The organism is Peribacillus sp. CSMR9 (assembly GCF_033141925.1).
Lineage (GTDB): Bacteria > Bacillota > Bacilli > Bacillales > DSM-1321 > Peribacillus > Peribacillus simplex_A.
The window spans coordinates 173,014-230,684 of the sequence record NZ_JAOPHO010000003.1 but is presented as its reverse complement, the minus strand read 5'-3'; the positions used below and the strand labels follow the sequence as shown (position 1 = coordinate 230,684).

Below are 57,671 nucleotides of genomic sequence, written 5' to 3'. Positions count from 1 at the left end.
TGTTTAGATTGTCCATCCTGTTGAATTAATCCATGCTTGGACATTGCTTTTAATAATCGATGCATGGAACTGACAGGAAGCTCACATTCTTGAGAAAGTTCCGTAATTGATAGCCAGTTTTCCGATGAATTGGAAACTAGCACTTTTATAACGTTCATGGCACGGTCAATCGATTGCATAAACAAACCACCTATCTTTCATTACAAGTTGAATAAAACTTTGATTTATTTGAATATTTAAAACATATTGACATTATACCAAATTTAATTTTATAATAAAAGAAAAAATTCCTATTAGCGGAAACGTTTTCCGCTATGCGGAAAAAGGAGGGGGAGGCAGTGACATTTTGTTCGTCTATGTTCAAACCATTGGAACGTGTCATTGTAAAACATCCGAAAGAAGCTTTTATTAGTCAAGAGCATTTAAGCCAAGCATGGCAGAACTTCAACTTTGCGGAAGAGCCAGATTTCAACGAAGCCCTAACAGAGTATGGTGACTTTATTTCCATTTTGGAGAAATATGTTCCAAACATCGATTATTTGCCAGCATCTTCGCTAGTCGGCATTGACTCCTTATATGCCCATGATCCGGTCAAATTCACAAGCCAAGGAGCGATTATTTTAAAGTCCGGAAAAGAATTGAGGCAGCCTGAAGCTGATGTATATAAGGAATATTGTCTAGAAAAGAACATCCCGATTATTGGGTATTTAACGGGTGAAGCGGTCGCGGATGGCGGTGATATCATTTGGCTTGATGATAAGACGCTTGTTGTCGGACATGGTTATCGTACAAACGCTGAAGCCATTCGGCAATTAAAAGAAATGACCACTCATCTAGTGGATGAATTCATCGTAGTTCAGCTTCCGCATGATCAAGGTGAGGCAGAGTGTCTCCACCTTATGTCTTTCATCAGCATGATCGACCATGATTTAGCGGTAGTTCATTCTCGGCTTATGCCAGTCTTTTTCAGAAAACTGCTTATTGAACGAGGCATTCAGCTTATCGAAGTGCCGGATGATGAGTATGTGAACTTAGGCTGCAATGTGCTTGCCATTGCTCCGCGGGTTTGTGTGATTTCTTCTGGTAACGCTTACACAAAGCAAAAGCTTCTTGAAGAAGGAGCGACAGTTTATGAATATAAAGGGACAGAAATCAGTTACAAAGGGACTGGCGGTCCAACCTGTTTAACCTGCCCGGTGGTTCGTACAAATATTGAAGGGGGATTGGAATGAGTCAATTACTATGGGGTACTCCAGAAACGCTCCGTACCTTGTTATGTGAACTTGTTAGCTGGGAGAGCCGTACTCTTACATTAGGGGAGCGGATGTTCCCGTATAAGGTGCAAGATAAATTGAGGAAGCTTGATTATTTTAAAAGGAATCCGGAGCACTTATCACTTCATGAAGCTGATTTAGGGAGAAATTTTGTCACTGCCTTTTATAAACATCCTGCAGCAAAGGAGACCGTTGTATTAATTAGCCACTTTGATACGGTTCATACTGAAGAATATGGTGATCTTGAGACTCTCGCTTTTCAACCGGAGGAGCTCACGAAAAAACTTCATGACAGGAAAGATGAACTGCCGGAAGAAGCGCGCATTGATCTTGAATCGGGAAAGTACCTGTTTGGTAGAGGAACGATGGATATGAAAATGGGGCTTGCCCTTCATATGGCTATCATCGAAAAGGCAAGCAGTGAACAATGGCCGATCAATCTCCTGCTGTTAACGGTCCCTGATGAGGAAGTGAATTCTGCGGGAATGAGGGCTGCGGTTAAAGAACTTGTGACTTTACGTGATAAATATGACCTATCCTATAAAATGTTTTTTAATAGTGAACCGTCCTTTTCACAGAAACCGGGTGATAATAGACATTATATTTATTCCGGAACTTTGGGGAAAATCATGCCGGCTGCCCTTTTTTATGGGAAGGAAACTCATGTGGGTGAGCCATTAAAGGGCATGACGGCTAACTATATAGCCTCGTTCCTCACGCAGCTCATGGAGTGGAACACTCTTTTTCTGGAAAGTGATCTTGGCGAGGAAACACCTTTACCCGTATCGCTTCAGCAAAAAGATCTAAAACTGCAATATTCAACACAGACACCTTATCGGGCAGCCGCGCTTTATAATGTGTTCATTATGAAAAGAACAGCTGCAGAAATAATGGATCTATTCGAGCAAGTTGCAAACGAAGCAGCGATGAAATGCAATGAATCCTATAAAGAGCTTTGTCTGCGTGAACAAATCGAAGGTGTGGGCGAAGTGAAAGTATTGCGCTACGAAAAGTTACTTTCATATGCCAAGGGCAAATTTGGCGTGAGTTTTGTTGAGCAAATAAAGAGTGATGTTAAAGAAAACATGGATTTGGATGAGCGGGAAAAATCAGTGCGGATCGCCGAAAAATTGATGATACAATGTCAGGAGCTTTCACCCGCCATTGTATTGCTGTTCGCACCGCCATATTATCCAGCCGTAAATACGTCCGCTGATCCGCTCATTATGGAATCTGTGAAATTAATGAAGGAAACTGCCAGCATGCTTGATGAAGAAGTCAGCCAAATTCATTATTTTAATGGCCTTTGCGATTTAAGCTATGTTCAATATAGTGATGAGTCTGATGGCTGGACGGCTTTTGAAAAAAATACACCAGTCTGGGGCGATACTTACAGCATTCCTTTTGCTGATATGCAAAAACTTCAGGCACCCGTACTTAATGTGGGTCCGTTCGGCAAGGATGCACACCAGCGTACTGAGCGCCTTCACATCGATAGCGCCTTCGTCCATACGCCAGTTATGCTGGAGAGGTTAATAAAGAGTATGTTTAAGTGTTTGGTTGAAAAGTGAAAGAGGGGATTCTGCACCTCTGCAGGAAAAACCAGAAGATATCAGCTCATAAAGTATTAAACTTTAACTGGGGGCCTATTATGAATAACCAGCCTGAAGGTCCAATCACTTCCAAGCCGCTTAATCAGAATAATAAGCCACTTAACCAACTAACGGAGTTGCCGGAAAAAGGGATAAATCCTTTTGTATTAATGTTTATCGTAATTGTGATAGTGACGATTCTAACCTATATCTTACCAGCAGGCCAATATGAAAGAATTGAAAAGGATGGCCGAAGTGTAGTCGATCCCACTTCTTTTGAATTCGTAGAATCAACACCTGTGGGATTATTGGAAATGTTCAGCAGTATTCATGCAGGGATGATTGAAGGAGCGTCAATTATCTTGTTCGTCTTTTTGTTTGGCGGAGCACTCGGAATCATGCAGGCAACAGGAGCACTGGATTCTTTCATTAAGTTTGTGGCTGTACGATTCGGAACAAAAGAAAAATTGCTTATTCCGTTGATGGTATTAATCTTCGCATCATTAGGGACACTGATCGGCTCTGCTGAAGATGCATTAGTTTATATCGCCATCATTGTTCCGATGACGATCGCATTAGGCTTTGATGCACTTACAGGGTTTGCTATCGTTGTCCTTGGAACATTGGCGACTGGATTTATTTCCGGTATTACAAACCCTTTTAATGTAGGAGTTGCCCAAAGTATTGCTGAACTGCCCATGTATTCGGGAATGGGATTGCGAATCGCTCTTCTTGCAGTTTTTTATGTCGTTACAGTATTGTACATCTATTTTCATGCAATGAAGGTTAAAAGGAACCCTGAACTGGGGGAGTATGGGAAATTCAGGCGTGAAGAACATGGACAACTTGATAAAAACTTTAGGATGAGCAAAAGACATAGCGTTGCTTTAATTATTTTATTGGTGAATTTCATCCTATTAGTCTATGGAGTTATTAAATTAGGATGGTATATAAGTGAAATTGGCGGCTTGTTTTTATTAAGCGGGATCATAATGGGACTAATTGGAGGATTGACTCCGTCCAAGATGGCTAATGGTTTTATTTCAGGAGCAGGCGATATGGTTTCAGCTTGATACCATTTTATATTATGCTGCAGGTTTGGTTGAGCAGCTTCCTCCCGCCATAAATGCAATCGGAATGTTCATTGTCCAATTATTCCTTAACTTCATTGTTCCTTCAGGAAGCGGACAAGCAGCATTGACGATGCCGATCATGGCTCCATTAGCGGATTTAATGGGTGTGACAAGACAAACGGCAGTTTTAGCTTTCCAATTAGGGGATGGGATTTCGAATATGATATTTCCGACTTCTGGAGTGCTATTGGCTGGACTGGCAGTGGCGGCATATCGTTTACGAAATGGGTAAAATGGGTATTTCCCTATCTTTTGATTCAGGTTGCCGTAGCAATTATCTTTTTGATCATTGCTCAAAGCATACAGTATGGCCCTTTTTAAAGGTCTGAAAAATCTGAATATTTAAACTAAGTGATCTGGGAGGCATTTATGATGAAGACAATACAGGAGACAGTTGTGGATGAAGTGATTTCATGGAGACGTCATTTTCATGAAAATCCGGAGCTCTCGTATCAGGAACACCAGACTTCCGAATTCATTTATAGGAAATTAAAAACCTTTACAGGATTAGAAGTGACAAGACCTACCGAAACGAGTGTTTTAGCGGTTCTCAAAGGAGCAAAAAAATCACCCCGAAAATCGAATACGATCATCTTTCGTGCAGATATTGATGCACTCCCGATCGAAGAAGAAGCAGAAATTGAATATAAATCAAAAAATCCTGGGGTTATGCATGCATGCGGACATGATGCACATGCTGCGATGTTATTAGGTGCGGCAAAAGTCCTTTCTGGAAAAAAAGAAGGGATTAGTGGAGAAATCAGGTTTATTTTCCAACATGCCGAGGAGGTTCTGCCAGGGGGAGCTCAGGAATTGGTTAAAAAAGGGGTTGTGGAAGGAGTAGATTATGCATTTGCACTGCATGTTACTCCTTATGAACGAACAGGAACAATATGTATAAGGGAAGGGGTATTCTGTGCAGCAGCTGATGATTTTGAAATTAAAATCATTGGTCAGGGCGGTCATGCGTCGACTCCGGAATTAACGGTAGATCCGCTAATCATTGGTGCAGAAATTACGACGAATATTCAACATATCGTTTCCAGAAAAATTTCAGCTCTTAGGACACCAGTCATTTCAGTCACTCAGTTCCATTCTGGAAGTGCGCTCAATGTCATTCCTGAATATGCAGAAATCGGTGGTACCATTCGTTCCTTAGACTCTGAAAGCCGAGTGAAAGCAAGGGAGTATCTAGAGCAAATTGTTAAGGGGATTTCAGAAGCGCATGGGGCAAATTGTGAAATTACTTGGTATTTAGGATATCCAGCCGTAGTAAATGATAAAGCTGCTGTTGATATTTCGAGAACGGTCATGGAAGGTATATTTGAAAAAAATCATATCATCCATGTTGACGATCCTATGTTTGGGACAGAAGATTTTTCAGCTTTTTCCGAAATCGTCCCCTCTTCCATGCAATTCATAGGCGTCCATAATAACGAGTTTGGAAAAGCATATCCTTTACACCATCCTAAATTTAAAATCGATGAGAAGGCTTTAGAGTATGGAGTAAGATATTTTGTAGGGATAGCGGATAAATTATGCAGTCATCAAAATAACTGAGAAAGCATGGGCAAATAAGAGACACCCGTAATAGTTTAGAAGAGGCTTTCGGTTGTCTCTTCTCCTTCTCATACCTATATTTCTTAAGGGATACGCTTCAGGAATATTGAACAGTAAAAGGGAACAGAAATTTCATTTAAAGCAGGGGAGTTGAAACTATTAATTTCCCACATTTTAAAAAGATAAACTACCTATTTAGGAGGAATATATATGTTTAAACACGCGATTGTAAGGAAGATTGGAAAAAGCTTTGTAAATGGCTTAACAACATCGGATTTAGGAAACCCGGATTATGAAAAAGCGCTTGTACAGCACGAGGCTTATGTAGAAGCATTAAAACGCTGCGGTGTGAAAGTGACCGTTCTCGAAACGGATGAAAGATACCCTGATTCTACGTTTGTAGAAGATACTGCCGTGTTGACGCCAAAATGTGCCCTTGTAACCAATCCTGGTGCAGAAAGCCGGAATGGTGAGATTGATGAAATGAAAGAAGTTTTAAAGGACTTTTATGACACAATCGAATATATTCAATCTCCAGGTATGTTAGATGGCGGAGATGTCATGCAAGTTGAAGATCACTTCTATGTTGGCCTATCAACTAGAACAAATGAAGCAGGTGCTCTGCAATTCAAAGATATTATGGGTAAGTATGGTTATGATACGTCCATCATTCCCCTTAAGGAATTCTTTCATTTAAAAACGGGTGTCAATTACCTTGGAGACAATAATTTATTAGTGGCTGGGGAATTCATTAATCACGAGGCTTTTTCTGGCTTCAATCAAATAACCGTAAAACAGGAAGAAGGATATTCGGGTAACTGCGTCCGAATGAACGACTGCGTTATTGTCCCGAAAGGATTTGAAGGAACAAAGAAAAAAATTGAAGAGTTGGGATACACAGTGATTGAAGTGGAAATGTCAGAATTTCAAAAACAAGATGGCGGCCTTAGTTGTCTCTCATTGAGGTTCTAAGATGGTTTGGGAGAAGAACTAGGCTAATAGATAAGATAAGGACGTGATTTTATGGGGTATGGACTGGAAAATAACGATCAGCTGCAACGCTCAATGAAAAGACGCCATTTATTTATGCTCTCGCTTGGCGGCGTTATTGGTACAGGGCTTTTTTTAAATGCTGGATATACAATTAACCAAGCGGGGGCCGGAGGGGCCCTGCTTGGTTATCTTGCCGGCGGTCTTATTTTGTATATGGTGATGGTCTGTCTTGGCGAGCTAGCCGTTCATATGCCGGTAACAGGTTCATTCCAAAAATATGCTGCCGAATATATTGGGCCTTCCGCTGGTTTTTCGCTAGGATGGATGTATTTCGTCGGTTCAGCCGCAACTGCAGGAGTTGAGTTTACGGCAGCAGGAATATTGATGAAACAATGGTTCCCCCATAGTCCCACCTGGATTTGGTGTGCTGTGTTCATTGTGCTTTTATTTACATTGAATGCATTAACGACAAGAGGTTTTGCAGAGGCGGAATATTGGTTTGCCGGAATAAAAATCGTTGCAGTGATTTTGTTTATCGTGATTGGCATCGCTGGCATCTTTGGTTTTGTCTCTTTATCTGATCGTCCAACCCCATTCTTTGAGAATCTAGCTCCTTCTGGTCTTTTTCCAGCAGGGGGCATTACAATTATCTTTGTGACAATGATGAATGTAATTTTTTCTTATCAAGGCTCTGAACTGATAGGAATAGCAGCAGGGGAAAGTGAAAAACCTGAAGAGAACATACCTAAAGCCATTCGAAATGTACTTTTTAGAATCATTGTTTTTTACATTGCGTCCATTATTATCCTTTCTGCCATATTCCCTTCTTCTGAATTAGGCTTATTGGAAAGTCCCTTTGTAACTTTGATGAAGATAGCGGGGGTTCCTTATGCAGCAGGCATCATGAATTTCATTATTTTAACGGCTATTCTTTCTGTGGGGAATTCATGTCTTTATGCATCTACACGCTTGCTTTGGTCGATGGCCCATGATGGAATGGCACCTAAGATATTTGGTGTTTTGTCCAATAGGAAAGTGCCATTGAATGCCCTTCTATTTACCATATCTTTTTCACTTCTATCGTTATTAACCAGCTTCATTGCTGCTGATACTGTGTTCGTGATACTCATGTCAATCGCGGGGATATCCGTCACGATCTCATGGATGGGAATTGCTTTATCGCAATACATGTTTCGAAGGAAATTTATAAAAGCAGGTGGGAAAATGGAAGAATTACAATACAAAGTGCCTTTTTATCCATTTGTCCCATTATTTTGTCTAGGCTTTTGCTTGCTGATTCTAGTATTCCTTGCCTTTGATCCTACTCAACGAGTTGGACTGATTTATGGAATAGGATTTTTGGTAGCCTGTATATTATTCTATAAATTTAAATTGGCTAAGAAAGTAGAGTCAAACACTAACTTTGAAAATGAAAAAATATTGTAATAAAGTTCTATAAGATTGCCCGTTCGTATTAAAAGGTTAGCCAGTTTATTTTACTGGTTGACCTTTTTATCTTTTAGTTGCGGTCACTTGGATGATTATTACTGAACGGAAGGAAAATACTTACATTGTGACGAAGTAGAAGGAATATCTTAATAAAAAAGCAGAAGGAGGAATGCCAGATAACAAAGTGACTAACAACATCACAACGAGCTTAGAGGGGCGGGATCTCGTCATGGAAGGTATATTTGACGGCCGCGGGACCTTGTTTTTAAAGCGTTTTCGAATTCTGAGCGATTGGCTAGCTGGTGGGGACCGAGTTGGTGGCAAACGGAAAATCGGGAGTTTAATTTTAAGCCTGACGGCGTATGGCATTATTGCATGCGATGCACAGATGAAAAACAAGGTGAATCTTATGGCCAAGAATCTTGAGGGAAAGCTGTTTATCAAGAAATAATCGTACCGGAGAAGATTGTCTACACGGACATGTTTGCAGGTGAAGAAGGCAACTCAGCCGGTGATATGCCTGTTACACTGGTAACGATGACGTTTGTTGAAAACGGGGGAGACAAAACTTATCATGAATTCTCGATTCGCTTCAGTCGAGGGACTTCAGCAATTGATGGGATTGGGTGTAGTCCAAGGATGTGCCTCACAATTTTACCGCCTCGACGACCTTCTTGAAAAGCTTCAGCAGATAGGGTAACAAGTAAAGGTGCTATTTAACAACTTCAGTCATATAAGAAATGCGATTCTTACTTAAGCAGGATCGCTTTTTCTTAAGCTGCTAAGGGCAGTGAAGCATGTGGAAAATTAACTTTTTTTACTGCGTGACGGAAAAGAATATAATAAAATAGGGGGGAAAGAATGAAGATCAATCACATAAATTTAACAGTTAATGATGTTGCAGCATCAAGGGAGTTTTTAGAAAGGTACTTTGGATTGACATGTGCAGGAAGTCGTGGAGATGGGTTTGCCGCAATGAGAGATGATGATGGATCCATAGTGACACTAATGAAAGGAAGCGATGTACAATACCCTAAGACCTTTCATGTTGGATTCATACAAGAAAATGAAGAACAAGTTAACAGGATCAATCAGCGATTGAAAGATGATGGATTCATGGTAAAACCTCCAAAACACTTACACGGATATACTTTCTATGTAGAAGCGCCTGGAGGATTTAACGTTGAAGTACTGTGTTAACGACTTACCTGGAAAGAACAGGATTTAATATTCCCTACATAAGCGTGGTCAATATCGAAAAATCAGTTGGGTCTAGAAATTGGCTGGCGTTAATGCCATTTTAAATCCTTTATGACATTCATGTATGAAAAAGCTGACTGCAAAAGCCCGTTCAAGACGGCTCATGACATCAGCTTTTCTTTTTTTTACCCTAGTCTCCAACCGGTTTGATAATGTATGGCTGCATCCTGAAATCAAACATGTATATTAAGCTGCTTACGGAGACGTTGCATTTCCGAATTGAAATAGGCTTTACTGTAATCACATCCAACAATAGCAACGATATTGCCGCCATCATCAATAATTGGCGCAAAGCTTGTTTTCCACTCACCGTATCTGTCTTCGTATATGGGAGTAACACCCGCTTTACCATTAAAAGCCTGGTAAGCGACATTAACCATCTCCGGGGGACCAATATATTCTTCCCCCGGTTCAATGACAAAGCCTTTGTCTGCAACGAGGTGAATCAGACGTCCATCCTCCGTCATGATAAATATAAAGACCCATTCAATTACGCCTTCCTTTTCTTGAATCATGGTAAGTTTTTGTTTTAATTTCTGGGAATAGGAAGTTTGCCGGTTCATATTTTTTTGTAGACTGATAACCTCTTCAGCTGGAATGATAGCTGCGGTTACAGCGGCAACGGAACGAAGTCGTTGATTTATTTGTTCTTCTAAAATGGCCCGTTTATTCACTGGTGAAAAGCGTGCTTCTTCAATTTTATTACGTAATTTTTTATATTTCCTGCTCATTGTCGGCTGACTGACTTCCAATACCTTTGCCGCTAGTTTTAATGATTTGTATTGTTCCATTGCCATGTTGATCAATTGTTCCTCCACAAGGTCGACTGCTTCTTGCAAGGGCATCAGAAAATCGATAACAGGTATTGAAGTGGGTTTGGGCCCTTTAAAAGGAAGGACCTCTTTAACCAAAGCAACATCCACTTCCGGCATTCCGCTTGTAACCACAAGCCTCTCAACTGTATTTTCAAGTTCGCGCACGTTACCGGGCCATTGATAGATACATAGTAAGTCGATTGCATCTGGGGCGAAAGCTACCTTTCGTTTGTACAGTGTATTGTACTTTTGTAAAAAAAATTGAACTAGATGAGGTATTTCATCTACACGATTCCTAAGCGGCGGAAGGTGGATAGGTACGACATGAAGACGATAATATAAGTCTTCTCGAAATTCACCTTTTTTCACCATTTTTTCGAGCGATTTATTTGTTGCGGCAATCACTTGAATATCAACAGGGTGTGAGGTCGTACTTCCAATTGGTGTAACAACGCGTTCCTGAAGGACGCGAAGCAGTTTTACTTGTACGTTAAGAGGTAACTCGCCCACTTCATCCAAGAATAAGATACCCTTATGGGCTAGTGTGAATTTTCCTTTGGCTCCGTCTTTCCTGGCGCTGGTAAAAGCCCCCTCTACGTAGCCAAACAGTTCGCTTTCAATCAAGTTTTCCGGGATGGCCCCGCAATTGACAGGTATAAATGGAAAGTCCCTTCTGTTACCCATATTATGTATGGCCCTGGCAGCTATTTCCTTTCCTACACCGGATTCCCCCAATAAAAGTACAGTTGCGCTGACATCACAAACCATTTGCATTTTATGCAGAACATCAAGCATGGGTTTACTGCGGATCACAAATGGAAAAGAGGGCTTCTTCGATTCCAAGAAGGGTCCCGATTGAGTCCTTGATGCATCTGGATAAGAGTCTTTAATTTCTTTGTAGGCCCAGACCCATTCGCCAGATTCAATCGGGTATGCCGTCATCAGCATCTCCGGACCCAGCCATGAGGACTGCATGAAAGATCTTTTTTCATTTTTGCCCATTACCTCTTCTGCCAAGCTTGTAGAAAATAAATCTTGTTCAACATCCTTGATGGAACCGCCGACATTAGCGGATTTGACTGTATGAAATAAGGAATTCCCTGTTCCGGTTGATTTCAGTATTGTGCCATTTTTATCTGTCACAATAAGCTGATCGTAAATAGACAAGAGTGCAGAGGTGAAGTGATCCATTATGTCTACCTGCCTTTCATTTAACTTCATAGTTTTTATATTACAGAAATTTCACAATTGTTCAATAGTTTCAAGAGTGAATATTCTTCCTATTGGGAACCCCTGTTAGCAAAGTGTTTCTGGTTGGCATGGTTATTGCAATAAAGTAAAGAGAAGGGACTAATGCAAAGGAGGGAAAAGCAATTTTGAATAAAGAGAATCAGTTTCAGCAGAATATCAATTCAGAAGATCCCTTTATTAAAAGTCTATATTCAGATTTGAATGAGCGGATCAATGCGTATGAACAGGAAGATGCCGTGAAAATCGACAAAATGAAATGGAAGGATGCGACAGGTTCTATTTTTCTCATGATTTTAATCATCTCTTACTTGGTCTATACACTTTTCTAAAGTAGTTTTGTTTAGCTCACCCAAAACAAATACAGTCTAGTTTCCAAGCGATACAATCATTATTTTATAGTTGGGAGAGAAGCGAGTGAGTAAAGAGAATTCCTCCATTTCAAAGGATGTGGCCTTTGGCTTTTTACCGGCAAGTAAAAGTGACCGGATTTTTAACCTTCGGGATTTAATTTTAGTACAGGTTGTTATTGGCCTCTCATCTTTTGGGCTGTTAACTGGTGGATACACAGGTACAATGCTTGATGCGAAGCAGTCACTTGCAGCGATTTTATTCGGTAACGCCTTCCCTATGCTGTTGATTGTTCCCATTACCCTTTATTTTGCGCGGTATGGCATAGATACTTTTGTAGGGTTTCGAAGTTCACTGGGGTATCTAGGATCCAATATCTTTTTCTTTGTTTTTCTTATTCTGACTCTCGGCTACATTTCCATTGCGCTTTTCATGTCCGGCCAGGCGTTAGCAGAGGCTGCTAATTGGATGGGGATGCCCGCCATTTTCTCAAGCCAAGCAACTGGAGCGCCGTTTTTCTCGATTTTACTCTTCATCTGTGCATTCCTTGTAACGGTGAGGGGACCGATAGCGATTCAAAAATATACCGCAGTAGCCGTTCCGGTATTTATGGTTCTCATGTTTGGCCTTCTTGCAATAGTCTTGTTTGGCCAGGGTTTCACTAACGTTGCTCATATACTTCCTTCCGAGCCATTTGAATCGAATTCTCGTTCATTCGCGACAGCCCTGGAATTAAATATCGGTCTCGGCTTCTCATGGCTTCCATACCTTGGGCAATACAGCCGTTTATCTAAAACAGAAGGAGGAGCATTTAAAGCAGGATTCTACAGCTATGGAATCATCGTATGTATCGCTGCTTTAGTTGGGGCCCTTGCTGCATTAGTCGCTGGTTCACTTAATCCTTCTGACTGGATGTTTTCCATCGCAGGAAGTTGGGGCGGATTCATTGGCTTGATTTTACTTTCGGTTGGGAATGTTGGTGCAGCCATTTTCCTTATGTACTCACAAGCTGTCAGCTTTAAAACTGTATTCCCGAAAAAGTCATGGATGGTTGCGATGGGAACAACCGTACCGGCTATATTCTTACTTCTAAGCTCGACGTTCTACGATGCATTTGGTTCATTCATTGCTGTCATTTCCTTTATTATGGCTGTTCTTGGCGGCATTGTCGTTGCAGATTACTTTTTTGTAAAGCGCCAACGCATTTCAATAAGGGATTTGTATGACACACAAGGCTCTTATACTTATTGGAAAGGCATTAACCCGTCGGCCGTTCTCACGGTGGTCATTGGAACGATCGTTTACTGGGCACTCTATAATCCATTGACTTTTGAAGCAAGTGACTTTTTCCTTCATACAGCTGCCGGAATTCCAACATACTTTGTCGCTTTAGTCACCTACTATGTTTCATCTAAATACATTTTCCGTTTTGAAGTTGACATGGAGCGTCCATCCGTTGAATTAAAGGAAGCTAAATAGATAAAAACTCACTTTAAAAAAACTAGGGAACGAGAGGAGATTGTTCAATGTTTACACAAAGTTTAGATTTCAAAACAACTGATTTAGATACATTCCCATTTCCATTCACTTCAGGTAACTATCGTTATTCAAACGATTTGAAAAGACTCTCAAACATTAACTGTATTGAAGTTACACCAGAATACAGACTCCAAGTGGAAACGAAGCGTCGTCTCCTTCAAGAGCAGCCGCATATAAGGTTTCAATCTTTTTCACACACAATGGAAATGCAATGGGAATTGTTGGAAATGCTCATCGACATGGCAGCTGATCGCTATCCGGAGCATTTCGAGGTCATTAAAGATGGAGACAACTGGACTTTCAAGAACCACATTTTCGGGGAATCCGATTCATTCGTTTATGGCGATGCCACCACGCTTCCAAATGAGCCGCTGGATTATATAGGCCGCCATTTCCACAATGATTTTGTTTTAATGGTTCATCGCGATAGTAATTTCTATTTGGAAGTGGGGCAAGTTTCATACGCCGCACTCTTCTCAGCTAACTGGAATAAAGGCATGTCCTTTGATGAGATCCATGCACCCGTTCCATTTGTATCGCGGAAAGGCGATGAACTGGCAGATCGCGTTCGTAAGTTTTTATTATCCATTGAGCCTGGAAAGCCATGGACACGCATCAACTGGAACCTGATGGCGGACCGTTGGGATGTCAACTATGAAACGATGGATGTCTGGGGACCGCAACGTTCTGAGATAACACCGGAAAATGCAGGTAAACTAGTACGTTTGCGTGTTGAAGAACAAAAATTTTATAACATGCCGCGGAGCAACGCCATTCTTTTCGTATTGAATACACAGTTCCTGCCACTGGAGGATTTGACATTGCGCCAGGAGTGGTTTGATCTGACATATAGCGTACTGCAGGATATTCCGGAACCTATGGCTGAATATAAAGGAATTGCCCCTTTTCTTCCGCAATCGGTCGAATATTTGAAGCGTATTGATGAAAAACAAAAAGCGAATCTAAACAAAAAGTAGGAGGATAGGGCCTTGTATAATAGTCCAGTATTGTTTGATAAATCCATTACGATCGTAAATCAATTTACTCCTCGGAATGAACGAAGAAAGTTTGTCATCATTTCTGATCAAGCTGGATATGAAAAGGCGAAACGTTTCACTTCTGAAATCGCAGGAACAGTGCCTGTTGAATGTCTTTCCATTAATGGAATGGAAGATAAAGAGGAGATTAAGAGATTCATCTTGGCACAAAAGATGGGCACCCAATTTTATATTGCGGCTGCATGGAACAATGCCGTAATGATCTTCTCGCTCGGGGTGGAAGCTGGCCTATCTGAAGCTGAGATCCAGACTGTGATTATCGGGCCTAAACGGCGGTACGTATATTGCATGAAATGTTTTGAAGTGTCGGAAGTCGAAGAAGAAGCAGAGATTGCAGAATGTGACCATTGCAGAGCAAGTCTTGAAATAGGACCTTTTTATTCTATAGTACGGGAAGGTTATATTGGTTACCCATTCATCCCAATCGGAAAAGAAGAAGTAGGGAGCTGATCGTCATGCGGGTAGTAGGAAATATTCAAATGAAAGTAAACAAGATCATTCAAGAAACTCCATTCGTAAAACAATTCGAGTTGATACCAGTTGATGGAAAACCATTGCCTGCTTTTACAGGCGGTTCGCATTTGACCACATTCATGCCGGCCGGGGATACGATATTCGAGAGAGAATACTCCCTTATCAGCAACCCAAGGGACCGTATAAAATATGCCATTTCCATTCGGCGAGATGGGGCGTCACGTGGAGGTTCCGCTTTCTGGCATGATCATGTACAGTTAGATTCCAGGCTGGAAGTCAGTTTCCCTAAAAACAACTTCCCTCTCAGCTTTCGAGCAAAGCATCATGCCTTTTATGCAGCTGGAATCGGCATCACCCCATTTCTGGCAATGATGGAAGACATGGCTGCCGAAGGGCAAACCTTCGAACTCCATTATGCAGCACGCACACCGGAGTTATGTGCTTTTTATGATTTGTTAAAAGCCAAATATCCTGATCAATGTACCTTTTATTTTTCGCAGGCAGAAGACAAACACAGAATGATGCCTGAGACGATGATGGATCATCGCATTGGCACACATGTATACTTTTGCGGACCTCTCGAGATGGTACAAGAGTATCGAAAAGCTGCCAGTTCATATGGTTATCCGGAACATGCGATTCACTTTGAATTATTTGGGACAAAAAATGATGGGCCTAAAGATCCTTTCATTGTCGACCTTACAGATAGCGATCGGTCCATTCACGTTCATGAAGGTGAAACTCTGCTTGATGCGCTTTTAAGGGAAGGAATTGATGCACCTTATTCTTGTAAAGTAGGCGGGTGCGGAAGTTGTGAGGTAGATGTTGCAGAAGGTGACGTGGTTCACCGGGATAACTTCCTTAGCGAAGAAAACCGTCAAACACGCAAGTCAATCTTGACATGCTGCTCACGTGCGAAGGACGACAGACTTGTCTTAAAACTTTAAAGATACCGTATAGGTTAAATAAAAAAATGAAAACCGGAGGCATAAAACATGACAATTTTAGAAACGGCAGTTATAGAACTGAAAAATTACATCAACGGTAAATGGCAGTCTGCATCTTCAAATGAAGTAATCAAGGTAATTAATCCTGCAACACAGGAAGTCATTGCAAGGGCTCCGCGTGCCACAAAGGAAGATACAGAAAATGCAATCTCAGTTGCGAAAGCAGCTTTCGAAAGTGGAATCTGGTCAGGCCTAACAGCACAGGAGCGTGCTTCCTACCTATATAAAATTGCGGATAAAATTGATGAACGTGCGGAAGAGTTAACGATTCTTGAAACAATGGACAACGGGAAACTTAAAGCAGAGGCGGGTTTCGATATTGCTGATGCCGCGGCGTGTTTCCGTTACTACGCTGGCTTAATCCTTCATCCAGAAGGTGAAACTTACCAAGTTCCAGCTCCCGTGCAGGCGATGGTTGTTCGTGAGCCAGTAGGTGTAGCCGGTTTAATTGTACCTTGGAATTTCCCTCTTTTAATGAGTGTCTGGAAAATCGCACCGGCACTTGCGGCAGGTAACACCATTGTTTATAAACCGGCTGAATTGACACCTGTAACAGCAATGAAATTATTTGAAATCCTAGAGGAAGTAGGCATCCCTAAAGGTGTGGCTAATATGGTGATGGGCCGCGGGACTGTTGTCGGTCAAACAATTGCAGAAAGCAAGGACGTTGACATTGTTTCATTTACGGGAAGTACGGATGTTGGCCGCTCTATCATGAAAGCGGCAGCGGGCAACTTAAAGAAAATTTCCCTTGAGCTTGGCGGTAAATCACCTAACATCGTTTTTGCAGATGCAGATTTAGAAACAGCCGTCGATTACGGATTATTTGGCATCTTCTTCGGTGCCGGCCAAGTATGTTCTTCAGGTAGCCGCATTCTAGTTGAAGAAAGTATTTATGATGAATATGTAAAACAGTATGTGGAACGCGCAAATAAAATCAAAGTAGGACCTGGCCTTGCAGAAGACAGCAACATGGGGGCAATTGTCAGTGAAGCGCAGATGAATAGCATTTTGAACTATATTGAAATTGGCAAACAGGAAGGTGCGACACTAGCAGCAGGCGGTTACCGTCTTGTTGATGAAGGCCTTGACAAAGGGTACTTCATTCCACCGACTGTCTTCACCGATGTAACACCTGACATGCGCATCGTACAAGAGGAAATCTTCGGTCCAGTCGTTGTCATCCAAAAGTTTAAAGATGAAGAAGAAGCTATTAAACTTGCAAATGATACTGACTACGGCCTTGCAGGCGGCGTCTTCACTAACGATGGCGCAAAAGGATTGCGCGTGATCAAGAAAGTACGGGCAGGCATCACTTGGGTAAATGATTATCATCCAACATATGTCGAGGCGCCATGGGGCGGTTACAAACAGAGCGGGATCGGACGCAGTTTAGGAAAATACGGCTTGGATGAATACCAGGAAATTAAACAAATCAACATTAATCTCGATGTAAAACCGGTCGGCTGGTTCCCAAATTAATCATATATCAGAGAGGAAGCAACCTGCTTTCTTTAATTAAACAAAAAAACCTAATCCAAATACGGATTAGGTTTTTTCATACTGCCGAGAAACTTTTATAGCCATAAAAAGGAATGTAAAGATGTTGTTTCTTAAGCTAATAATTACTGAGAAAATGGATTTGAGCATATAAAACACCATTGGTATGTTGAACTACCCACCACTTATCGGCTTACTGTCTGAGTGAAGTAGGTGATGCCTAAGAACATTAGACGGGGGGCCATAGCTATCATACCGAGTTAAGTTATGTCGAATTAAATGAAAAACCCCCCTAAGACATTTCTTGAGGGGAAGGGAGGCATTTATCTAACTTATTATATACTATGTTTCCTTACCAATTCGATGTGAAGGAGGGAAGTTCATGTTGCCAAGGATGACATCGAAGTCAGCTCCGGTAGCCTTGGGAACGTTACTTGTATTACCATGGAAAGTCTCATTTGCAAGTAAAGCGAAGGCCACCGCTTCTTTCGCTTCAGAAGAGTATCCCAACTCTTCTTGAGTTAAGACTTGAATAGAATTTCCAAGCATTGATCGAATCATATTTAATAACGTTTTGTTATAGCTGCCACCGCCGCCAATAATCACTTCTTCAATATTGGTCTTTGGAAAGATGAAATTTCGATAGTTCTCCACAATGGACTTTGCTGTAAACATCGTTACAGTTGCTAAAATATCTTGACTAGGAAGTGATTCAAACATCTTTAATAGTTTTACTACATATTGCTTGCCAAACAATTCCCTGCCAGTTGATTTTGGCGGAGGGGTCATAATATAAGGATGACTGATACAATAAGATAAAAGTTCGCCATTGATTTTTCCTTGTTTAGCTATGTTACCGCCTTCGTCATAGCTTATATTGAACAATTGGCGGCATACTTCATCAATGATCATATTCCCAGGCCCTGTATCAAAAGCATACATGTCATCAAGAGATGCTTGCTTGGGTAAGACGGTTACATTTCCAATGCCCCCTATGTTTTGAAGTAATCTTCCCTTTACTTCACTTCTATAAAGAATGTATTCGGTAAAAGGAACAAGAGGAGCTCCTTGGCCACCAGCTGCCATGTCCATCGTACGAAAATTAGAGATTACAAGTGTGTTTGTATCGTAAGCAATTACTGCGGCTTCCCCAATTTGCAAAGTGGAGGGTATATAATTTTGGTCCTTTAAAGGCTGGTGGTAAATGGTTTGTCCATGGGATCCAATAAGATCCAGTTTATTAATGGGAAATCCAGCTTTAAGACAAACTTCCTTTACCGCATTGGCAAATAATTTTCCTAATTTAAAATTCAAACTGCATATTAACTGCACATTGGATGTGTCCGCAGATAAAGACTGCATAATTTCTTTTTCAATATCTTTTGGAAAAGGGCATGTCATGAACTCAATCACTTCCAGTTCAGTCTCGAGTCCACTATTATCCACCCGAACAAGTGCGGCATCAATTCCATCCAATGATGTTCCGGACATTAATCCAACTATGTACATCATCATTCCACCTACTTCGATTCTTTTATAATCCTGATTTAGCATGAACATTATATGATACTAAGATAAGACCATTTCTAACATATTGTTTAATATATCTTACGTCCATTGTTCACTGACATGCGCCACTTGAACCGTAAAGCTATTTATTGAAGATTATTTTACGTTTATATTAATCTGTTTAGTTTGTTTACTTTCATTGTGGGTTCGGTCTAAGGCAGTCACAACATATGTGTAAGTCTTTCCTTTTTCTACACTGGGGTCATTAAACAATTGACGTTTATTTTCTTTATGCACTGTGGCAAGTAAGTTCGTTGAGTCTTCTATATTTCCTTTTTTCTTCCCATCAAAACGATAAATGGCATAATAGGATGCATCTGATTGCTTGTGATCGTGAATTTCAAATTGTATTCCATCTCCAGCTTGTGTTGCCTTGCTCACCTTTGGAGCCTTTGGGGCATGATCATCAATCCAAGGCATGGCAGGAACCAATGCGGGATGCTTATAAATATCCTCGCTTAAGCGATTCTTTATCCCAAGGGGGTTTTTCCGTAAATCTTTGGCACTGAAATGCATGCTTCCATCAAATTCCTTATATGTTCGATTCAGTTTTAACTGGTTTGGCATTTTTTCAGGATTGAACCAGTTTTGGACACCATTGGACTCTGTATTAATTTTATAGTCTCCTTGTCCAATATAGAGTTGAACATTTTTACCTTCGACTTCTTTTGTCCACCAATCAAGAAGTTTGGCATAGTCAGCTACTGGCAATCCTATATTCCAATATAATTGAGGGGCAATATAATCAATGTATCCATTATTGATCCACGTTCTGGTATCCGCATATAAATCATCGTAATTCGTTTGTCCAGCGGCAGTGTCAGATCCTGTGGGATCAACTGCTTTGTTGCGCCAAACTCCAAATGGACTTATACCAAACTTCACATATGATTTTTCTGCCTTGATTTCTTCATTTATATTCTTAACAAGGTTATTTACATTATCCCTTCGCCAATCCTCCACATTTGTAAATCTATCTGCTCCATATTTTTGATAGGAAATTTCATCTGGGAAAGGTACTCCTGCAATCTTGTAAGGATAGAAATAATCGTCCATATGGACTGCATCAATATCATAATTCTTAACAACTTCCATTATTCCATCGATCACAAATCGTTGTACGCCAGGAATGCCTGGGTCAAAGTACAACTGTTGTCCATATGGTATGACCCAATCAGGGTGCTTTCTAGCAGGATGAGATTCTGGAAGATTATCAATATCCGATAATTCAGCTGTCTTACCTAAAGGCATGGTAATGCGATATGGATTAAACCAGGCATGAAATTCCATATTATGATCATGTGCTGCCTCTACCATGAATGCAAGAGGGTCATACCCAGGGTCTTTTCCTTGGACTCCTGTTAAATATTTTGACCAAAGACCGTATTCAGAAGGGTAAAAAGCATCTGCAGTTGGTTTAATTTGCATAACGACAGCATTCATCCCCATTGCTTTTTGTTCATCCAAATATTTTATGAATTCTTCTTTCTGTGCTGATATGGATAAACCTGGTTTGGACGGCCAGTCAATATTTAATACAGTTGCAATCCAAGTTGCGCGCAGTTCCTGTTTTACATAAGTAGTTTGCTGAGGGATAGTCCCCGTTTCTGCATGTGCAATCAAATCGGATGGAAGGAGAAGTGAACCTCCCACCAAAGCGGCTAGCGCCAATGATCCTAATTTTCTCTTTGTAATTCTTTCATTCATCAATAGTACAACCTCATTTCATTACTAATATTTATATTTCATTATTTGTAAGCGTTAACAAATAATGAATATATGAATTTGTCACCTATCTGAATAGAATTAATGTCTAATCAATAAAAGGATCATAGGTTTGGTTCATGAAAATAGCGGTTTACATTTTTAGTAGAAAGTTAAAATTATTTTATGTATCTTACGTTTATTCTAAAATTAATTTTTAAAAATGTATACACAATATTGAAATTAATTTTTAATAATGATATATTCTCTATAGCTAAAAAAGTTTCACCACTTTCACCACTGAAATAAAAAAGGATGATATGTATGCTAGAGCATTTAACGACAGAGCGCCGTAATGAAAAGACCATGAGTTTGGATGAAATGGGAACACTTGAATTTTTAGAGGTAATGAACGAAGAAGACATTAAAGTTGCCCATTGTGTGAAAAAAGAACTTCCGCAAATTTCTAAAGCCGTGGAGATGATCGTCGAAGCCATGAATAAAAACGGCAGATTAATTTACATGGGTGCAGGAACAAGCGGGCGCATCGGTTTATTGGATGCAGTAGAATGTCCCCCGACATTCAATACCGATCCTAGTGAAGTAGTGGGTCTTATAGCCGGTGGGGAAAAGGCTTTTATTAAGGCAGTTGAAGGTGCTGAAGACAGTTTTGAATTAGGTCCTGAAGATTTGAAGAAAATCGAATTAACAAACAGGGACGTTGTAGTGGGCATTGCAGCTAGTGGACGCACTCCATATGTTATTGCTGGATTGGAATATGCCAATCAAGTTGGTGCAGGAACTGTGTCGATAAGCTGTAACAAAGGTTCTGAGATAGGTAAGATTGCAAAAGTTGCGATTGAAGTTGTAAACGGGCCTGAAGTCCTGACGGGTTCTACACGTTTAAAAGCTGGAACATCGCAAAAGTTAGTATGCAATATGCTATCTACCGCCTCAATGGTTGGAGTCGGTAAAGTTTATGGTAATTTAATGGTAGATTTACAGTTAACTAATGAAAAGCTAGTTGAACGCGCAAAACGTATTATCATGGATGCTACTGACTGTAGCTATGAAATTGCAGATGAATTTTTAGAAAAGGCACATGCCCAGCCCAAAATTGCAATTGTCATGATTTTAACGAATGTATCGTATGAAGAAGCCTCAAATCGTTTAGTGAAGGCACAAGGATTCATAAGAAAAACGATTTAACGCTTTTAATAAAAAAATAAAAAAATTGGAGGAACAAAGAATGAAGGTTTTATTCGTATGTTCAGGTGGAATGTCTAGTGCAATCGTTGTAAGCGCTTTAAAAAAGGAGGGGGAAAAACAGGGTGTAACTATAGAAGTATTGGCAGTCGGCACTCAAGAATTTGATGCAGAAGTACGAAATGGCTGGGATGTTGCAATGGTAGCTCCGCAAGTCAAACATCGTTTCGATGGCTTTAAGGCATCGGCAGATGAAGCGGGCGTCCCATGTGAAGCCATACCAGCTCAAGCTTACAGCCCTCTTGGCGGACCTAAGCTACTAAAACTGGTAACGGAACTAGCAAAATAATAAACTAATTACTATTTCTTTTCACTAAACGTAAAAGGGGAAAACACGAATGGACAAGTTTGTAGCTTTTTTAGAAAATAATCTTTCAACACCTATGGCTAAATTGTCTGAGCAAAAACATTTACGTGCAATTCGGGATGGTGTGGTTTCTGCGTTACCATTCATCATTTTTGGCAGTTTATTCTTGATCATTGCATTTCCGCCCGTTGCAGCAGATACTGCATTAGGTGAATGGTCTGCAAAACATATAGCAGAAATTTTAATACCATATCGATTAACGATGTTTATCATGACGTTATATATTACTTTTGGTATAGGCTACAGTTTATCTCAAAGCTATAAACTTGATCCGCTATCTGGAGGTTTACTATCATTGGCAGCCTTCTTGTTCACAATTGGTGTAAAGATGATGGATGATGTGGGGTTTGTTTTGCCAATGACAAATCTCGGAGGCCATGGTCTTTTTGTAGGAATGCTTGTATCCATTTTTGCAGTCGAAATTTTACGTCTTTGTAAGACAAAAAATATCACAATTAAAATGCCGGATTCTGTTCCAACTTCAGTAGCCCGTTCATTTGAAGCATTAATACCAGTTACAATCGTATTGCTTGTTATGACTTTAATTACAGTCGTTTTTGCTGTTGATTTACATTCACTTGTCGATAAAGCGGTTGCACCACTCATCAGTGCAGGCGACACATTGCCAGGTGTATTAATTCCAGTATTTTTGATTACATTCTTCTGGTCATTTGGTATTCATGGCGTTTCAGTGGTAGGTGCCGTAGCTCGTCCGGTATGGGAAGTGTACTTGGGGAATAACTCGGCGGCAGTTGCAGCTGGAAAGGCAATTCCCCACATCGCTCCTGAAACTTTCTTCCAATGGTTTATTTGGATTGGCGGGTCTGGTGCAACATTGGGTTTAGTAATAGCCATGCTCTTAACGGCAAAGTCCACCTATAGTAAAGCAATGGGGAAAGCAACAATTGTGCCAAGCATTTTTAACATCAATGAACCTGTCATCTTTGGGATGCCAATTGTACTAAACCCGGTACTGATTATTCCATTTATCATTACACCGCTAATTGGTGCAACACTTGCATATATAGCAACGTCCATCGGACTGGTGAACCCGACATATGTAATGGTTCCCTGGACATTGCCCGCTCCAATAGGTGCCTACCTTTCAACAGGCGGTGATTGGAGAGCCATTGTTCTCGTGATGGTGAATTTAACTATTTCCGTTATTATTTATCTGCCATTCTTTAAGATGTACGATAAAAAGCTTTTAGCGCAGGAAAACATGGTGGAAACAACGGATAATAAAAATATCGCTTTATAAGGAATACCTAAAAGGGAGTTTGGGACTAAATGCTCCAAGCTCCTTTTATGAATTGAGAGGGGGGAAAGGACATGAATTCAACTTCCAGAATTCACTTTTTTAGTTACAAAAGTGCCTTTCTATTTTTTTGCTTCATTCTTGTTTTTAATTTTATCTTTAACAGATTCATGGATGCCTTTGAGATAAATAAACAATTCTCACTATACTTGGGAAATACCTTTGCCATAAGCGCAGGATTGACGATGGTTGTTTGTTTTGTTGAAGGTAAGTTTAAAAACAAGAAACAAGCATCACTATTATTCTTGTCTTTATTAGCGGTAAGCGCACTGGTTTGTTATGCAATCATCTATAAATAAATGAAAAATTCAGATTAGCTTACGATGAGGTGTAAGGGGAATGGAAATGAAAAAAGGGTTGAAGATTGCCACAATCGGCGGAGGCTCCAGTTATACGCCAGAATTAATAGAAGGATTTATAAAACGATATGATGAGCTGCCTATTAGAGAACTGTGGTTAGTGGATATTGAGGCAGGAAAAGAAAAACTGGAGATTGTTGGAAACTTGGCAAAACGGATGGTTGATAAAGCAGGACTTCCAATGGAAATACATCTAACGTTAGACCGTCGTCAGGCCTTGCAAAACGCTGATTTTGTCACAACCCAAATGAGAGTGGGTTTACTTGATGCACGAATCAAGGACGAGAGGATCCCGTTGGAATTAGGCTTAATTGGTCAGGAAACAAATGGTGCAGGAGGATTGTCCAAGGCATTACGAACTATCCCCATTCTTCTGGAAATTGCAGAAGAAATGCAGGAGCTCTGCTCTGATGCATGGTTAATTAACTTCACAAACCCAGCGGGGATGGTAACGGAAGCCCTTCTCCGCTACAGCAAGCATAAAAAAGTCATTGGAGTATGCAATGTTCCATTTAATATGCATATGTCTATTTCTAGCATGCTTGGTGTTGATATGAAAAGAGTGCACATAGATTTCGCAGGGTTAAACCATATGGTATTCGGGATGCATGTGTTCGTTGATGATCAAGAAGTAACAGATAAAGTGCTTGAAATGCTGGGCAATCCTGAAATTCAGCTGACGATGAAGAATATTGCCCCATTGGCTTGGAACAGAAGATTTTTGAAATCTTTAGGAGTGGTGCCTTGCCCGTACCATCGTTATTATTACAAAACAAAAACGATATTAGAAGACGAGTTGGAAGCATTCAAATCAGGGGAAACTCGAGCTGAAATTGTGAAAAAATTAGAAGAAGGTTTGTTTGACCTATACAAGGATGAAACCCTTGACATCAAGCCTCCGCAATTAGAGCAACGCGGTGGAGCTTACTATAGCGATGCAGCGTGTAACGTCATTTCTTCCATTTATAATGATAAAAAAGACATTCAAGTGCTAAATGTACAAAACAAAGGATCGCTTACTGATATTGATTATGATTCAGCTGTCGAAGTAAGCTGCATTGTCACCAAAAATGGACCAATTCCTTTGGCTATGGGTAAATTACCCGTACAAGTGCATGGCTTGATTCAACAAATCAAATCATTTGAAAGAATTGGTGCAGAGGCAGCCGTTACAGGTTCTTATGATAAAGCATTATTAGCTTTAACGATTAACCCGCTTATTCCAAGTGATGACCTGGCGGAAATGGTTTTACAAAAACTGTTAAAAGTTCATCGAGAATACTTACCACGATTCTTCAGTGAAAGTGCAGTATCGACATGAAGTTTCGTTGGATTACAGCAATCCAATGAAACTTCATAATCTAACATAAAATTGGAGTGTAGTGATATGTCAACTGAATTGAACAATAATGAAATGGAAATTTTTGAAATAATATCACATAGTGGAAATGCAAGAGGATTAGCATTCGAAGCACTAAAAGAAGCGGAAGAATTTAATTTTGAAAAGGCAGAGGATCTAATTAAACAGGGCCAGGAAGAATTGAACTTGGCCCATAAGACACAAACCAAGCTAATTCAAGCAGAATTGAATGGAGTTCCAAGTGAGAAAACTTTATTAATGATTCATGCACAGGATCACTTGATGACGGCAATGAGTGAACAAAAACTAATTGAACATATGATTCGCATTGTAAAAAAGCTAGCCCCACAACAAGAGGTGATTAAATAATGGGTAAACTCGGTATATCTATCTATCCAGAGCATTCAACCGTTGAAAAAGATATGGAATACATTGCACTTGCACACAAATATGGATTCAAAAAGATCTTTACTTGCCTGCTTTCTGTCGAAGGTGACAAAGAAAAGATTTTAAAAGAATTTAAAGAAACGATTCGTTTTGCCAATCAATTGAATATGGAAGTGATGGTCGATATTGCTCCCCGAGTATTCGGTTCACTAGGCATTTCTTATGATGACTTATCGTTTTTTGCAGAATTAGGTGCGTATGGAATCAGGCTGGACATGGGTTTTACAGGTAACGAAGAGTCGATTATGACACATAATCCATATGATCTAAAAATTGAAATAAACATGAGCAATGCAACAAAATATTTAGAAAATATTATCGATTACAAACCAAATAAAGAGAATTTAGTTGGATCGCATAACTTCTATCCTCATCGCTATGCAGGATTGGGCTATCCTCATTTTATAAAATGCTGTGAGTCATTCAAAAAGCATAATATCCGCACGGTAGCTTTCATAAGCTCCAATGCAGCAACGTACGGACCTTGGCCTATAATGGAAGGATTATGTACATTAGAAATGCACCGGGAATTACCCATTACAACTCAAGCGAAACACTTGTATGCGACAGGGTTGATTGATGATGTAATTATTGCGAATGCCTACGCATCTGAAGTTGAATTGAAACAGCTTAGCCAGTTAAACAGAGGTCTATTAACATTTAATGTTAACCTTCACGAAACCATAACAGCTTTAGAGAAAAAAATAGTATTGGAAGAATTCCATTTTTACCGTGGAGATGTTTCCGATTATCTTATTCGCTCGACTCAATCACGCGTGAAATATAAGAGCGATGAATTTAAACCAACATATACGCCTGATATTAGACGCGGTGATATTTTAATTGAAAATGAGCTCTATGGACAATATAAAGGGGAATTGCAGATTGCATTGAAGAAAATGAAGAATTCGGGAAAAACAAATGTAGTGGGCCGAATAGCAGAAGAGGAAATTTTTCTCCTCGATCATTTGGAACCATGGGGGAAATTCCAATTCAATATTAAATGATCAGGGAAGGAACGGTGATATTCCTTCCTTTTTTACTGAATAGGAGAATGATATGAATTATATTATCGGTGTTGACGGCGGGGGCACTAAAACTGAAGCAGCGGCTTATGATTTAGATGGTAATAAAATAAGTGAAGGCAAAGCTGGGTTTGGAAACCTGCTTATAAATGAAAAACAAGCCATCGCTAACATTATACAGGCAATTGAACAAAGCATAGCTCCTATTGATAATGGTAGCTGCCATTACATTTGCTTAGGATTAGCCGGGTATGGAGGAGTTGAAAATCCGCAGGGCATAAAAAGTGCATTAAGAAAGGCATTAAATGCCCCGTTCACGATTGTAAATGATGGAATTATCGCTCATGCTGCTTTACTAAAAGGAAATGATGGCATTTTGACCATATCCGGAACTGGATCTGTAAGTATCGGCATCCATAAAGGTATCGAGAAATCGGCTGGTGGCTGGGGACACATTCTTGGGGATGAAGGAAGTGGCTATTGGATCGCCATGCAGGCTTTTATAAAAATGACGAAAGAAGAGGATGAGGGATATGACTATAGCCTTTTAACCGGGACAATACTTAAAAAACTTGGGCTTCATAGTGTTATGGAACTTAAGAAATTCATTTATTCCGCCACGAAATCCGAGATTGCCGCGTTTGTTCCCCTAATTGTCCAACATGCGGAGGAGGGCGATGGTTCCTCGCAAAATATTCTGAATCAGGCCGGGTACCACCTTTCAAAACTAACGCTTAAGGTTATCAAGAAGTTAAAGTTAAGTGAGAATGTTACAATTGCAATAAAAGGTAGCATATTGACAAATATACCATTGGTGCAAAGCTCTTTCATCAATCATATTAAACTTGAAAACCCAAATGTGAAATTTGTTGTAGAAGACGTATCAGCTACCTTGGGTTGTTACTACATAGCAATGAAGCATTTAAAGTAAGTAAAGATCAAGGAGAGTAAATCATATGCCCGTCGAAAATATTATATTGAGAATTGAAAGTTTATTGAACCAGTTGCCCAAATCAGAAAGGAAAATTGCACAATATATCTTAGAAAATCCACAAGAAATTATAAGAATGACGATACATGAATTAGCTGACCATGCCAATGCCAGCAGTTCGGCCGTAACGAGATTTTGTCATTCTATAAAGGTTAACAGTTTTTCGGAACTGAAGGTATCCCTATCATCCCTAATTTCCCAACCGGAGAAAAAAGGTTTCCATGACATTGAGCCTAATGAAACAATAGCGTCCATTAAAAATAAAATAGTCTCCAACTCTGTACAAGCTATACAAGAAACGGCACATTATTTGGATGAGGCCGTTCTTGACAATATCATTGAAACCATGAGGAGTGCAGATGTAATTTATGTCTATGGTTTAGGAGCTTCATGGCTCGTTGCTGAAGATATTACACAGAAATGGCTACGGTTAGGAAAGATTGTAAGTGCCAATCAAGACCCGCATATTACGGCCACTGCGCTTGCTGCATCATCAAAGAACACCGTTTTTTTCTGTATATCCAATAGTGGCGAAACTGAAGAAATTCTGGAACTCGTTGATATTGCTAAAGCATATGGAATTAAAACAATTGGTTTATCGCGGTTGGGGAACAATGGACTAACTAAAAAAGTTGATATGTCCCTAAATCATGTACGTGCACCGGAGGCTAAGTTCCGAAGTGCTGCAACAAGTTCGCTTTTTGCACAATTTCTAACGGTCAGCATTATTTTCTATGCGTATGTTTCAAAATTTTATAATGAAAATAAAAATGAAATTGAACGTTCAAGGGAATCTGTATTGAAATTCACCAAAAGAAATTTGGATACTTGAAGGAAGAGGATTTAAAAATGATGGAGGAGGGCATTCGCTTGGATTGTGAATGCGCAGATATATGCGGAAGAATCAAACATAGGATGTACGCTTTTTCAAGGAGTAAAGAAACGTTCCAGGATTTGGCCTAATTAAAACAGAGAAAAAGCCCTCCAAAAAGGTTTTGAAGGGCTTTTTGGCTGGCCAAAAATTAAAAACATGTTTTTCCATTAATCGGCTTTTTTGATAACTCATGGTGTTTAGCATAAGAAGATTATTAGTAGGCGATACCTACACGTGATTTTATATAATCGCTACTTTTTATTAGACTAAATGTAAACTCTGCTGTATCCGGCACGGATATTTCTACGCCGTCCTCCGGCAAAAAATTACCTTCTACACGATATTTACCTACACTTTCCCCATCCGGCAAATACGTAGGACAGACAATAGTCCATTCGAGTGGTGACTGTTTGAGCATATCGTAAACTTTATGATGTTCTACCGCTGCACGGGTAGACTTACGCTTTGATTCACTTGACTGATAACGCAATGAATTTGGGGTGGTTCTGCTTTGCAGGATACCTGCAGTTCCTATAGTAATAATTCGTTGTATTCCTTCTTCTTCCATTGCTTCGATAATTAGTGGCATACTTTCTGATAGAGTGGTTGTCCCATCAGTATTCAGCGCACTAATAACTACATCAATCCCATGCAATGCATGTGAGATATCACCTTTATTTAAAACATTACCTTGGATAATAGTTAAATTTTCACAATTTATTTGAAGCTTCTCTGGATTTCGAACTAATACAGTAACATGGTGTCTATCATGAAGGGCATAAGTAACTATTTGACCTCCAACTCGTCCAGATGCACCTAAAATTAAAATATTCATGAGAATGAACCTCCTTTTTACAAATATTACACTACACTTTAAAAGTTATTATATCGTCTTTTTCAACTAATGAAAGCCTTAGTGCAATAAGTCATCATATGATAATCGAACTTTTTTATAAAGAAAAATTTAATATACTGCTGTTTCAAGCGATACAAAAAAGCACCCAAGAGCCATCAAAGATTCTACTTCGCCTGTTTGTCCTCCTACAGAAAAATGGGCGAAAATCCCACCGTTATGAGAAAAAGACAGTCTTTGATATATTGGGTGTTGTCTATCAGTATACCGTGTGTCACAAGAGTGCAGTATAGCGCAAAAAAATGGCCTATCGGAGGCTTATTTTGCATGTCTTTCTTTAATTGCATGAACGATTATCTTGTAGAAATAGATCTACTTTAAGTACTCATTGGCGTTAGCTTGATGGGGGGGGGACCGCCAGCATTTCGGAAAAAAAACACGTTAAGCAAATTTCAACACAAAATAGCCGACTTTAACCCCTTTAAGGCTAAATCGGATGTTTTATATTCAAAACTTAGTTGTTTGTAATATCAAAAGAAAATGTTTCTTTAAGTCCCTTTTTCCCGTCAGAAGTGATTTTTATTGCTCTTGTTTTAGGTAAACGTTGAACCCAATTTAATTCTAATAGTCTTTCTAGAAGGGCATTTCCTAATGCTCCCGCAAGGTGGTGACGTCTTTCACTCCAATCTAAACATTTGTGTGTAAATGAACGACGCTTATTCTTAACCCTTTCAAGATCAATTTGAAAAGTTGTAAAGAATGACTCTCCTTTTTCAGTAACAGTAAACCCGTCCTTTTCTTCATAAATAACACCTATTTTAATTAAATAATCTGTTAATTTTACTCCTAAATTCCCTGCAAGATGATCATAACATGTTCTTGCAAAACGCATCTCTTTTTCTTCCGAAGCCTGTTTTAATGATTTAATTTCAATTGGTGGAGCTATTGATAAAAATGACTCTATAACTTGAGCAACTTCTTGATTTCGAAGTCCATAATATCGATGTCTCCCCTGTTTTTCAACTGTAACTACATTCGCATCGACCATTTTTGTCAAATGGAAACTAGCCGTCTGTGGTTTGATTCCTGCCATATATGCTAATTCGCTTGCAGGATGGAATCTACCGTCTAATAAGACTGTTAATATTGCTGCACGAGAAGCTTCACTCACAAGAGTAGCAATCATTGCTACATTTGGATTTGCGTTCACTTTAATTCCCCCTAATTTAATCCAAATTTCGATGATAATCGAAATGTTAATATTCTACAATAAATAAGGAAGAACCTATGAATAGGAGGAGAAATAAAGATGAAAAAAATGGCTCAGGTTCCAAACACAGAAATTATTAACGATAATATAATGTTAGACTTTGGAGAAGAAGTCCCGATTGTTGGAATAGAGTTAGAAGGAGAAACTGCAAGGAAAATTTAACTGATTGCTAATAAGGTACACATTAGGAAGTTACTACTGACGGAAAGACTTATTATTCTTTTAGACTGAATGATGAAATAATAAGAAAGTCAATTCCTCATCCTAATGTTGAATCAATAGTGTTTCATTTTTCGGATACTAACTGTGAAGATTTTATAGGTATAGACCTTTTTGCTTCTAAGTCTTATTCCGAGCAGTACCTAATTGGAAAATAAATAGTTCTTCTTTTACTAACGGGTGCCTGTGCGGCCGAGCCTTGGTCGTATCATTTAGCGGGTGGATTCCCGTCGAGTAAGAACTAGCCATTCGCTCGTAGCGAGTCTTGGAGGGCTAAAGGTAACGTTAGTCTTTAAGCGTAGACAGTTAGGTGGCGGGCCGAAAGCCAAATGGTTGAAGGGATTGAGCTCCATAATGTTAGTAAATCGAGAGGGCTGATGCTTTACGCACAGCAGAAAGCTATATTTTATCCTTCGTAAAGGGCAAGATGGATAAAACCTCTCTGGGGTCAGAGACCTTGGCACGATATACACATCGATATGATACGGCAACTCGGGAGACCCTACCGATCCGTGTAGGGAGTTGGGGAGCAGCGTAGTACCAATGAAGTTGGGTAATGCCGATGGAGGAAAGGCTAGCTACCAGTTATCGCCCTTACTAGGGAAACATTTACTACACTCAGAGGCAGGGATAAATGGAAAAACGACTAAGGATAGCAGAATTAGCAAAATCTGAATCTGAGAGATTAGCTACATTTTGTGAATGGTAACGAGGAGGAGCCGTGTGCGTGAATAGCGCAAGCACGGTTCTGTGAGGTTCCCTTCTACTCGACTAGCGTCATAAGAAGACCGCCAATTGGCGGCCTTTTGAACGTGCGATTCTTTACATAATCATACGTTCACTACAATAAACAAAATTACAGTCAAAAATAATCCCTTAAAATTTTTCTTTACTACGGCTTGTGCTCGGTCGGCAGTTGCGACGAAACTTTAAAAAAATATCACTATTTTCCCATTTCCGAAATCAATGAGAGAATAGTGATTTTAAAAATCCTTCACCTGGTCATTGGCGATCTCCCGTTATTTGATTTCGATCGCCGAAGCCTTATTGTCCCAATCCGAAGCCATATTAGCAGTTTTACCATACCAATCGGAGTGTCTAAAGGAGACTCCTCTGCCATACCCTTGAGATGAAGTATGCTCCCACAGCGTCGTCGAATAGCTTGAAGAAGGTGACGCCGTACTTAAGGAGGAAATTCTGTCATTCCAGCTGGAAGACAAGTTTGTAAAACCGTCTCTCCAATAAATATAATTCCCACCTTTATTTTTATACTCATAGAAATCGGTACAACAAGAACCGCTGCCCATGGTAGTGACTTTGTTTTGAAGTCTCTGTTTATCTTTTTCGATAAATGCCAGCAAAGTTTCCCTGCTCGTAAATCCATATGCCAACCAATCGCCCTCGTTATTCTGTTTAGGAAGAACCATTGTTACTTTTATTTCTTTGTTAGATATGTTACTCACTTTGGACTGGGAATCCACATCTTTTCCATCTACATTTAAATAATGGAACGATTTAATCGTATAATCCTTTTCTGCATTCGTCTCGGCCTTCGATACTGGTGTAAATCCCATGGCAACGAAAAGACAACATATTATTACGGAAAGACAAAGTTTTATTCGCAATTTCTCCACTCCCATATTATTGAAATTTAGATACTTTGGCCGGAAAAAGTGGAAGTTGACAGCCCCTGCGTAAAATCTTGACGGAATATCCGATACCGGCTTGTACACGAATGGCTGAATTCCACTTTTATTAATATTCCCTCCTTCCGGCTTCGCTCCCCAGCCGTTTATACGAAATGTGTCAAAGGATGATTCTCCTCTAGCCTACAGTGTATATTATTTCCACACAAGGATATATTTTACTATATTGTTAATTTATCAGGAGGTAAATTCTCTTATTTTCAAAAGTGTTTTTTAAAGTATTTCACCATAACCAAGGAGCTATATACCAAAAAAACGAAAAACATACGCTAAGCAAATTTCGAAATAAAGAAAGCCGATTTTCCCTACACTAAGGAAGTATCAGCTTTTATTCGTTAAATCACTTATACAATAATGCGCTAATTTCTTTTTTCTAGTTCGAATGAAATATAATACTACACTGGGTTCCTAGTTGAGGTTTACTATCTATGTGAAGATCTCCGCCATGAGCTATAATAATTTGTCTTGCAATAGCCAGCCCTAATCCAGTTCCAGAATTATTAGAAGATACATCGATTGTCGGTTACAAAAAGTTTAACGGAGGTGAAGGGGAGGACTTTTTATTAATATCAATGGGCGGTGAAAGAATGGGAAATACCATTTATCTTATTGAACTCCATCAGTTTGATACGAATATCTCTCGAATGCTCACTTATTCGCAGGATTTCCTAACCCTTGTAATTGGATTTCCGGGTAATTGAAATGAGGTCAGATCATTTTGGCTTCATGAAGGCATAGTTAAATAAAGAAGTCAGTGCCACTCCATATTTTACCATGCAATGTACATCTCCACACCGTCCCTGGAGGCTTTCCCTCCCGTGGGTCAATTGCCCTCTCAATCCTTCGTCATGCCTATCCAAGGGGTGGAGGCCAGTTATGCTAACCTGATGGGTCACAGTGCTCTTTTGTTCAAGAAACCTTGTACTCTGTACATATTTGAAATCCTACGAATAAGAAAACATTAAAAATTAAAGTAGTAAATCTAACCAACATTTTAGAAAACAATACAAAAAGGGCCACCCAAAAGCTTCATGAGTGGCACCTTGGAAAATTGAAATGATCTGACTTCCTTTGGTAAGAAATGACTCTGTCTTTGTCTTCTAGCTTTTTCTGAATCATTTAATCGGAGGATAGTTGAAAATGGTGGATTAGTTGGCTATAAAAAGATGCCATTAGCGAGCACAATTCCTTCTCTAATATTCCTGTCCTTCTTTCGACTTTAGAAAAGAAACAACTGATTCATCTAATAATTTTTCCCGATTTGGATCTTCATTGACATCTGTATCCACTTCCATTTCTTGTTTAAGTATGCCGAAAGGATCATCTTCTGTATTTAATCGACTGTCCCGGCTTTTATGTTGGACTGGATTATGGTCATTATTTTTTTGATTTGGCATATAAACTCCTTCTTTAACATGTATTTTTTATTTAGTATGAACAATTGATCCAAAATAAAATCCAATATTTTTTATGGATTATTTTCAATTTCAATCACGAACTGGGACCTGTAATTAATAATCTTCCGCTATCTTGTTGTTCTTGATGAAAGGTTGAAACAGCATTCAAATTGTAAATCCTAAATTGCTTTAGGTATAGTTGATTGAATATTGAAAATACTGTAGTATTTATTTGTGGAAAATAAAACCGAAACATCGTTTTCTATTCAAAACAAACACCCGGAAGGAGGCTGGGACAGAATCCCCAGAGTAAAGTCAAATAATTTAAGGAGGATTTTGCTATGAAGAAAAGAATAAGGAATACCTCTATTAGATTTTTGTTGGTAGTTTCAATCATACTATCATTATCATTATTACTTCCTTCTTTTGGCCAATCTGCTGGAATGCAATCGGATTTTAAAGTAACTCTATTAGGAACAGGTTCTCCTATTTTAAGTACATCCCGGTCCGGTCCCGCTACCCTTGTGGAAGTTGGTAATGAAAAACTCCTCTTTGATGCAGGACGTGGAACTGCTTTGCAATTATATAAAGCGAATATGTTACCAGGCAGTATTGACAAGTTATTCCTTTCACACTTGCATTCGGATCATACGATTGGCATCCCAGACATATGGCTTACAGGTTCTTTGCCAACAGGTGGGAAAAGAGAGCTAGCCTTTAACATTTGGGGACCTAAGGGAACAAAGAAAATGATGTTACATATGAATAAAGCTTATAAAGCCGATTTGGATGCAAGGGAAGACTCTGGAAATGGAAACGTTGAAGGAGCAAGTATTATAGCACATGATATCAAGGAAGGCGTTGTGTATCAACAAAAGGGAATAGAGGTAATAGCTTTCAAGGTTGACCATAAATCAATTGAACCTGCTTTCGGTTATCGGGTTAATTACAAAGGACATTCAGTAGTTATCTCAGGTGACACCCGTTATAATGAAAATCTAATTCAATTTGCTAAAGATGCTGACGTAGTCATTCATGAGGTTGCAGCCGCAAGACCTGATAATGAATCAGAATCAATATCCAATATTCTTGACCTTCACACTACACCCGAGGAAGCAGGTAAAGTCTTTAGCCAAATACAACCAAAGCTTGCTGTGTATTCACATATTGTATTATTAGGTGGATTAACAGAAGAAAAAGCTAATTTGCCCGGAAGAACAAAAGAAACATATGAAGGAACAGTTGTAGTAGGTGAGGATTTGCTGCCCATTGAAATAGGCGATAAGGTACAAGTGCTGCACCCGTGAAACGATGAGCACTCAGGGAAAAAATAATAGACGAGCTTCAGCCAATGCGATAAGCGTTTGGAACTGTGCTACCGTAAACATTTTGACATATAACCCAGGCTAAGACACTTTCAATAAAAAAACCGATATCCCTAGCGCGCCGGCTCATGAATATCATGATATAAGGGCATAAAAGTCTGCATCGAGTAAAAGCTTCTAACCCCTTGACGCATAAAGAACCCTTGCCCAAAATGGACAGGGGATCTTTGTTTAAAGGCAAAGTATAATACAAGTTTAAGAGTTTCCAGCTCGAAATGTACTTTGAAAAATCATATTAGGGCAATTTTGGCCTTTATTATTCAAATGGCGCCTCGTTATTAAGCTAAACTATCTGCTAATCGGTTTTCTTTCCAAATGACTGTAATACCTAGGCCAATGACCATAATGACAGCAGCAAAAAGATAAGGATAGTGGATGTTTACGTCAAATAGTATTCCTCCCATTGCTGGTCCGAAGATATTCCCTAAGCTCGTATAGGTTGAGTTCATTCCAGCAACAAACCCTTGCTCTTTCCCGGCGGCTTTTGATAAAAATGTCGTCAATGCCGGACGAAGTAAGTCAAATGCAAGAAAGATGAAGCTAGTTACCACCAGTACTGCCAAAAAGCTAGATATCAATGTGGAAGCCACCGCGAATATTGCCCCGATGACTAAACATAATTGAATCAGCTTCTTTTCACCAAGGATATCTACCAGTTTTCCAAACATAAATACTTGGACAACAACTCCGAAGATTGAGCTAATTGTAATGATAGTTGCAATATCCTTCGGCGTGAAGCCGAATTTATGATCAGAAAATAGGCTGAAAACAGTTTCATATGCTGATAAACCAAAAGCGAGTACAAATACGATGATAAACGCAATAAAGTAAAGCGGGTTAAGTGATCTTTTTAAATCGTCTATAAAGTTTGTTTCTTTTGTATTAGCAGAAACTTCTGCAAGCTGTTCCTTTGTTAGCGGTTCTTTTAAAATAAATATTGATGCAAGGCATGCTAAAAAAGCAATGGCTGCCGCAAGAAAGAATGGCAAACGTATACCATATTCCGCAATAAAACCACCGATACCAGGTCCTATAATAAAGCCCAAGCTAATGGCGGCCGAAATATACCCCATTGCTTTTGGCCGTTCCTGAACTGATGTAATATCTGCAACATATGCAGTAACACCTGGCATAATAAAGGCGGCACTAATTCCCCCTAGGATCCTTGATATATATAACACGGATACGTTCGTGCCTATACCAAAGATAAGTTCTGAAACACCAAAAAGGAATAAGCCGATAATGATGATTTTCTTTCTGCCGTAACGGTCGACCCAACGACCTGCGAATGGTGACATAACAAGTTGTGATACTGCAAATACGGCAACAAGATAGCCCATCGTACTTCCTGATAAATGCATGATATTCATAAACGATGGCATTACGGGGATGATGAGTCCAATTCCTAGAAAGGCAATGAATATATTGCTTAGAAGAATAATTAATATCGCCTTTTGTTCATTAATTGGTTTATTCATGTATAAACACCTCTTTCTATGTGAATCATTTTTGTGAAATACCTCTCCAAAATACTTTCCAAGAGGATGCTAATTTATCGTTCAGCCGTTTCTCATCATTGCCGTATACAAGCTCCAGCATAATGGAATCCACTACTCCTAAGAAAGCAAAGGTCGGCGTAATTGCTGCTTCTTCGACGATTAATTTAGCATTGATCCAATCCTGAAATTTTCTTTCCAATATCGCCTGCACCTTTTCCTCGATATCCATGACTTCCTGTCCGATTGCTTTTTCAAGATGGGCTGGCGGAAAAAATGACATACGCAGCCAAAACTTTAAATGCTCATTTTTTTGAAAGAGATCGATGATCAATTGTAGAAATCCGTATAAATCTTTTTCTGGATTTTTTGAATCAACTTTACTGAAATATTGGAGTTTTGAAGATAGCTCCGCCTCTTTCGCATCACGTAAAACTTTCAGAAAAAGATCATCCTTGCCTTTAAAATGGGCGTAAATGGATTGCTTTTTCATGCCGACTTCTTCAGCTATTAGAGATAGGGATGCTCCTTCATAACCATGAATCGTAAAATATTTTAAAGCTGCTACCTTAATTTCATTGCTTTTCAATAATATCACCTCTAATTTAACGAACGTTCGTCAGTTATATTAGCAAATTAAATAAATATAAGCAAGCGGTTTAGTTTATAGGAGGGTATTAAGCAACACTGTGGTGTGGAAAAAACCTCCATAATCAAGCGCTTTTTTTGAATGAAAGGAGCACAAAAGTAATCAAACTGTTTTTTTATAATTGAATACTTATTTCTTATAACAGAGGGTGCTGCGGCCGCTCTCGGGTCAGTTTAGTTGTATGCTGATATTATATGAATAACAACGAAGCGTTACTGAAAAGTTAATAGCAATTGGTGATTAAATGATTTAGGATTAAACCCAACACAATTTGAGTATCTTGTTGATTGAACGAGTGCAATAGTTCTTTAAAGTGCTGTGAAGGTCACCTCTTTTTATGGAACTAAAGTGGAAGTTTAAAAAGAAGTGATAAAATAAGGGGAATTAGTTGTGAGGTATAAGAAATGAATACCATTTTAGAAGGGTTCTTGGAGTTAAAAGAAATATTAAACTCGTTCAACGGACTCGAAAAAGATTATAATTGGCTACTTACAGATTTAGATTGGTCATACCAAGAAAATTGCCTTGATTACTTTGAAGATTATCGGATTTTTGACGACCTTCATAATAACTTCTGGATTACAGGTGAAAATCTAAAGAAACTTGCTAATAATAAAGGTTTTTATTTTATTTGGGGTGTATTTTCGGCATTTGATAAAAACGAGAAAATTGATTTAGATGACATTAAAGTAGAACCATATGCAGACGGCAATCCAAACCTTTGGGGGGAAACTCCAAATATCCAACATCCTAAGGCAAAAGTTGAATTGGTTTTGTGGGACTCTTCAGCAATTCTCCTTCTTAGTAAAGATAATGATTTATCAAGAAAATTCAGAAATACTTTTGAAGGTTGGAAAAATTTAAATTACTATAATCAGTCGTAAAACCTTATCCACTATAAGAACAAATAAGCCATTTCCATTTCTGGAAAAATGGTTTTTTGTGGTAATATTAGCAGGGAAGAATAATAGGGAGGGTAACTATGGAAGGGTTGGAAATTTACGATTTTTTAAGATTAGTTTTTATTACTTTAATAATTAGTTTATTTATAATTTCCATTATTTTATTGGCTAAGAAACGAAGTAACCTTGTTAATGGATTCACTGTTAGTATCACTTCAATAATGTCAATAATTGTTTCAAGTATTAATCTTATTATTATGGGATACATAGCTGATGAATTAAATTTAGCAGGAGACGTTATTTCCTTATATATGTTTCTTATAATTTTAGGGTTAAGTATATTTAATATGTTTATTTACTTTAAAAAAACAGTATTATTAGTGCCTAATAAATAAATTTTGTTCCACTCGAACTTATGTGTATGAATATAGGATTAGTAGACTGACGGGATGGAATATTGGTACTGTAAAGTAGCTATTGTTGTTGAATTTAATTCATTTTGGGTCAATCCTACTCTTTCTCCTGACAAAAAAGTGGTTAAATGGTCGAAACGCTAACTTTTTGACAGTTATCCTATAGGTTCCATATTTTGTGCTTTTTGTTTATATAATCGCACATCTATCCCCTGCTACATATGGAAGGCATGATTATAGGCCTTCTGGCAATAGAAGAGTGATTGTTTTTCCTAATTTATATTCTAATTACCAATTTCATAGGTTTCATAAGTGAAGACAAAACAAAAAACAGTCTAATTAAAAAGTTTGTAAGTTGTAAAGGATTGCACTTAAAGTAATCGGTCGTTAGCACCCATAAGAAGGCCGCCAATTGGCGGCCTTTTGAATGTCAAGACAGAATATATGGTCGGATAAAATTATGTATATATTATAATTTTATTTGTTTGGTCGAACAATCATTTTTTCAGATTTGATTGTTTATTTTTCATTTCATTGTTACTAAATGAAATGTTTAATGATTTCAATGATCAGATTTCAATGATCATAAGAATAGTTTTCACTCTAATCATAGCAAGTTTTTGGATTGCGGGACCCTGAAATACTTCTTTTAGAAATCGCCCGATATCACCGCCCTAGATGCCATATTTAGTTCATTGAACGATAAATTATTTAACAAAGTATTTGGCGGCCTTTTGAAGTATAATTCCTGCAATAATCATGCATTCAAATTAGAGGGGAAATCAATACGGATTTGCTCAATAAGAAAAAGTGGAAGGTAACCCAATTAATAGTATTTTTGTGTTAAAGTAGTGCAGGGAATATTTATTATTGCAGAATTTTATAATTTCATTAAGAAGGAAGAAAATCTGCATGATTGTATGACTGTATTTTTAAAAGATATTTTTGGTTATAAGGAAGGGATTAAAATGGGAAAAAAATTATTAGGTAGTATGTTGCTTTTATTGCTGGGGATGGTTAGTTTTACCTTTTTACCTGGCTTAAAAGTTGAAGCGGCAGAGCAAGTGCACATTGTATCCTCTCAGGAAACGGTAGAATCGATTGCAGCGAATTATGATATATCGGCAGAGCAATTAATGAAGACGAATGGTTTACCGGATGGTACGTTATATGTGGGCCAGAAGTTAATCATTCAGACGGTTTATACTCCTTCCATCTATCAATGGACAGAGAGAGGGAAACAAATTGGGAATTATGCAAAAACTTTTATAGGATTTAAAAAAGCGGCTGAAGAAGAGACACCGATAAATGGGTTCGATTCTAGCGGATTGATTTATTGGGTACTCTCCCGACAACAGGTGCCCATCGACCGTTTGTCAGTTGAAGGCTATTATAAGCAAGGAATGGTTACAGATACTCCTAAGGCTGGAGATGTTATATTTTTTCTGGAAAAGGAAAGCTCAAAAATCGTGACGGCTGGGATCTATCTGGGGGGGGATCAGTTTGTTAATTCTGGATATGGAGCAGAGACAGTTCAGGTGAGATCTATCACAGAAAAATATTTTGCACAATTCCAAGCCGAGTTTAAAACGTTTACACCTAAGGGAGAGCATGTCGTTAAAAATAATGAAACACTTAAAAGCATTTCCGAAAATTACGGTGTATCTGTGGAAACAATCAAAAAGCGTAACGCTTTACCAACTGATAGTTTGATGCAGGGGCAGTATCTTCAAATATACAGCAGTCCCTTGTATCCATTTTATGCAAATCAAAAGGCTTCCTATGATAAAGCTCTTGATGTCATAAAGTATGCATATACTCTACGTGGATTTCCTTATGTTTTTGGTGAATATGACCCGATTATTGGAATGGATTGCAGCGGATTTATCTATTGGGTCATGAAGGAGCAGGGAATTTCCGTTAAACGAAGTTCGGCAGCGGACTACTATTCCTTGCTGCGGAAACTCAAAAATCCAAAGGCAGGGGACTTAGTATTTTTTAAAGAGTCAGATTTAAGTAAAGAGATAACCCACGTAGGTATTTATCTAGGGGATGGTCTCTTTATACATACAACAAAAAATACTGGCGTTCATATTTCTGATCTTACTTCAAGTTATTTTGAACAGAAGTTCGAAAGTTTTGGGCAAGTCCAAAACAATATGGACTAAGATAAAACGAGAGAATTAAGACTGCTTGGATTTTCTATTAATAGTTTCCCTTTAAGATACAATGGTATCTTAAGGGGATTTTTGGCTTAAAAAGGGCTAAAGGTTGAGGAATATACAAATGAAAAAAATGAGCTGTCAAGATGTATCGGTAATGAATACATTGAGGATGCAAAATGTGTCTACTGCTTTTTAGTACCGCAGGAAACAGGTTGACGGAGCAACTCCCTTATTGAAGTAGTTTTTCATTTCGTTCTTATTTGTCACAAATAATACCTGTTTTCGGATACCCCAAATCTATTATGGAAATTTGGTTTCCCTACTTCTTCAAAGTGTCTATGCCACTTAAATCAGGATTCATGGAATCCATCCTACAATTTCTAAAATCGTCAAGATAATCTCAAAGACAATTAAAATGACAATGATCCATTCAACGAATAGCCCCCTTATCGAATGGCTGATGTTAGAAAACCCATCCATAATGTTATATAAAATTTCTGTTTTACTTTTCAAGATTTTATACCGATCATTCAATTCAAAAAAATTCAGCATCCTGTCATAAAATTCGCCGGCAATGCTGCTTGTCCATGTAATATCAGGTTTATCCAGAATCATGATATACGCAAGGGTATTATACTCGTGACGTACGATTTTTGCCGTCGTCCTCGCTAGTTCCTTGTTGCCGATTCTTAGCTTGCCTTTTTCCAGTCGGTCTATCATGGTTTCGAGCTTGTCATGGATTTTTCCGAGCTGTTCCTCAGTTTTTTCGAGTGCCACCGATTTTGCGAGAACAGTGGAAATTAATTCAGGGTAGAAAAATTCATATTTAGGCACCGCTACATATTCGTCGGTCAGCTTGATGTTTTCAGTTTCTCTAATGTGAAGGCTGTAATCGTCCGTATATCGATCTACATGGACGAGATCAATATCAGGCTCGAACGATTGGATATAGGTTGAAAACTCTTTTATCTCATCAGCGTGTGAGTAATTAATGAAGACAATGCTGCCAAAGGAAAAAACCAGCACCTGTTGCGATTCATTCATCTTTTTATTAAGGATGGAATTTAGAATATCACCTTTTAGGATTAAAGGCTCTTCCCAGGTGAATTTTTTAGGAATGCCGCAATGAATGGCGATTTTATTCAAATCAATTTCATTAGTGATTGCAAATGCTTTAAAGGTAATTGGTTTCATTTATATCACTCTCTTCGGCAAATTGGTCTTCATCTGAATTTATTCCATTCCTTACAAAAACATGCTTGAAGAATTCTTGAAGGTTGTTTTTCTTACAGCTAAACCAGCTAATAGTTTTTCGATGAAAAACTTTAAAAATTTCATGCTATGCTAAATTAGTGCATGCCTTCCACTGAACTATGTTTGGAAAGTTTCGTTCTATTATTTTTTATCCAAGAATGCTTGAACCTGACTTTCACCTTTTACCAAATCCAGACCAATGACTGGATTCTTCGCTATCTCCTCCTTAAAATTCAATTAACCGGTAACCCTATTTCATCCTTATGGTTAAATGAATTTTGAAGGAATGCTGTTAGTTTGTCGAGTTACTTCTCCTGCGTCTTCTTTACTTGTTCCCTTAACGATGATGAAAACGTAATACTTTAGAAGAATTCTTATTTAACTTAATACATCATCTTGAAATTGATTGATTTACAATATGGGCCAATTACAATAAATTGCCCGTTTCCAAGTTAAGCTAAATGGAACATAATGATTTTTTTTTATTCTTTTCCGTTTCCTCAACAATGCTGAATTCGTAATCATCTATTGTAAGTGGATTTGCTTACTTTTTTTAATTAAAAAACACTTACAAAAGTTACATAAGCTATAAAGTTTTTTGAAAATCACTTAAATTAAGTATAGCAAATAATAGGAGTCAAATAACAGGAGGTTAAAAAATGAAATCAGCAAAGAAAATGAAACCGCTTCCTTATATTGAAGAAAAAGGAGATAACCAAAGCTTTTTATCCAAACTTAAAGAGGTGAAAGTAGGCGTTATTCCGCTACCTCTTTATATAGCCTTGGCGCTTATTATTTATGGTGCATCAGTATATAATCAACTCCCGCCTGATATGATTGGTGGTTTTGCCGTTATCATGGTTATGGGAATTTTACTTGGGGATATAGGGTTGAAAATTCCTATAGTGAAAGATATTGGTGGTCCGGCGATTTTAGCGCTCTTAATCCCGTCTATTATGGTATTTTATAATTTGGTTAATCCGGCTGCAATGGAAGCGGTAACAACCTTGATGAAAACATCTAACTTCCTTTACCTTTATATTTCTTGTTTAGTTGCAGGCAGTATTCTTGGTATGAACCGTCAAGTATTATTACAAGGATTTACGCGTATGTTTGTTCCACTCGTGGTAGGAACGCTTGTTTCTGTTGCAGCGGGAGTTTTAGTAGGTTCATTGTTAGGATATGATCTAAAACATACATTCTTCTTTATTGTTGTACCAATTATTGGCGGAGGAATTGGAGAAGGAATCTTACCGCTTTCCCTGGCATATTCTCAAATTTTAGGTGCATCTGCTGAAACATTTGTATCCCAAATGATTCCGGCAGCTGTCATTGGAAATATCATAGCGATTATTTGTGCCGGTTTACTGAAACGCTTAGGGGAGAAAAAACCGGAACTTACTGGTAATGGTGTATTAGTGAAAACGAAAGGTGGCGACGGGATCACCCAAGAAACAAATATTAATAAACCTGTTGATTTTTCACTAATGGGTGCCGGATTATTGATTGCCTGCGGTTTCTTCATCTTCGGAAGCCTTGCGCATAAATTTCTTGGCATTCCAGGTCCTGTACTCATGATTGTAGCTGCAACACTTGTCAAATGTTTGAAAGTGATGCCTGCAAAAATGGAACAAGGCGCCTATCATTTATACAAATTTATTTCCACAAGTTTAACATGGCCTCTAATGGTTGGGTTAGGTATGCTCTATATCCCATTAGAAGATGTAGTCAAAATTATAACTCCAGCTTATGTTTTAGTTTGTTCTGTAGTTGTTATAACGATGGTAGGGACTGGGTATGTTGTTGGGAAATTTATGAATATGTATCCAGTTGATTCAGCGATTGTAACAGGCTGTCACAGCGGTTTAGGAGGAACAGGCGATGTAGCCATTTTATCAGCTTCCAACCGTATGTCATTAATGCCGTTTGCACAAGTTTCAACAAGACTTGGCGGTGCTGCCACTGTTATATTAGCAACACTCTTAATGAAATTATTAAGTTAAAAACTATAATAAAATAGTGTGAACGGATGATAGACTAAGTTTTTTAAGTCAAATGCGCCGATACTATATTGTTAAAATAACTCATTTTTGCCATAGCCAATCCGGTTCGGGAATAATGCCTTTAGAGGCAACAAAAGCGGGAGCACTTGTAGCAGGAACCGGACACTCGGGTTTCCTAGATCAATAATGTCCGCGCATTCCCTTGCATTTTGGTGGTACCTTTGACGTTCATGGGAAAACAATCAATGAGGATATGAAGCTTGTAGTTTATGCTATTGCTGGATTGAATTTCAGGACCTTTACGAGGAATATGTGATTCCAGATCTTTTTAATCGCCGAGTAGCAGCATATGTTACAGCAGCTGTTGCAAACGTCCAATGGAAACCGGTGTTTCACAAAAACATGTCAATTTGACATTGAATGCCATTAAACAGGAGTGGACTTAGTATATCCAAGCCAAATTTGTTTAAATGGAAGTTGTTCAAAAATCGATGTAAGCGTTCCCTAATTTCTGATATAAAAAGTAAAAAGACTTAATCCAAACCCTAAAGCGGATGCCCTTCTCGTCGTCTTTTATACCTAGTCAATCATTTTAGTATATTTTTTCATATAAACCACTAGTAAGAAAGGAGAGAAGTAAATGTTCTTAAAAGAATTATCAAAAAATTGCTTAATGACCATTACCTATTATCAGAATGAATCGTTACAAATATGTAAGGGCCGTATTTGTAACCTTGATTTACATCAACAAACCCTGTCTTTAAAAGTTGAACAGCAAAAGGTTCTGACCATTCGTTTATCCGGTATTAAGGAAATTCATGAATCGCTTTAATTCTGGTTCGAATTTTAAAGCTTGGAAATGAAATTGTTTGATTCTTTTAGAATCATTAACTAAGCAACCAACTCAATAATCCCCAAATGGTAAAAAGGGGATTGAAAAAGTCGATTTAAGTAAAAGGAGGCAAATCATCTGCCGTATGTAGATGATTCGCCTCTTTTTATTTTTAGTTATAGGCTCTTTTCGTAAAGATTGTTGTTTTTAAAACGAAACTATTTAAGGTTGATTGGAGCGGAAGTGCGAGACTCCTGCGGGAGCAGCGGGACAGGTGAGACCCCACAGGCGTTTACGCCGAGGAGGCTCACCGCCCGCCCCGCGGAAAGCGAGCATCTGGAGGGGAAATCAACCACAACTCACTACCTGATAAATAGCAACAAAGTATGTGAAAACAGCCTAGTTATAAGACTTATAAATCTTTAGGTTTTACCACTTTTGTATTATTTTGCTGGTGGGTATACTAATATGATTGAAGCTATAGGCCAATTAGGGATGGCTAACAAAAAAATATTCAGGATTATGAAAATGCTGGTAAATGACAGCTTGCAAAGGGATACAGTGCCATGGGTTCTAAGAGAGTGGGGAGAGAAATTATGAAAGGAAGAAAATGGAGCCTACAAGCGACAATAACGATATTGGTTTGTAGTGTAGTAGCTCTTTCATTGCTCGTGACTGATTTATTAATCAGTAGAACAATAGCGGCGAGCATAGAAAAGGATCAGGAAGAAAAAGCAACCAATGTGGCGCGTATGGTAGCACATTCACAACTTGTAACGGAAACTTTGGGTAAGCAAGAAAAGGAAAGTTCTATTCAAGAGTTTGCAGAGGAAACCCGCCGTCTTACTAATGTACAATTTGTTGTGGTGATGGATATGAATAAAATCCGTAAGTCGCATCCCGATCCTGCCAAGATAGGAAAGCAATTCGTCGGCGGGGATGAGACGATTGCCTTACATGGAAAAGAACATATTTCTGTATCAAAGGGCACTTTAGGGACATCCCTTCGTTCCTTTACACCAATTTTCGACCGTAAGGGTAAGCAGCTAGGTGTTGTAGCGGTAGGTATTTCCTTAAATGACGTTCAAAAAGCAGTAAGTCAAGGTCGAAAAAATACCTATACGGGAACCTTATTTGGAATAGCAGCGGGTATTTTAGGTGCTATACTATTGGCAAGGTATGTCAGGAGAATTCTTTTTGGTCTGGAGCCCTTTGCTATAGCTAAGTTATTTCAAGAGCGAGATGCTATCTTGCAATCAGTAAGGGAGGGAATTATAGCCGTTGACCAGGAGTCCCGGATTACACTGGTAAACAAAACGGCTTTACGTTTATTCAATAAGGCAGGGTTAACTCAAGACCCGTTGGGAATGAAACTGGAAGAATACTTGTCGAACTCAAGACTGTGCTGGATATTGGAGACCGGGAAAACAGAGTTAGACGAAGAGATGGTTTTAAACGGTATCACTTTGGTGGTAAACCGTGTGCCGATCTTTTTAAATGACAAGATAGTGGGAGCAGTTTCGACATTCCGTGATAAAACAGAAATTCAACAACTGGCTGAACAATTGACTGGGGTACGTTCGTATGCAGAGGCGCTCCGTGCTCAATCTCATGAGTTTATGAATAAGCTGCATGTTATTTTAGGAATGTCACATATGGGTTATCATGATCAACTGTTAAATTATATAAAGGAATTGGTAAATCATCGAAACAATGAAATTGATGCTATAACCAGAAATATAAAAGATCCTGTCCTGGCAGGATTTCTGATAGGAAAATTAAGTCATGCACGTGAAGCCGATGCGGAGTTAAATATAACGAGTGAACGTCAAGTGCCTGAGCCGCTTAATTCTTATATGTCCCACGAGCTAATTACAATATTGGGGAATTTAATCGACAATGCTCTAGAATCACTAACAAGCTGTCCGCGTAAGCAAATAGAAGTACATTTTGATTACGGAGATGATATTTTAACAATCGAAGTAAAGGACACCGGAGTCGGGATGGAAAAGGGAACGCAAGATTATATGTTCGATAGAGGATTTTCTACTAAGGGAAAAGAAAGGGGATTAGGACTTTTTTTAGTCAGTCAAAGCCTGGAAAGGCTTGGTGGAGATTTAGAAATCTCCTCTAAGCCATCTCAAGGAACGAGATTTGTTGTTTATATACCATATGATTGCAAGGGTGATACAGAATGATACGTGTGCTCATCGTAGAGGACGATCCGATGGTAGCGGAGTTTAACAAACGCTATCTGGAGCAAGTAGAAGGATTTCAGCTAGTATCTGTTGTTTCTTCTGTAAATGAAGCTTTAAACCTATTGGAGAAACAGACAATCGATTTAATTTTACTAGATATTTTTATACCTGGGATGAATGGATTGGATTTGTTGTTGCTTATAAGGGAAACAGGGATGAAAGCAGATGTAATTTTTATTACAGCTGCTTCGGATATGAATAGGATTCAAACAGCACTGCGGTACGGAGCAGTTGATTACTTAATTAAGCCCTTTGAATTTGACCGATTTAATGAAGCTTTATCAGCCTATCGAGAGAAATTCATGTTTATGAAAAATCAGCATGTATTAAGTCAAAAGGAGTTAGATCGGCAAATCCTTCACAAGAATCCTAGAGTAATGGCAGAAGAACTGCCGAAAGGATTGACACAAGGTACGTTACAAATAATATGGGAAACAGCACAAAGCATGGGTGGGTCTCCGTTTTCAACTGAAGAGATCGCAGGCCGTGTCGGCATCTCAAGGGTATCGGTAAGAAAGTATTTAAAATTTTTGAGTGACATGGATGCTCTTTATGTTCAAGTTCATTATGGAACCATAGGGAGACCGATTTACCAATATAAGTATAATGAAGCAAAAGAAAATATAATTAAAAAATTCCTTTAAGCGGTCAATATTGGCCGCTTACTTTTTTTAGTTAACATTGGGATATTTTGATATAGTAGGGTACCAAATGGACTCATTTAATATACGGGAATCAGGGGTTAAGAATCGGTGGACCGTGAAAGACAGAATAACCGAATCCAAAAGGTGCTTGAAGGTGCAAATATCAAATTAGGCTCTGTCGTAGCATTGCAAGGTCAGTATCATCGAGGACAGATTAACTCACGACTTCGAGCAGATGGTTTTGAACCTGTTAATATTGACTTTATTCTTTTGTGAGATAGATGTATTCGGGGTAGCCTTGTTAAATATTAGTTTATGATATATGCGTCTATGTTCCCCTAACAGGTACGTTCGTATTATAAGATCGGCCATAACAAGCGAAGCTATGACACTACATGGAGTACTTGGGCTGCTGGTTAATTAGTAGCGGAGAAAAAATAATGAATTCAGGTAGTTGGTCTGGATGTGGATTTAGAACCTCATAAGATTAGAGGAAATCAGTTTTTAGACCTTCGGAATTTGACAAGACAACAGGAAATCGTAATAAATATGTATGTGGAAGCTAAACTTCAGTTTCATCCCACTTTAGATCAAGTGTTTCCTGAATATCGGAAAGTTTTTGCGATCTATATTCAAGGGCTTCTTTATTGATATAAAAGTACTTCTTTATCCATACTATTCCTCCTTCAAAATTGATACATACTTTATAAATAATCATGCTTATAGCAAATCAACTTTTATATTCAATACATGGAAACAACTATAGACATGGTGTCTGCTCAGTTCTAGGTGATTAAATCACATAGCTAATCCCATACTACCAATGAATATTTAGAACAGATTCACTACAAGCATGATCACTAATAAATTGTTCGGAATTCTTTATTTTTCATTCAGTGATTGACATTATGATTTCTTAAGTCTCTTTGATCATAACTTTTTGTATTTTAGCACCAGAATCTTCCTCAGAGACTTGCCCCACACGTTTTATAAAAAACGAAAGAATTAATCCAATTAGTCCAATTCCGATAATTACAACATAAGCATCATTAATGCCCTGAATGGTGGCTTCTGTTATCATATGTTTTTGACTTGCCATATTTCCGCCAGTGGACATCATTTCCTTAAAATGTGTTTCGGTGCGGTTCGTCATTACTGTTACAAGAAGGGAAGTACCAACTGCGCCTGCTACTTGCCTAATGGTATTGGATATTGCTGTACCATGAGCAGTCAAGCTTGAAGGCAATTGATTTAAACCTGCTGTTTGAATAGGCATAAGCATCAGCGCCATTCCAATTCGACGGCCCGTAGACATGAGAACTAAATAGGTATAGCTAGTTGAATCTGTCAAATCAATAAAGCCGATAGTTGTAATAATCGTAATTATTAACCCAATTATGGACAGCCATTTTGCACCATATCGATCAAACAGCCTACCTGTAATAGGCATTAAGAATCCCATCACAAGCGCACCGGGGAGAAGTAACAATCCGGATTCTAAAGCTGTGTAGCCGCGTGCACTTTGCAAGTACAGTGGAAGCAACATCATATCTGCATACATAACCATGGTAACCGCAATGTTGATAATGGTTGTAAGGGAGAACATATTGTACTTGAAGGCCCGCAGATCCAACAGGGGATTCTGAGAAGTTAACTGCCTCCGGGTAAAAAGTCCAAGTGCTGAGACTCCTACGGCAATAGATACAAGCACTTCACTGCTGGACCAGCCTTCACTGCCGGCTCGGCTGAAGCCATATAACAGAGTGCCAAACCCTATAGTAGAAAGGATTACACTTATAATGTCCATCTTGGTGATAACTTGTTCCGAGACGTTCTTCAGGTAAATAAAGCCGAAGATAATCACCAAAAGGGTAAACGGAATCATGCCGTAGAACATTAATTCCCATTCATAGTTTTCCAGGATATATCCTGCTAGAGTAGGACCGATGGCAGGCGCAAAAATGATCGCAAAGCCTACCATTCCCATGGCTGCACCTCTTTTATTGGGAGGATAGATTGTGAAAATGACATTCGTAAGTAGTGGCATAATAATGCCAGCTCCCGCTGCCTGAATCATGCGCCCAGTCAAAAGAACCGGAAAGGTTGTTGCTACAGCAGATACTATCGTACCTGCAAGAAAGATTAGCATCGAAGCTAGAAAAAGCTGGCGGGTGGTGAACCTTCGCATGAAATACGCTGTGATTGGAATTAGAATACCATTCACTAGCAAATAGCCAGTTGTCAGCCATTGTGCAGTTGCCGCCGAAATATTAAAATCAACCATTAGTTCTGGGGTTGCAACGCTCATGATTGTCTGATTTAGCGTGGCTAGAAAAGCCCCCAAAATCATAATGAACAAGATAGGTCCTTTTTTAATCGACCTACTAGTTGTATTGATACCTTTACTCAACCTACAAACTTCCTTTCTATTTCTCACTAGATTTATTTTACAATGTGTAAGATAATTAACACTGCATAAAACAGATTATAGTTAGGAATTCCCGTTCTTACAATTTACAATAAAATGCAAAATGTAAATTAGTTTACACTAAACCTAATTGTGTTGTTTATTTGGGGAATATAGTACATTACCTAAAGAAATTGTATATTTTAATACCAAGAGAAAGGAAAAGTAAAATGATGGATAATTACAAGGGTCATACAGATCCCCGAATTCTTCGTACGCGGCTTTTAATAAAAGAGGCTTTTATTGATTTGCTGCAGGAAATGGATATTGAGAGAATGTCTGTTAGCCGCATAGCGGAGCGCGCTACAATTAGCCGTGTTACGTTTTACCTCCATTATCGGGATATACCCGATATGTTAGAAAAAATGGCTGATGATATGATTGAAGATATTCAGCCCGCTGTGAACAGTCAGCCTGTGAACGAGGGTGCTGCCGACGATACGGATTTTGTAATGCTGGTGCGGATGCTTGATCATATTGCTAAACATGCTAAATTTTATAAAGTGATATTAGGTTCGAAGAGGGTACCTATCTTTACTGAACGCTTGTTAAATATGCTAACTGAAATAATAACTGCAAGGTTAGAGGTTTTGGGAAATGATTCTTACTTTTATAAAGCAGGAATTCAAAAGGATATAGCAATTTGGCACGGATCTTCAGCATTGATAGGCACTATCGTTTCTTGGCTGCGAAACGACATGCCGTATACACCGCATTTTCTCGCAAAACAGCACTTCTTGCTCTACCATTTTCAAGATAAAAATTCTTAATTCGTTATAATTAGAATTCCTGGTATTTGTGGGCGATAAGAAAAGTCGTTCTTTTTAACGAAACAAGGTATGTAAAACAAATAATTTTTGGAAGATCTTCTTTACTGAATTTTTTCCAATATCGTGAGTTGGGGTATGATTTCCTGGATGCCTTCTTATTTGGTAAGTAAAGGGTTAGACTTGTTGTCAGTAAGTGCCTTGATGTCCATTCCATATCTCGCTTCCTTTCTTATGTTTAATGTGAACGGCTGGATTTTAGATAAATATATGACGGGAAGAGAAAATACCTGGAGCAGGATCCATATCATCTGACTCGAACTGCAACAATGTGGCAGGGAATGCATTGGCTACATGTTGAACAAGAGGAATAACAAGCTCTTAAGACTTTGAGCAGGCTTCCCCCTATGGGGAGTCTGCTTCATTTTAAATATATGCTTCGCTTCTACTGAGAAACCCATGGCCTTTACTTTTTGTAAATCCTAGCAAACTGTAACATAATTGATAAAACGAATTATGTTATTCAATATGGTCTTCTTTATTAGTTAGGACGGTTGTATTAAAAGTCAGAAAAATATAAAATGTATTTAAGATTATTAGAGTATGTACCTGTTACTATCGAATCATTCCACTTTTTAGCATGAAATTACATTTAAAGAAAAGAGTGAGTTTAGTAATGAAAGACATTAAAAATATCTATTGTGTAGGTCGAAACTACGCTTTACATGCAAAAGAATTAAATAATGAAATCCCAACTTCCCCTTTTTTATTTTCAAAACCAACTCATTCACTTGCAGAAGCCAATGGCCAGTTAATTACGTTGCCAAGTAATCAGGGTTCCATTCACTATGAAACAGAACTTGTCATACATATCGCAAAGCAGTTCCAAACAGGAATGAAAGTAGATGAAATAGTTGATGCTATGGCCATTGGGTTGGATTTAACACTTAGAGATGTTCAAGCACAGTTAAAGCAAAAACAGCATCCTTGGCTTTTGGCTAAAGGATTTAAAAATTCAGCTGTTGTTAGTGATTTTATTCCATTTCAGGGTGTCGAAGCATGTGAACAATTAGATTTTTCTCTTTTAAAAAATGGAGAGCGTGTACAAGTCGGAAATATTAAAGACTTACTTTTTGATTTGCAAACGATAATCGAGTTTACAGCAGAGCATTTTGGGCTTGGAAAAGGAGATATTATTTTTACCGGAACTCCAAGTGGCGTCGGTCCTCTTTCAGATCAAGACAAGCTTTCACTAAACTGGGGAGGAAATGAAATTGGATCCTGTTCAGTCACACTATAACCATAAAGAAGAGCAGTCATTTTTGACTGTTTTTTTATTTAGTCCCCAGATGTCATTGCAACTAAAAGGCAGGAGAGAGTAGCTAATAAATTAGGTAATATCAGTACTGGGAGAATTAAATAAGGGAGCAATTGATGTAGAAAACCATTGGCTTTGTTGATAATAAGTCTAATATAGTAGTGAGGAATATAATTCACGTGATGGTATTCTAGTTCTAACGTCATTGGTCTGTTGTAATTATGTTTCCTGTATACAAAAATATCTGAAACAGTTTCTTCTGAATAGTCCATAAATCCTCTTTTTTTCATAAAGGCTCCCAGGCCTTTTATATTCCACGAACTCAATTTCCTTTGTTTGGATTGATAATAAAAACCATAATCAATGCATATCATTCTCAATGGTACTATTTTTTGTGACTATGTTATAAGAAAATGACTACTTTAAAAAAAATGTCTAACACTATAATATTAGGTAAAGTTTAATAATCTAATGAAAATTATTGAATACTTGGAGGATATTTAAAATGAAGCACCTAGTTGTTTATGCACATCCAAATCCTGAAAGCTTAAATCACTCTATTTTGGAAACAGCAGTTCATGCATTAAAGAAAAATGGTCACGAAGTTGTTGTCCGTGATTTATATGCACTTGATTTTCAACCTGTACTGAAACCAGAAGATACAGCAGCTATGAAAGCAGGAAATACTCCAAATGATATTAAAACGGAACAAGAATTTATTACGGAAGCAGATGTTATAACATTTATTTACCCTATATGGTGGACTGGTCTTCCAGCAATTCTTAAAGGGTATGTAGACCGAGTATTTGCATTTGGGTTTGCTTATTCTGCTGGAGAAGAAGGTGTAATTAAGTTATTAAAAGGTAAAAAGGGTCTTATTATCAATACACATGGAACGCCTAACGAGGTTTACGATAAGGTGGGTATGACAGCAGGCTTGAAAGTTACCTCCGACATTGGGATATTTGATTTCACTGGAATCGAACCTGTGGAACATTTACTATTCGGAAGTATTGGTTACCTTGATGAAGACTCATATAAAGGTATGTTAAAGAAAGTTGAAGATACAATTAATTCCCATTTCTCATGATCATATACAAATGTTGAAAAAAAGCCTGCTCACTACTGGGGAGTCTTGAAAGGTTTTGAATCAACCACAGGTGCTTTATTAAAAGAAATTGCAGAGGCAGCTATCTCTCTTTACAACAAAAGGGAAGCCCCCTCTTCAGAATGAGAAGAAGGGGCTTCCCTTTTGTGAAAAATTGATTCGTTAACCTTATGATCTCTTGTCTTAAGTAAAGGTTAATCTTATTTCCTTCAAATTAGGTTGGAGGAAAGCGCATAGTTCTGAATGAATAGAGCCGATGATTCTTTCGTAGGAATCATCGGCTTTTTACAATTAACCTGAAACTAATAGAAAGGAGAATTTTAAAAGAATTATCCCTCTCTCTTTCATAGACATCGCTTAGAAGCGGAGGACCTATCTTTTAGCCTCATTTAACTAATAAAGGGCCTCTTGCCTGAGTTTTTAATTCGCATACAGGCGATATTGGTCACTTAATGTATCTCCATTACCGTAAATATAGGCTTTTGAGCCTGATGTATAAGAAGAATCGTCGTACTTCCATTTGATTCTGAGACCCATGTACCCGCCTGCTCCATAGGTGTTCTCGCCATTCTTTTTAATATATTGCGAGAAACTGTCCCACGTCTTGGGGCCAACCACACCATCCACTTTCAGATGGTTTTCTTTTTGATATTTCTTTACACCCGCTTCGGTTTTCGGCCCAAAAATCCCATCAACGTCAACCACTGCTGAATCAGTATAAAAACCCATGACATTGAGGATATACTGCATATTTTTGACTTCCACCCCATGAGTGTCCTTCCGCAAAATCGAGTTTTTATCCCAGCTTTGCGGGTGGTGAAATCCTCCGGCAGATGCTGAAGCGGTGGAAAAAGATATCCCCAGGGCTATTGTTAATACTATCAAACAGGTAAGTAATTTCTTCAAAGCGCCATCTCCCTTTTTTTGTATATTCAATACACCTTACTAGTTCCCCTTAGATTTTTAATTCCCCTTCCGACAAATGTCCTGTTTATTTTGAAAATGCTAAACAATCATAGTCACCAGTAGGACCACAAAATTGGATAAGTTGTACGAACAATAGAGAAAATCCTTAAAGCTTAAAAAGAAGATGCTAGCTCTTAATCATTGTGTTCAAAGGAGAAACAGATCATCTGATACCTCTTTACGCTGTTGGAGTATTTATCCCTTTTCCCTTATCCCAAACAGGAATGATGCTTAAATGGGTTAGAGAAAAACCTAAAGGTTGGATTCCAAAACTAATTATTAATTCAATTGGCGGGTTAATTAACTTTATCATCACAATGATGTTCTTTTTTACTAAATTTCACAGGTTTTGTAGGTATTGGTATTTCTACCTATCATTATTTTAACCTTTCATCGAATTAGAAAGCACTATGAAGCTGTTGGCGATCTGTTGCGACCTACAACATGCGAGCCTTCTAACCTAAAATATATATAAAAATTTTATAAAAATGATAATTCATGTAACTTAAACAGTATTATTTGATGGTTTCTAATTACCTCTCTAAATCTTTATCCAGTATAAAAACTTCAATTCTTTCACCTGTTTTAGTGCTAATATCACTATGGGAAGAAAGAACTTTACATCCAGTATGATCTTCAACTATTTTTTCGTAATCCTTAGTGTACATTTCACGAAGAAGCGAGCGCATTTTTTTTACAAGTTTTTTGCCGGAATTGTGACTGACAAGATGCTTTTCTTCCACAGTCAGGACCCCTTTAAAACGAGTAATCAACATGTCATTAATTATATATGTTTTTGCTTCCTGTGGTCCTCTGCCTATCAGATCACGCTGGAACTTAATAAATGCTGCACTTATTTCTGCTTCAAGTTTCTTTTTTGGATTTAACATAATGCCTCCATTTTATCTCGGGAATTTATGGGATTTATCATAATGCCCAACCTTAGTTATTGTCAATGTAAGTTTACAAACCTATAAAAAAAATGTAATCACTAGAATTATTAAGTAAAGTTAGCTTTTGATGACTTATTCGGACTAAAATGACTTTATTTGATCGATTTTGAATTAATATCGTGATTTTATGAGGTTTACAAACATTTAATGATGAGCGTAGAATAATCCACATAAATAACAATTTGATATCGGCCAAATCTCAAGAAATTGAGAACGGAGGACCCACTATTTTTGGGGTTAATTCTGCATTTGCAGAAGGGATGAGATACTCTTTCGCCATCCTACCCGTCAGCTAACTTCGTCGGCTAAAGCGAAGGAGGTCATAAGACCACCTTAATTCAGGAGGCTTTTTTTGTTATGTTTGTAGCAAGATAGCAACCTGTCATTTCCGTAGGTCTTTTTATTATGCCTATAAACGAAAAGGTGTCTTGGAAGACAGATCGCACAGAGAGCTGTAAAGCTTGCTGGGTGATAAGTAGACCAATGAGTACTTTTTCTCCAATTTTATATGTTTGCTTTGCAATTAATCCAATAACCGATGCGTGAATCGTATTTATTAACGCGGGGATATGGATAGCTACTGCATGGCTGCATACATGGGGAAAGAGTAAGCATTGGTCTATTTTTTTATGTTATCAACTGGCAGGCTTCTCTTCCCCAGAAAGAATGCAGATTGAAAATTAATAAGAGAAAGTACTAATGGGGTGGATTGTATGGGAAAAGTGCTGCTTGTTGGAAAAGGAAAATTATTTATATCTGTAAAGGAAAGTATAGGGGCCACCCACACGGATACAAGTAATGTAGAAACTGTAGACTATGATGAAGAATGGTTTAAGCCTACAAGAAACCTGAAGGAATGTGATGGAAAAATGGTTCATAAATCAGAGCAGGATAACTGTGTTTATCTATTCCCTAATTCTCTGTTTGATGGAATTAATCTTGTGAGAATATTTTCAGAGTTCAAATCTTATAGGTTGTTTGTTGTCACTCATGATCATCAATATTCTAGTCTATATAAAAAATGGGAGCTGATTTTGTCATCTTCAGTAAACCAGAATGTTACAGCTATAACTGGCTGCTAACAAGTGGAACCTAGTTTCTTTAAGAAACTCAAAGGGGGTGAGTACATTTTAGTTTGAAATTTTTATAGTTTGGAAGGAGAGACGTCAATGGATCTTATATCAGTTTCACTTACAGCTTTTTCATTCTTAACATTTTTTGGATTTATCCATTTTTGTAACAAAGTTATAGAAGAAAAAGGAGAGTAGAAACGATGTTTTTATTATTTATTGTTGGAGCACTTTCGTTGTATTTAATTCATGCTTTAATTTACCCGGAAAAATATTAATAGCTACAAAACGGAGGAAATGCAAATGGATTTTTTACAAATCGGTCTGGTATTGGCACTCGTCATTATCCTGGCAATACCACTGGCGAAATATTTAGCTAATGTTTATTCCCTTGAAACAACAAAACAAGATCGGATGTTTGGATGGTTAGAAAGGGGCATTTATAAATTATCTGGTATTAATACCGGTGATATGAACTGGAAGCAATATGTAAAGGCACTACTATTGAGTAATTTAGTCATGTTTATTATTTCGTACATGATCATTCGATTTCAAGGAATTTTACCGGGTAACCCAAGTAAGATAGACAACATGGATCCATTATTGGCATTCAATACTGCTGTAAGCTTCCTTACCAATACCAATTTACAGCACTACAGCGGGGAATCGGGACTTTCTTATTTATCGCAAATGGTCGTCATCATATTTTTGATGTTCACGACACCAGCTACCGGTCTTTCGTTATGTATGGCTTTTTTCAGAGGCCTGACCGGGCAGTTCAGTATGGGGAATTTTTATGTGGATTTAATTCGTTCCATCACCCGGGTACTACTGCCGTTATCTATCTTAATCGGTCTTGTCCTAGTATCTCAAGGGGTTCCGCAAACCCTTGATCCTACGGCCATTGCAACTACATTGGAAGGTGCGAAGCAGAATATTGCACGTGGGCCAGTAGCTGCGTTAGAGTCTATTAAACATTTAGGGACAAATGGCGGTGGATTTTTTGGTGTCAACTCGGCACATCCCTTTGAGAATCCTAATGG

Annotated in this window: 55 protein-coding genes, 5 pseudogenes and 1 riboswitch (2 of these 61 only partly in view); of the genes and pseudogenes, 45 read left to right on the top strand and 15 right to left on the bottom strand. The window is 38.4% G+C overall.

Features of this window, described 5'->3' with window-relative positions:
- Positions 1-179, bottom strand: the 5' end (the start) of a protein-coding gene (locus N9I19_RS04235) for an IclR family transcriptional regulator (protein ID WP_317777063.1). The gene continues 562 nt to the left of window position 1, outside the view; the window shows 179 of its 741 coding nt (coding positions 1-179); its start codon is at positions 177-179; its stop codon lies off the left edge, out of view.
- Between the two features lie 177 nt (positions 180-356).
- Between N9I19_RS04235 and N9I19_RS04230 the strand changes: the two genes are divergently transcribed.
- From N9I19_RS04230 to N9I19_RS04195, 9 genes and pseudogenes are all read left to right on the top strand, one after another.
- Positions 357-1,232, top strand: a complete 876-nt coding sequence (locus tag N9I19_RS04230; protein WP_317777081.1) for a dimethylarginine dimethylaminohydrolase family protein — start codon at positions 357-359, stop codon at positions 1,230-1,232.
- Positions 1,229-2,845 carry a M20/M25/M40 family metallo-hydrolase gene (locus tag N9I19_RS04225; protein ID WP_317777062.1) on the top strand — a complete coding sequence of 539 codons (1,617 nt, stop codon included), beginning with the start codon at positions 1,229-1,231 and terminating at the stop codon, positions 2,843-2,845. The genes N9I19_RS04230 and N9I19_RS04225 overlap by 4 nt, the downstream gene beginning before the upstream one ends.
- An 80-nt stretch (positions 2,846-2,925) precedes the next feature.
- Positions 2,926-4,231: pseudogene (locus N9I19_RS04220) on the top strand (YfcC family protein).
- A gap of 140 nt (positions 4,232-4,371) precedes the next feature.
- Positions 4,372-5,559, top strand: coding sequence for an amidohydrolase (locus N9I19_RS04215; protein ID WP_317777061.1), 1,188 nt, complete (start codon positions 4,372-4,374; stop codon positions 5,557-5,559).
- 210 nt (positions 5,560-5,769) lie between these two features.
- Positions 5,770-6,531: a dimethylarginine dimethylaminohydrolase family protein gene (locus N9I19_RS04210; RefSeq protein ID WP_317777060.1), complete on the top strand. Its 762-nt coding sequence runs from the start codon at positions 5,770-5,772 to the stop codon at positions 6,529-6,531.
- Between the two features lie 51 nt (positions 6,532-6,582).
- On the top strand, positions 6,583-7,998 hold the full coding sequence (locus N9I19_RS04205) for an amino acid permease (protein WP_284470383.1): 1,416 nt from the start codon (positions 6,583-6,585) through the stop codon (positions 7,996-7,998).
- Between the two features lie 172 nt (positions 7,999-8,170).
- A complete protein-coding gene (locus N9I19_RS25440; protein ID WP_486352016.1) occupies positions 8,171-8,452 on the top strand; it encodes a hypothetical protein in 282 nt (93 codons plus the stop codon).
- Between the two features lie 123 nt (positions 8,453-8,575).
- Positions 8,576-8,701 carry a hypothetical protein gene (locus N9I19_RS25165; protein ID WP_411730398.1) on the top strand — a complete coding sequence of 42 codons (126 nt, stop codon included), beginning with the start codon at positions 8,576-8,578 and terminating at the stop codon, positions 8,699-8,701.
- Positions 8,702-8,862: 161 nt separating this feature from the next.
- Positions 8,863-9,201 (top strand): VOC family protein, encoded by a 339-nt coding sequence (locus N9I19_RS04195; RefSeq protein ID WP_317777059.1) that lies wholly within the window; start codon positions 8,863-8,865, stop codon positions 9,199-9,201.
- 233 nt (positions 9,202-9,434) lie between these two features.
- Here the strand turns inward: N9I19_RS04195 and N9I19_RS04190 are convergent, their stop codons facing one another.
- Complete coding sequence (locus N9I19_RS04190) at positions 9,435-11,267, bottom strand: sigma-54 interaction domain-containing protein (RefSeq protein WP_317777058.1); 1,833 nt, start codon at positions 11,265-11,267, stop codon at positions 9,435-9,437.
- Between the two features lie 185 nt (positions 11,268-11,452).
- On the opposite strand from N9I19_RS04190, the gene N9I19_RS04185 reads away from it, so the two are divergent.
- The 6 genes from N9I19_RS04185 to N9I19_RS04160 all read left to right on the top strand — a co-directional run bounded on the left by N9I19_RS04185 (position 11,453) and on the right by N9I19_RS04160 (position 17,235).
- Entirely contained in the window at positions 11,453-11,656 is a 204-nt protein-coding gene (locus tag N9I19_RS04185) for a hypothetical protein (RefSeq protein WP_284470386.1), read from the top strand.
- An 85-nt stretch (positions 11,657-11,741) separates the two neighbouring features.
- Entirely contained in the window at positions 11,742-13,154 is a 1,413-nt protein-coding gene (locus tag N9I19_RS04180) for a purine-cytosine permease family protein (RefSeq protein WP_289337402.1), read from the top strand.
- A 47-nt stretch (positions 13,155-13,201) separates the two neighbouring features.
- Positions 13,202-14,191, top strand: coding sequence for a heme-dependent oxidative N-demethylase family protein (locus N9I19_RS04175; RefSeq protein WP_317777057.1), 990 nt, complete (start codon positions 13,202-13,204; stop codon positions 14,189-14,191).
- 12 nt (positions 14,192-14,203) lie between these two features.
- On the top strand, positions 14,204-14,722 hold the full coding sequence (locus tag N9I19_RS04170) for a hypothetical protein (protein WP_317777056.1): 519 nt from the start codon (positions 14,204-14,206) through the stop codon (positions 14,720-14,722).
- A 29-nt stretch (positions 14,723-14,751) separates the two neighbouring features.
- Positions 14,752-15,693: a PDR/VanB family oxidoreductase gene (locus tag N9I19_RS04165; RefSeq protein WP_317777055.1), complete on the top strand. Its 942-nt coding sequence runs from the start codon at positions 14,752-14,754 to the stop codon at positions 15,691-15,693.
- Positions 15,694-15,741: 48 nt separating this feature from the next.
- Positions 15,742-17,235: an aldehyde dehydrogenase family protein gene (locus tag N9I19_RS04160; protein WP_284470390.1), complete on the top strand. Its 1,494-nt coding sequence runs from the start codon at positions 15,742-15,744 to the stop codon at positions 17,233-17,235.
- A gap of 360 nt (positions 17,236-17,595) precedes the next feature.
- Here N9I19_RS04160 and anmK read toward each other — a convergent pair whose 3' ends face one another.
- The gene (gene anmK, locus N9I19_RS04155; protein ID WP_317777054.1) at positions 17,596-18,762 is read right to left on the bottom strand and encodes an anhydro-N-acetylmuramic acid kinase AnmK; all 1,167 of its coding nucleotides are present in this window, start codon (positions 18,760-18,762) and stop codon (positions 17,596-17,598) included.
- Between the two features lie 156 nt (positions 18,763-18,918).
- Positions 18,919-20,529, bottom strand: a complete 1,611-nt coding sequence (locus tag N9I19_RS04150) for a glycoside hydrolase family 10-like protein (RefSeq protein ID WP_317777053.1) — start codon at positions 20,527-20,529, stop codon at positions 18,919-18,921.
- A 321-nt stretch (positions 20,530-20,850) separates the two neighbouring features.
- On the opposite strand from N9I19_RS04150, the gene murQ reads away from it, so the two are divergent.
- From murQ to N9I19_RS25435, 10 genes are all read left to right on the top strand, one after another.
- Complete coding sequence (gene murQ / locus N9I19_RS04145) at positions 20,851-21,735, top strand: N-acetylmuramic acid 6-phosphate etherase (protein ID WP_089363464.1); 885 nt, start codon at positions 20,851-20,853, stop codon at positions 21,733-21,735.
- Positions 21,736-21,775: 40 nt separating this feature from the next.
- Positions 21,776-22,081: a PTS sugar transporter subunit IIB gene (locus N9I19_RS04140; RefSeq protein ID WP_061463755.1), complete on the top strand. Its 306-nt coding sequence runs from the start codon at positions 21,776-21,778 to the stop codon at positions 22,079-22,081.
- Between the two features lie 49 nt (positions 22,082-22,130).
- Positions 22,131-23,420: a PTS sugar transporter subunit IIC gene (locus tag N9I19_RS04135; protein ID WP_063233329.1), complete on the top strand. Its 1,290-nt coding sequence runs from the start codon at positions 22,131-22,133 to the stop codon at positions 23,418-23,420.
- A gap of 71 nt (positions 23,421-23,491) precedes the next feature.
- Positions 23,492-23,776, top strand: a complete 285-nt coding sequence (locus N9I19_RS04130) for a hypothetical protein (protein ID WP_317777052.1) — start codon at positions 23,492-23,494, stop codon at positions 23,774-23,776.
- Between the two features lie 40 nt (positions 23,777-23,816).
- A complete protein-coding gene (locus tag N9I19_RS04125; protein WP_317777051.1) occupies positions 23,817-25,157 on the top strand; it encodes a 6-phospho-beta-glucosidase in 1,341 nt (446 codons plus the stop codon).
- Between the two features lie 66 nt (positions 25,158-25,223).
- Positions 25,224-25,565, top strand: coding sequence for a PTS lactose/cellobiose transporter subunit IIA (locus N9I19_RS04120; protein WP_317777050.1), 342 nt, complete (start codon positions 25,224-25,226; stop codon positions 25,563-25,565).
- Positions 25,565-26,650, top strand: a complete 1,086-nt coding sequence (locus tag N9I19_RS04115) for a DUF871 domain-containing protein (RefSeq protein ID WP_317777049.1) — start codon at positions 25,565-25,567, stop codon at positions 26,648-26,650. Before N9I19_RS04120 ends, N9I19_RS04115 begins: the two co-directional genes overlap by 1 nt.
- A gap of 52 nt (positions 26,651-26,702) precedes the next feature.
- Positions 26,703-27,599, top strand: coding sequence for an N-acetylglucosamine kinase (locus N9I19_RS04110; protein WP_317777048.1), 897 nt, complete (start codon positions 26,703-26,705; stop codon positions 27,597-27,599).
- Positions 27,600-27,624: 25 nt separating this feature from the next.
- Positions 27,625-28,491: a MurR/RpiR family transcriptional regulator gene (locus N9I19_RS04105; protein ID WP_089363458.1), complete on the top strand. Its 867-nt coding sequence runs from the start codon at positions 27,625-27,627 to the stop codon at positions 28,489-28,491.
- 17 nt (positions 28,492-28,508) lie between these two features.
- Positions 28,509-28,622 (top strand): hypothetical protein, encoded by a 114-nt coding sequence (locus N9I19_RS25435; protein ID WP_486352015.1) that lies wholly within the window; start codon positions 28,509-28,511, stop codon positions 28,620-28,622.
- A gap of 125 nt (positions 28,623-28,747) precedes the next feature.
- Here the strand turns inward: N9I19_RS25435 and N9I19_RS04100 are convergent, their stop codons facing one another.
- The gene (locus tag N9I19_RS04100; protein WP_317777047.1) at positions 28,748-29,368 is read right to left on the bottom strand and encodes an NAD(P)-dependent oxidoreductase; all 621 of its coding nucleotides are present in this window, start codon (positions 29,366-29,368) and stop codon (positions 28,748-28,750) included.
- A 134-nt stretch (positions 29,369-29,502) separates the two neighbouring features.
- Between N9I19_RS04100 and N9I19_RS04095 the strand changes: the two are divergent.
- Positions 29,503-29,679, top strand: a pseudogene (locus N9I19_RS04095) (IS4 family transposase); the annotation flags it as partial.
- Between the two features lie 221 nt (positions 29,680-29,900).
- Here N9I19_RS04095 and N9I19_RS04090 read toward each other — a convergent pair.
- On the bottom strand, positions 29,901-30,596 hold the full coding sequence (locus tag N9I19_RS04090; protein WP_317777046.1) for an ArsR/SmtB family transcription factor: 696 nt from the start codon (positions 30,594-30,596) through the stop codon (positions 29,901-29,903).
- A gap of 99 nt (positions 30,597-30,695) precedes the next feature.
- On the opposite strand from N9I19_RS04090, the gene N9I19_RS04085 reads away from it, so the two are divergent.
- Positions 30,696-30,818, top strand: coding sequence for a hypothetical protein (locus N9I19_RS04085; protein WP_317777045.1), 123 nt, complete (start codon positions 30,696-30,698; stop codon positions 30,816-30,818).
- A 1,076-nt stretch (positions 30,819-31,894) separates the two neighbouring features.
- Here N9I19_RS04085 and N9I19_RS04080 read toward each other — a convergent pair.
- From N9I19_RS04080 to N9I19_RS04070, 3 genes are all read right to left on the bottom strand, one after another.
- Positions 31,895-32,449 carry a hypothetical protein gene (locus N9I19_RS04080; RefSeq protein WP_289338317.1) on the bottom strand — a complete coding sequence of 185 codons (555 nt, stop codon included), beginning with the start codon at positions 32,447-32,449 and terminating at the stop codon, positions 31,895-31,897.
- A 505-nt stretch (positions 32,450-32,954) separates the two neighbouring features.
- Entirely contained in the window at positions 32,955-33,098 is a 144-nt protein-coding gene (locus tag N9I19_RS04075; protein WP_081109015.1) for an ATP-binding protein, read from the bottom strand.
- Positions 33,099-33,774: 676 nt separating this feature from the next.
- On the bottom strand, positions 33,775-33,978 hold the full coding sequence (locus N9I19_RS04070; RefSeq protein WP_061463734.1) for a hypothetical protein: 204 nt from the start codon (positions 33,976-33,978) through the stop codon (positions 33,775-33,777).
- 341 nt (positions 33,979-34,319) lie between these two features.
- Here N9I19_RS04070 and N9I19_RS04065 point away from each other — a divergent pair, with 341 nt between their 5' ends.
- Positions 34,320-35,285 (top strand): MBL fold metallo-hydrolase, encoded by a 966-nt coding sequence (locus N9I19_RS04065; protein ID WP_317777044.1) that lies wholly within the window; start codon positions 34,320-34,322, stop codon positions 35,283-35,285.
- 356 nt (positions 35,286-35,641) lie between these two features.
- On the opposite strand, the gene N9I19_RS04060 is transcribed toward N9I19_RS04065, so the two are convergent.
- On the bottom strand, positions 35,642-36,841 hold the full coding sequence (locus N9I19_RS04060; protein WP_089363451.1) for an MFS transporter: 1,200 nt from the start codon (positions 36,839-36,841) through the stop codon (positions 35,642-35,644).
- Positions 36,842-36,866: 25 nt separating this feature from the next.
- Positions 36,867-37,457 carry a TetR/AcrR family transcriptional regulator gene (locus N9I19_RS04055; protein ID WP_317777043.1) on the bottom strand — a complete coding sequence of 197 codons (591 nt, stop codon included), beginning with the start codon at positions 37,455-37,457 and terminating at the stop codon, positions 36,867-36,869.
- A 455-nt stretch (positions 37,458-37,912) separates the two neighbouring features.
- Between N9I19_RS04055 and N9I19_RS04050 the strand changes: the two genes are divergently transcribed.
- From N9I19_RS04050 to N9I19_RS04040, 3 genes are all read left to right on the top strand, one after another.
- Positions 37,913-38,392, top strand: a complete 480-nt coding sequence (locus N9I19_RS04050; protein WP_317777042.1) for a hypothetical protein — start codon at positions 37,913-37,915, stop codon at positions 38,390-38,392.
- Between the two features lie 98 nt (positions 38,393-38,490).
- Positions 38,491-38,805, top strand: a complete 315-nt coding sequence (locus N9I19_RS04045) for a hypothetical protein (RefSeq protein ID WP_317777041.1) — start codon at positions 38,491-38,493, stop codon at positions 38,803-38,805.
- 986 nt (positions 38,806-39,791) lie between these two features.
- Positions 39,792-40,991 carry a C40 family peptidase gene (locus tag N9I19_RS04040; RefSeq protein WP_317777040.1) on the top strand — a complete coding sequence of 400 codons (1,200 nt, stop codon included), beginning with the start codon at positions 39,792-39,794 and terminating at the stop codon, positions 40,989-40,991.
- Between the two features lie 354 nt (positions 40,992-41,345).
- Here N9I19_RS04040 and N9I19_RS04035 read toward each other — a convergent pair whose 3' ends face one another.
- Entirely contained in the window at positions 41,346-42,182 is an 837-nt protein-coding gene (locus N9I19_RS04035) for an RMD1 family protein (protein ID WP_284470408.1), read from the bottom strand.
- Positions 42,183-42,901: 719 nt separating this feature from the next.
- On the opposite strand from N9I19_RS04035, the gene N9I19_RS04030 reads away from it, so the two are divergent.
- The 6 genes and pseudogenes from N9I19_RS04030 to N9I19_RS25430 form a co-directional block, all read left to right on the top strand.
- Complete coding sequence (locus tag N9I19_RS04030; RefSeq protein ID WP_284470409.1) at positions 42,902-44,245, top strand: 2-hydroxycarboxylate transporter family protein; 1,344 nt, start codon at positions 42,902-42,904, stop codon at positions 44,243-44,245.
- A gap of 640 nt (positions 44,246-44,885) precedes the next feature.
- Positions 44,886-45,077: a YolD-like family protein gene (locus tag N9I19_RS04025; protein WP_061463718.1), complete on the top strand. Its 192-nt coding sequence runs from the start codon at positions 44,886-44,888 to the stop codon at positions 45,075-45,077.
- A gap of 596 nt (positions 45,078-45,673) precedes the next feature.
- On the top strand, positions 45,674-47,275 hold the full coding sequence (gene dcuS / locus N9I19_RS04020; protein WP_317777039.1) for a DcuS/MalK family sensor histidine kinase: 1,602 nt from the start codon (positions 45,674-45,676) through the stop codon (positions 47,273-47,275).
- Positions 47,272-47,979 carry a response regulator gene (locus N9I19_RS04015; RefSeq protein WP_089363443.1) on the top strand — a complete coding sequence of 236 codons (708 nt, stop codon included), beginning with the start codon at positions 47,272-47,274 and terminating at the stop codon, positions 47,977-47,979. The genes dcuS and N9I19_RS04015 overlap by 4 nt, the downstream gene beginning before the upstream one ends.
- Before the next feature lie 180 nt (positions 47,980-48,159).
- Positions 48,160-48,255 (top strand): annotated as a pseudogene (locus N9I19_RS04010) (DinB family protein); the annotation flags it as partial.
- A 192-nt stretch (positions 48,256-48,447) separates the two neighbouring features.
- Positions 48,448-48,629 (top strand): annotated as a pseudogene (locus N9I19_RS25430) (IS110 family transposase); the annotation flags it as partial.
- Between the two features lie 266 nt (positions 48,630-48,895).
- On the opposite strand, the gene N9I19_RS04000 reads toward N9I19_RS25430, so the two are convergent.
- Positions 48,896-50,329, bottom strand: a complete 1,434-nt coding sequence (locus tag N9I19_RS04000) for a DHA2 family efflux MFS transporter permease subunit (protein ID WP_284472039.1) — start codon at positions 50,327-50,329, stop codon at positions 48,896-48,898.
- A gap of 290 nt (positions 50,330-50,619) precedes the next feature.
- Between N9I19_RS04000 and N9I19_RS03995 the strand changes: the two genes are divergently transcribed.
- From N9I19_RS03995 to N9I19_RS03980, 4 genes are all read left to right on the top strand, one after another.
- Positions 50,620-51,216 (top strand): TetR/AcrR family transcriptional regulator, encoded by a 597-nt coding sequence (locus N9I19_RS03995; protein ID WP_089363489.1) that lies wholly within the window; start codon positions 50,620-50,622, stop codon positions 51,214-51,216.
- 135 nt (positions 51,217-51,351) lie between these two features.
- A complete protein-coding gene (locus tag N9I19_RS03990) occupies positions 51,352-51,528 on the top strand; it encodes a hypothetical protein (RefSeq protein WP_317777038.1) in 177 nt (58 codons plus the stop codon).
- A gap of 361 nt (positions 51,529-51,889) precedes the next feature.
- Complete coding sequence (locus N9I19_RS03985; protein WP_284470415.1) at positions 51,890-52,513, top strand: fumarylacetoacetate hydrolase family protein; 624 nt, start codon at positions 51,890-51,892, stop codon at positions 52,511-52,513.
- A 523-nt stretch (positions 52,514-53,036) separates the two neighbouring features.
- On the top strand, positions 53,037-53,621 hold the full coding sequence (locus N9I19_RS03980) for an NAD(P)H-dependent oxidoreductase (RefSeq protein WP_317777037.1): 585 nt from the start codon (positions 53,037-53,039) through the stop codon (positions 53,619-53,621).
- Between the two features lie 438 nt (positions 53,622-54,059).
- Here the strand turns inward: N9I19_RS03980 and N9I19_RS03975 are convergent, their stop codons facing one another.
- Positions 54,060-54,545 carry a peptidoglycan-binding domain-containing protein gene (locus tag N9I19_RS03975; RefSeq protein ID WP_317777036.1) on the bottom strand — a complete coding sequence of 162 codons (486 nt, stop codon included), beginning with the start codon at positions 54,543-54,545 and terminating at the stop codon, positions 54,060-54,062.
- A 191-nt stretch (positions 54,546-54,736) separates the two neighbouring features.
- Here N9I19_RS03975 and N9I19_RS03970 point away from each other — a divergent pair.
- Positions 54,737-55,059 (top strand): annotated as a pseudogene (locus N9I19_RS03970) (amino acid permease); the annotation flags it as partial.
- A gap of 79 nt (positions 55,060-55,138) precedes the next feature.
- Here N9I19_RS03970 and N9I19_RS03965 read toward each other — a convergent pair.
- Positions 55,139-55,495 (bottom strand): Na-translocating system protein MpsC family protein, encoded by a 357-nt coding sequence (locus tag N9I19_RS03965; protein ID WP_371748431.1) that lies wholly within the window; start codon positions 55,493-55,495, stop codon positions 55,139-55,141.
- A 243-nt stretch (positions 55,496-55,738) separates the two neighbouring features.
- Positions 55,739-55,880: riboswitch (cyclic di-AMP (ydaO/yuaA leader) on the top strand.
- A gap of 391 nt (positions 55,881-56,271) precedes the next feature.
- On the opposite strand from N9I19_RS03965, the gene N9I19_RS03960 reads away from it, so the two are divergent.
- From N9I19_RS03960 to kdpA, 3 genes are all read left to right on the top strand, one after another.
- The gene (locus N9I19_RS03960; RefSeq protein ID WP_317777035.1) at positions 56,272-56,640 is read left to right on the top strand and encodes a hypothetical protein; all 369 of its coding nucleotides are present in this window, start codon (positions 56,272-56,274) and stop codon (positions 56,638-56,640) included.
- Positions 56,641-56,831: 191 nt separating this feature from the next.
- Positions 56,832-56,906, top strand: coding sequence for a potassium-transporting ATPase subunit F (locus tag N9I19_RS25160; RefSeq protein WP_081109011.1), 75 nt, complete (start codon positions 56,832-56,834; stop codon positions 56,904-56,906).
- Positions 56,907-56,931: 25 nt separating this feature from the next.
- Positions 56,932-57,671: the 5' portion of a potassium-transporting ATPase subunit KdpA gene (kdpA, locus tag N9I19_RS03955; protein WP_317777034.1), read on the top strand. 934 nt of this gene lie beyond the right edge of the window; the window shows 740 of its 1,674 coding nt (coding positions 1-740); the start codon lies at positions 56,932-56,934; the stop codon falls past the right edge of the window.

What these genes read in the sequence shown, in the direction of transcription:
- N9I19_RS04230 (WP_317777081.1), top strand. Translation starts at nt 357, where the DNA reads ATGTTCAAACCATTGGAACGTGTCATTGTAAAACATCCGAAAGAAGCT.
- N9I19_RS04225 (WP_317777062.1), top strand. Translation starts at nt 1,229, where the DNA reads ATGAGTCAATTACTATGGGGTACTCCAGAAACGCTCCGTACCTTGTTA.
- N9I19_RS04215 (WP_317777061.1), top strand. Translation starts at nt 4,372, where the DNA reads ATGAAGACAATACAGGAGACAGTTGTGGATGAAGTGATTTCATGGAGA.
- N9I19_RS04210 (WP_317777060.1), top strand. Translation starts at nt 5,770, where the DNA reads ATGTTTAAACACGCGATTGTAAGGAAGATTGGAAAAAGCTTTGTAAAT.
- N9I19_RS04205 (WP_284470383.1), top strand. Translation starts at nt 6,583, where the DNA reads ATGGGGTATGGACTGGAAAATAACGATCAGCTGCAACGCTCAATGAAA.
- N9I19_RS25440 (WP_486352016.1), top strand. Translation starts at nt 8,171, where the DNA reads ATGCCAGATAACAAAGTGACTAACAACATCACAACGAGCTTAGAGGGG.
- N9I19_RS25165 (WP_411730398.1), top strand. Translation starts at nt 8,576, where the DNA reads ATGAATTCTCGATTCGCTTCAGTCGAGGGACTTCAGCAATTGATGGGA.
- N9I19_RS04195 (WP_317777059.1), top strand. Translation starts at nt 8,863, where the DNA reads ATGAAGATCAATCACATAAATTTAACAGTTAATGATGTTGCAGCATCA.
- N9I19_RS04190 (WP_317777058.1), bottom strand. Translation starts at nt 11,267, where the DNA reads ATGGATCACTTCACCTCTGCACTCTTGTCTATTTACGATCAGCTTATT.
- N9I19_RS04175 (WP_317777057.1), top strand. Translation starts at nt 13,202, where the DNA reads ATGTTTACACAAAGTTTAGATTTCAAAACAACTGATTTAGATACATTC.
- N9I19_RS04165 (WP_317777055.1), top strand. Translation starts at nt 14,752, where the DNA reads ATGAAAGTAAACAAGATCATTCAAGAAACTCCATTCGTAAAACAATTC.
- N9I19_RS04160 (WP_284470390.1), top strand. Translation starts at nt 15,742, where the DNA reads ATGACAATTTTAGAAACGGCAGTTATAGAACTGAAAAATTACATCAAC.
- anmK (WP_317777054.1), bottom strand. Translation starts at nt 18,762, where the DNA reads ATGTACATAGTTGGATTAATGTCCGGAACATCATTGGATGGAATTGAT.
- N9I19_RS04150 (WP_317777053.1), bottom strand. Translation starts at nt 20,529, where the DNA reads ATGAATGAAAGAATTACAAAGAGAAAATTAGGATCATTGGCGCTAGCC.
- murQ (WP_089363464.1), top strand. Translation starts at nt 20,851, where the DNA reads ATGCTAGAGCATTTAACGACAGAGCGCCGTAATGAAAAGACCATGAGT.
- N9I19_RS04140 (WP_061463755.1), top strand. Translation starts at nt 21,776, where the DNA reads ATGAAGGTTTTATTCGTATGTTCAGGTGGAATGTCTAGTGCAATCGTT.
- N9I19_RS04135 (WP_063233329.1), top strand. Translation starts at nt 22,131, where the DNA reads ATGGACAAGTTTGTAGCTTTTTTAGAAAATAATCTTTCAACACCTATG.
- N9I19_RS04130 (WP_317777052.1), top strand. Translation starts at nt 23,492, where the DNA reads ATGAATTCAACTTCCAGAATTCACTTTTTTAGTTACAAAAGTGCCTTT.
- N9I19_RS04125 (WP_317777051.1), top strand. Translation starts at nt 23,817, where the DNA reads ATGGAAATGAAAAAAGGGTTGAAGATTGCCACAATCGGCGGAGGCTCC.
- N9I19_RS04120 (WP_317777050.1), top strand. Translation starts at nt 25,224, where the DNA reads ATGTCAACTGAATTGAACAATAATGAAATGGAAATTTTTGAAATAATA.
- N9I19_RS04115 (WP_317777049.1), top strand. Translation starts at nt 25,565, where the DNA reads ATGGGTAAACTCGGTATATCTATCTATCCAGAGCATTCAACCGTTGAA.
- N9I19_RS04110 (WP_317777048.1), top strand. Translation starts at nt 26,703, where the DNA reads ATGAATTATATTATCGGTGTTGACGGCGGGGGCACTAAAACTGAAGCA.
- N9I19_RS04105 (WP_089363458.1), top strand. Translation starts at nt 27,625, where the DNA reads ATGCCCGTCGAAAATATTATATTGAGAATTGAAAGTTTATTGAACCAG.
- N9I19_RS25435 (WP_486352015.1), top strand. Translation starts at nt 28,509, where the DNA reads ATGATGGAGGAGGGCATTCGCTTGGATTGTGAATGCGCAGATATATGC.
- N9I19_RS04100 (WP_317777047.1), bottom strand. Translation starts at nt 29,368, where the DNA reads ATGAATATTTTAATTTTAGGTGCATCTGGACGAGTTGGAGGTCAAATA.
- N9I19_RS04085 (WP_317777045.1), top strand. Translation starts at nt 30,696, where the DNA reads ATGAAAAAAATGGCTCAGGTTCCAAACACAGAAATTATTAACGATAAT.
- N9I19_RS04080 (WP_289338317.1), bottom strand. Translation starts at nt 32,449, where the DNA reads ATGGGATTTACACCAGTATCGAAGGCCGAGACGAATGCAGAAAAGGAT.
- N9I19_RS04070 (WP_061463734.1), bottom strand. Translation starts at nt 33,978, where the DNA reads ATGCCAAATCAAAAAAATAATGACCATAATCCAGTCCAACATAAAAGC.
- N9I19_RS04065 (WP_317777044.1), top strand. Translation starts at nt 34,320, where the DNA reads ATGAAGAAAAGAATAAGGAATACCTCTATTAGATTTTTGTTGGTAGTT.
- N9I19_RS04060 (WP_089363451.1), bottom strand. Translation starts at nt 36,841, where the DNA reads ATGAATAAACCAATTAATGAACAAAAGGCGATATTAATTATTCTTCTA.
- N9I19_RS04050 (WP_317777042.1), top strand. Translation starts at nt 37,913, where the DNA reads ATGAATACCATTTTAGAAGGGTTCTTGGAGTTAAAAGAAATATTAAAC.
- N9I19_RS04045 (WP_317777041.1), top strand. Translation starts at nt 38,491, where the DNA reads ATGGAAGGGTTGGAAATTTACGATTTTTTAAGATTAGTTTTTATTACT.
- N9I19_RS04040 (WP_317777040.1), top strand. Translation starts at nt 39,792, where the DNA reads ATGGGAAAAAAATTATTAGGTAGTATGTTGCTTTTATTGCTGGGGATG.
- N9I19_RS04035 (WP_284470408.1), bottom strand. Translation starts at nt 42,182, where the DNA reads ATGAAACCAATTACCTTTAAAGCATTTGCAATCACTAATGAAATTGAT.
- N9I19_RS04030 (WP_284470409.1), top strand. Translation starts at nt 42,902, where the DNA reads ATGAAATCAGCAAAGAAAATGAAACCGCTTCCTTATATTGAAGAAAAA.
- N9I19_RS04025 (WP_061463718.1), top strand. Translation starts at nt 44,886, where the DNA reads ATGTTCTTAAAAGAATTATCAAAAAATTGCTTAATGACCATTACCTAT.
- dcuS (WP_317777039.1), top strand. Translation starts at nt 45,674, where the DNA reads ATGAAAGGAAGAAAATGGAGCCTACAAGCGACAATAACGATATTGGTT.
- N9I19_RS04015 (WP_089363443.1), top strand. Translation starts at nt 47,272, where the DNA reads ATGATACGTGTGCTCATCGTAGAGGACGATCCGATGGTAGCGGAGTTT.
- N9I19_RS04000 (WP_284472039.1), bottom strand. Translation starts at nt 50,329, where the DNA reads ATGATTTTGGGGGCTTTTCTAGCCACGCTAAATCAGACAATCATGAGC.
- N9I19_RS03995 (WP_089363489.1), top strand. Translation starts at nt 50,620, where the DNA reads ATGGATAATTACAAGGGTCATACAGATCCCCGAATTCTTCGTACGCGG.
- N9I19_RS03990 (WP_317777038.1), top strand. Translation starts at nt 51,352, where the DNA reads ATGATTTCCTGGATGCCTTCTTATTTGGTAAGTAAAGGGTTAGACTTG.
- N9I19_RS03985 (WP_284470415.1), top strand. Translation starts at nt 51,890, where the DNA reads ATGAAAGACATTAAAAATATCTATTGTGTAGGTCGAAACTACGCTTTA.
- N9I19_RS03980 (WP_317777037.1), top strand. Translation starts at nt 53,037, where the DNA reads ATGAAGCACCTAGTTGTTTATGCACATCCAAATCCTGAAAGCTTAAAT.
- N9I19_RS03965 (WP_371748431.1), bottom strand. Translation starts at nt 55,495, where the DNA reads ATGTTAAATCCAAAAAAGAAACTTGAAGCAGAAATAAGTGCAGCATTT.
- N9I19_RS03960 (WP_317777035.1), top strand. Translation starts at nt 56,272, where the DNA reads ATGGGAAAAGTGCTGCTTGTTGGAAAAGGAAAATTATTTATATCTGTA.